Annotated in this window: 44 protein-coding genes (2 of these 44 only partly in view); 17 read left to right on the top strand and 27 right to left on the bottom strand. The window is 35.4% G+C overall.

All coding sequences use genetic code 11. The features are described from left to right. The 3 genes from NHE85_RS15840 to NHE85_RS15850 form a co-directional block, all read left to right on the top strand. Positions 1-626, top strand: the final stretch of a protein-coding gene (locus NHE85_RS15840; RefSeq protein WP_252813112.1) for a choice-of-anchor J domain-containing protein. The gene continues 5,389 nt to the left of window position 1, outside the view; only the last 626 of its 6,015 coding nucleotides appear in the window; the start codon falls outside the window, past its left edge; it ends in the stop codon at positions 624-626. Between the two features lie 177 nt (positions 627-803). Then, positions 804-2,360, top strand: coding sequence for a T9SS type A sorting domain-containing protein (locus NHE85_RS15845; protein WP_252813113.1), 1,557 nt, complete (start codon positions 804-806; stop codon positions 2,358-2,360). 237 nt (positions 2,361-2,597) lie between these two features. After that, on the top strand, positions 2,598-10,412 hold the full coding sequence (locus NHE85_RS15850; RefSeq protein WP_252813114.1) for a gliding motility-associated C-terminal domain-containing protein: 7,815 nt from the start codon (positions 2,598-2,600) through the stop codon (positions 10,410-10,412). A 136-nt stretch (positions 10,413-10,548) separates the two neighbouring features. Here NHE85_RS15850 and NHE85_RS15855 read toward each other — a convergent pair whose 3' ends face one another. Genes NHE85_RS15855 through NHE85_RS15870 form a run of 4 tightly spaced genes read right to left on the bottom strand, consistent with a single transcriptional unit; the run spans position 10,549 to position 12,990 of the window. Beyond that, positions 10,549-11,232, bottom strand: a complete 684-nt coding sequence (locus NHE85_RS15855) for a response regulator transcription factor (protein WP_252813115.1) — start codon at positions 11,230-11,232, stop codon at positions 10,549-10,551. Between the two features lie 3 nt (positions 11,233-11,235). Then, on the bottom strand, positions 11,236-12,030 hold the full coding sequence (locus NHE85_RS15860) for a sensor histidine kinase (RefSeq protein ID WP_252813116.1): 795 nt from the start codon (positions 12,028-12,030) through the stop codon (positions 11,236-11,238). Continuing rightward, a complete protein-coding gene (locus NHE85_RS15865; protein WP_252813117.1) occupies positions 11,988-12,635 on the bottom strand; it encodes a hypothetical protein in 648 nt (215 codons plus the stop codon). Before NHE85_RS15865 ends, NHE85_RS15860 begins: the two co-directional genes overlap by 43 nt. 10 nt (positions 12,636-12,645) lie before the next feature. After that, positions 12,646-12,990 (bottom strand): hypothetical protein, encoded by a 345-nt coding sequence (locus tag NHE85_RS15870; protein ID WP_252813118.1) that lies wholly within the window; start codon positions 12,988-12,990, stop codon positions 12,646-12,648. Positions 12,991-13,425: 435 nt separating this feature from the next. Between NHE85_RS15870 and NHE85_RS15875 the strand changes: the two genes are divergently transcribed. Both NHE85_RS15875 and NHE85_RS15880 read left to right on the top strand, forming a co-directional pair. Further along, positions 13,426-14,859 carry a hypothetical protein gene (locus NHE85_RS15875; protein ID WP_252813119.1) on the top strand — a complete coding sequence of 478 codons (1,434 nt, stop codon included), beginning with the start codon at positions 13,426-13,428 and terminating at the stop codon, positions 14,857-14,859. A 135-nt stretch (positions 14,860-14,994) separates the two neighbouring features. Next, positions 14,995-15,543: a tail fiber protein gene (locus NHE85_RS15880; RefSeq protein WP_308219367.1), complete on the top strand. Its 549-nt coding sequence runs from the start codon at positions 14,995-14,997 to the stop codon at positions 15,541-15,543. Between the two features lie 2 nt (positions 15,544-15,545). Here NHE85_RS15880 and NHE85_RS15885 read toward each other — a convergent pair whose 3' ends face one another. Then, positions 15,546-16,550 carry a hypothetical protein gene (locus tag NHE85_RS15885; RefSeq protein WP_252813121.1) on the bottom strand — a complete coding sequence of 335 codons (1,005 nt, stop codon included), beginning with the start codon at positions 16,548-16,550 and terminating at the stop codon, positions 15,546-15,548. Positions 16,551-16,620: 70 nt separating this feature from the next. Between NHE85_RS15885 and NHE85_RS15890 the strand changes: the two genes are divergently transcribed. From NHE85_RS15890 to NHE85_RS15900, 3 genes are all read left to right on the top strand, one after another. Beyond that, the gene (locus NHE85_RS15890) at positions 16,621-18,525 is read left to right on the top strand and encodes a hypothetical protein (RefSeq protein ID WP_252813122.1); all 1,905 of its coding nucleotides are present in this window, start codon (positions 16,621-16,623) and stop codon (positions 18,523-18,525) included. A 58-nt stretch (positions 18,526-18,583) separates the two neighbouring features. Further along, the gene (locus NHE85_RS16810) at positions 18,584-20,128 is read left to right on the top strand and encodes a T9SS type A sorting domain-containing protein (RefSeq protein WP_374676581.1); all 1,545 of its coding nucleotides are present in this window, start codon (positions 18,584-18,586) and stop codon (positions 20,126-20,128) included. A gap of 139 nt (positions 20,129-20,267) precedes the next feature. After that, positions 20,268-22,190, top strand: coding sequence for a metallophosphoesterase (locus NHE85_RS15900; RefSeq protein WP_252813124.1), 1,923 nt, complete (start codon positions 20,268-20,270; stop codon positions 22,188-22,190). Positions 22,191-22,271: 81 nt separating this feature from the next. Here the strand turns inward: NHE85_RS15900 and NHE85_RS15905 are convergent, their stop codons facing one another. Beyond that, entirely contained in the window at positions 22,272-23,336 is a 1,065-nt protein-coding gene (locus tag NHE85_RS15905) for a phosphatidylinositol-specific phospholipase C1-like protein (protein ID WP_252813125.1), read from the bottom strand. A gap of 405 nt (positions 23,337-23,741) precedes the next feature. Here NHE85_RS15905 and NHE85_RS15910 point away from each other — a divergent pair, with 405 nt between their 5' ends. Together NHE85_RS15910 and NHE85_RS15915 are read left to right on the top strand one after the other, a co-directional pair. Next, a complete protein-coding gene (locus NHE85_RS15910) occupies positions 23,742-26,825 on the top strand; it encodes a TonB-dependent receptor (protein WP_252813126.1) in 3,084 nt (1,027 codons plus the stop codon). Positions 26,826-26,827: 2 nt separating this feature from the next. Beyond that, on the top strand, positions 26,828-28,603 hold the full coding sequence (locus NHE85_RS15915) for a RagB/SusD family nutrient uptake outer membrane protein (RefSeq protein ID WP_252813127.1): 1,776 nt from the start codon (positions 26,828-26,830) through the stop codon (positions 28,601-28,603). A gap of 411 nt (positions 28,604-29,014) precedes the next feature. On the opposite strand, the gene NHE85_RS15920 is transcribed toward NHE85_RS15915, so the two are convergent. The 10 genes from NHE85_RS15920 to NHE85_RS15965 form a co-directional block, all read right to left on the bottom strand. Continuing rightward, on the bottom strand, positions 29,015-29,689 hold the full coding sequence (locus NHE85_RS15920) for a response regulator transcription factor (RefSeq protein ID WP_252813128.1): 675 nt from the start codon (positions 29,687-29,689) through the stop codon (positions 29,015-29,017). 16 nt (positions 29,690-29,705) lie between these two features. After that, positions 29,706-30,461 carry a sensor histidine kinase gene (locus NHE85_RS15925; protein ID WP_252813129.1) on the bottom strand — a complete coding sequence of 252 codons (756 nt, stop codon included), beginning with the start codon at positions 30,459-30,461 and terminating at the stop codon, positions 29,706-29,708. A gap of 622 nt (positions 30,462-31,083) precedes the next feature. Then, entirely contained in the window at positions 31,084-31,695 is a 612-nt protein-coding gene (locus NHE85_RS15930) for a hypothetical protein (RefSeq protein WP_252813130.1), read from the bottom strand. Between the two features lie 228 nt (positions 31,696-31,923). Beyond that, entirely contained in the window at positions 31,924-32,301 is a 378-nt protein-coding gene (locus NHE85_RS15935) for a YchJ family protein (RefSeq protein WP_252813131.1), read from the bottom strand. Position 32,302: 1 nt separating this feature from the next. Continuing rightward, complete coding sequence (locus tag NHE85_RS15940) at positions 32,303-32,887, bottom strand: chemotaxis protein CheB (protein WP_252813132.1); 585 nt, start codon at positions 32,885-32,887, stop codon at positions 32,303-32,305. Beyond that, entirely contained in the window at positions 32,869-33,678 is an 810-nt protein-coding gene (locus NHE85_RS15945) for a protein-glutamate O-methyltransferase CheR (RefSeq protein ID WP_252813133.1), read from the bottom strand. The genes NHE85_RS15940 and NHE85_RS15945 overlap by 19 nt, the downstream gene beginning before the upstream one ends. Before the next feature lie 7 nt (positions 33,679-33,685). After that, a complete protein-coding gene (locus NHE85_RS15950; protein ID WP_252813134.1) occupies positions 33,686-34,051 on the bottom strand; it encodes a response regulator in 366 nt (121 codons plus the stop codon). Between the two features lie 15 nt (positions 34,052-34,066). Next, entirely contained in the window at positions 34,067-37,648 is a 3,582-nt protein-coding gene (locus NHE85_RS15955; RefSeq protein ID WP_252813135.1) for a response regulator, read from the bottom strand. A gap of 16 nt (positions 37,649-37,664) precedes the next feature. Further along, the gene (locus NHE85_RS15960; protein ID WP_252813136.1) at positions 37,665-38,870 is read right to left on the bottom strand and encodes a response regulator; all 1,206 of its coding nucleotides are present in this window, start codon (positions 38,868-38,870) and stop codon (positions 37,665-37,667) included. 354 nt (positions 38,871-39,224) lie between these two features. After that, a complete protein-coding gene (locus tag NHE85_RS15965; protein WP_252813137.1) occupies positions 39,225-41,204 on the bottom strand; it encodes a sialate O-acetylesterase in 1,980 nt (659 codons plus the stop codon). Between the two features lie 204 nt (positions 41,205-41,408). Here NHE85_RS15965 and NHE85_RS15970 point away from each other — a divergent pair, with 204 nt between their 5' ends. After that, positions 41,409-42,167 (top strand): phosphatase PAP2 family protein, encoded by a 759-nt coding sequence (locus NHE85_RS15970; protein ID WP_252813138.1) that lies wholly within the window; start codon positions 41,409-41,411, stop codon positions 42,165-42,167. 93 nt (positions 42,168-42,260) lie between these two features. Next, positions 42,261-42,572: a hypothetical protein gene (locus NHE85_RS15975; protein ID WP_252813139.1), complete on the top strand. Its 312-nt coding sequence runs from the start codon at positions 42,261-42,263 to the stop codon at positions 42,570-42,572. 29 nt (positions 42,573-42,601) lie between these two features. On the opposite strand, the gene NHE85_RS15980 is transcribed toward NHE85_RS15975, so the two are convergent. The 6 genes from NHE85_RS15980 to NHE85_RS16005 all read right to left on the bottom strand — a co-directional run bounded on the left by NHE85_RS15980 (position 42,602) and on the right by NHE85_RS16005 (position 48,995). Further along, positions 42,602-42,961: an Atu4866 domain-containing protein gene (locus tag NHE85_RS15980; protein ID WP_252813140.1), complete on the bottom strand. Its 360-nt coding sequence runs from the start codon at positions 42,959-42,961 to the stop codon at positions 42,602-42,604. Between the two features lie 80 nt (positions 42,962-43,041). Then, entirely contained in the window at positions 43,042-43,404 is a 363-nt protein-coding gene (locus tag NHE85_RS15985) for a putative quinol monooxygenase (protein ID WP_252813141.1), read from the bottom strand. Between the two features lie 137 nt (positions 43,405-43,541). After that, positions 43,542-44,390 (bottom strand): SDR family oxidoreductase, encoded by an 849-nt coding sequence (locus NHE85_RS15990; RefSeq protein WP_252813142.1) that lies wholly within the window; start codon positions 44,388-44,390, stop codon positions 43,542-43,544. Positions 44,391-44,573: 183 nt separating this feature from the next. Then, on the bottom strand, positions 44,574-44,999 hold the full coding sequence (locus NHE85_RS15995) for a nuclear transport factor 2 family protein (RefSeq protein ID WP_252813143.1): 426 nt from the start codon (positions 44,997-44,999) through the stop codon (positions 44,574-44,576). Between the two features lie 149 nt (positions 45,000-45,148). Continuing rightward, a complete protein-coding gene (locus NHE85_RS16000) occupies positions 45,149-48,418 on the bottom strand; it encodes a S41 family peptidase (protein WP_252813144.1) in 3,270 nt (1,089 codons plus the stop codon). Positions 48,419-48,581: 163 nt separating this feature from the next. Next, the gene (locus NHE85_RS16005) at positions 48,582-48,995 is read right to left on the bottom strand and encodes a hypothetical protein (protein ID WP_252813145.1); all 414 of its coding nucleotides are present in this window, start codon (positions 48,993-48,995) and stop codon (positions 48,582-48,584) included. A 209-nt stretch (positions 48,996-49,204) separates the two neighbouring features. Between NHE85_RS16005 and NHE85_RS16010 the strand changes: the two genes are divergently transcribed. Continuing rightward, entirely contained in the window at positions 49,205-50,104 is a 900-nt protein-coding gene (locus tag NHE85_RS16010) for an AraC family transcriptional regulator (RefSeq protein WP_252813146.1), read from the top strand. Positions 50,105-50,186: 82 nt separating this feature from the next. Here the strand turns inward: NHE85_RS16010 and NHE85_RS16015 are convergent, their stop codons facing one another. The 5 genes from NHE85_RS16015 to NHE85_RS16035 all read right to left on the bottom strand — a co-directional run bounded on the left by NHE85_RS16015 (position 50,187) and on the right by NHE85_RS16035 (position 54,804). Beyond that, entirely contained in the window at positions 50,187-50,411 is a 225-nt protein-coding gene (locus tag NHE85_RS16015; protein ID WP_252813147.1) for a hypothetical protein, read from the bottom strand. 58 nt (positions 50,412-50,469) lie between these two features. Further along, on the bottom strand, positions 50,470-50,688 hold the full coding sequence (locus tag NHE85_RS16020) for a hypothetical protein (RefSeq protein ID WP_252813148.1): 219 nt from the start codon (positions 50,686-50,688) through the stop codon (positions 50,470-50,472). Between the two features lie 108 nt (positions 50,689-50,796). Continuing rightward, a complete protein-coding gene (locus NHE85_RS16025; RefSeq protein ID WP_252813149.1) occupies positions 50,797-53,112 on the bottom strand; it encodes a hypothetical protein in 2,316 nt (771 codons plus the stop codon). Between the two features lie 167 nt (positions 53,113-53,279). Next, on the bottom strand, positions 53,280-54,020 hold the full coding sequence (locus NHE85_RS16030; RefSeq protein WP_252813150.1) for an SDR family oxidoreductase: 741 nt from the start codon (positions 54,018-54,020) through the stop codon (positions 53,280-53,282). Between the two features lie 205 nt (positions 54,021-54,225). Then, positions 54,226-54,804, bottom strand: coding sequence for a Crp/Fnr family transcriptional regulator (locus NHE85_RS16035; protein ID WP_252813151.1), 579 nt, complete (start codon positions 54,802-54,804; stop codon positions 54,226-54,228). A 242-nt stretch (positions 54,805-55,046) separates the two neighbouring features. Here NHE85_RS16035 and NHE85_RS16040 point away from each other — a divergent pair, with 242 nt between their 5' ends. From NHE85_RS16040 to NHE85_RS16055, 4 genes are all read left to right on the top strand, one after another. Beyond that, positions 55,047-55,985, top strand: coding sequence for a ring-cleaving dioxygenase (locus NHE85_RS16040; RefSeq protein ID WP_252813152.1), 939 nt, complete (start codon positions 55,047-55,049; stop codon positions 55,983-55,985). Positions 55,986-55,998: 13 nt separating this feature from the next. Next, on the top strand, positions 55,999-56,628 hold the full coding sequence (locus tag NHE85_RS16045) for an alpha/beta hydrolase (protein ID WP_252813153.1): 630 nt from the start codon (positions 55,999-56,001) through the stop codon (positions 56,626-56,628). A gap of 128 nt (positions 56,629-56,756) precedes the next feature. Next, positions 56,757-57,653, top strand: coding sequence for a pirin family protein (locus NHE85_RS16050; protein WP_252813154.1), 897 nt, complete (start codon positions 56,757-56,759; stop codon positions 57,651-57,653). 8 nt (positions 57,654-57,661) lie between these two features. Continuing rightward, positions 57,662-57,671 carry the start of a GNAT family N-acetyltransferase gene (locus NHE85_RS16055; protein WP_252813155.1) on the top strand. The gene runs 269 nt beyond the window's last position, so only the first 10 of its 279 coding nucleotides appear in the window; it begins with the start codon at positions 57,662-57,664; the stop codon falls past the right edge of the window.

Here is a 57,671-nt window from a genome sequence, read left to right on the forward strand (position 1 = left end):
CATGGGCTTTAAATGGTGTTGACATTGAAGGAGGAAAAAGTATTACAGGATCAGAATTTGGAATATATACACTTACAGTAACAGTAAATAACTGTACACATACTGAGAATGTTGAAATAATACAGGATCCAAATGCTATTGCTCTTCTGTTTGAGGAGGGCTGTGATGATAATGTTTACATGTTAAGCGTTATTGATGACAATGGCTCTTTCAATATCGACTCTGCTTCTTATGCCTGGACAGGCCCTAACGGATTTACTTCTGACAAACGGGAATTTGCAGTTCCCGCCATAGGAGAATATTTTGTAACTGTATCTACTCCTGAGGGATGTGTAGGTGAAGATTCATTCATTGTAGCGGATACCAGCTGCGATATTCAAAGAGGTATCTCACCAAATGGTGATGGTAAAAATGATGAATTTGATCTTACAACTCTTAATGTAAAAAAACTGAGTATATTTAACCGTTATGGCCAGGAGGTTTATACGAAAAGCAATTACAAAAAAGAGTGGAATGGACAAACCAACAAGGGCGATGAATTACCTACAGGTACGTATTTTTATATGATAGAACGTATAAGTGGTGAAACTAATACCGGCTGGATCTATATTAACAGACAGGAATAAACCTGATTAAGATTATAAACTTTAATAAACTTAAACCGCCTAAGTAATTTAGGCGGTTTTTTTGTTCTGCAAATACTCAGTCAAATCAATCAAATTCTAAATAGATACACACAAAAACTTTTTTTATTCTTTTGAAAATCAACAGATAAATAACTTTGTTGAAAAATCAATCAAAAAATGAAAAAAATTATTTTATCCTTATCATTATTATTTGGTATTGCAACCCAGGGACAGACTTTTGAGTGGCTTAAAGTTCCGGAAATACCCGCAGGTATAAATCTTCAGAATACAGCATATATTTCTGCGTCAGATCCTGAAGGAAATATTTATTTAACAGGTTTTAAAGACAGTCCTGTATTATTAAATGATATAATGGGCAATTTATACTATACTAAATATAGTTCTGGTGGAGATGTTATTTTCTCCAAAACATTTACGGGAAAGTGTGCAGCATATAATATGGTATCCGATGCTCAGGGTAATATAATATTGGCATTAGCATACACAGAAAACATGACAATAGATGATACCGATTTTTCAATACTTGGTGATGAAATAAAACATGTATTGGTAAAAATGGATAGTAATGGAAATTTGCTTTGGTTTAAGGAATTGCATATTGATGCATTTGATTTAGGATATGTGCAGGATTTTAGGGCAATAGCTATAGATGCAGAAGATAATATTTATGCAGGTTATGATAATTATATGTATTCCTACATTACAAAATATTCACCATTAGGTATTGAATTACTCACAATTGAACAACAAAACGCAAACAGGTTAACGTCAACTGCTGTAGATACAGAGGGTAATATTTATGCTGCAGGGGCTTGTGCCTCGATAAATGCTAAGTATGGGGGCACAGAAGCTCCTACTGACCTGCAATACAATACTTATCTTGTAAAATATTCTCCTCAGGGTAATTTTCAATGGATTAAATATGTTGAGGATATAACCTGCCCTGAGCCGCATGTAGTAGTACGCACACCCGATGAAATATATTTCAGCTCTTATCTTTTTACTTCCAATAATTTTGATAATATTGAAATAGAGGGTCCTGCGGGAGGATTTGAAGATATATTTATTGCCAAACTAAATTCAGAAGGTACTTATCAGTGGGTAAAGGAAGCATTAGGAAGTGGAAAGGCAAACCCCGGTTCACGAAATTTTTTAAATCTTGATTCAGAAGGTAACCTATATTTTACAGGCAATACAGCCGGCACTGTAAACTGGGGTAATGATATAACAACTTCAACAAATTCATTTTCTTCAGATGCGCTAATTGTAAAATATAATTCCGATGGAGATGTGCTATTTGCCAAAACCGCCGGAGGAGATTCCGAAGACAGGATGGATGGAATAACTATTAGTTCCGAAGGGAACATATTTGTGACAGGTGTAGGTTATGGCAACGGAACTTTCGACAATATAGAGCATGAAGGCGAAGAGTTTACTTCATATCCCTTCTTTGCAAAAATTACTATGGAAATTTTAGGTTTTAACGATCATGAAGCTAAGGAAATTACAGTTTATCCTAATCCTGCTTCGAGTGGAATTATTTTAACTGGTATAGAAAATAATAAAAGCATAGAGATTGTAAATTCTCTGGGCCAGACTGTTAAAAACCTTACTGGTATAACTTCAGAAATAATAGATATTTCAGATTTATCTTCAGGAATATATTATATAAAAAGCGATAAATTCAAATCTAAAAAATTCATTAAAAAATAACTATTTAATTTAATTCACTTTACACAGGTTTTTGAAGTATTTCAGAAGCCTGTTTTTTTTAATATTCAGATAATAAATAAAAAAGATTAAAAAAATACTTACAATAGTTAAACATATAACATTTTGAATTCATTTTGTTTTTTTTAATTAATTCTCAATAATTAGATATAGGGTTTTTCTTAACCTAGGTGTTTTTTGTTTAGTTTTAAAACTTAAACCTAATATTAACTATTTTTTATGAAAAAATTTACACTACTGATCTTCGTGTCATTACTGTCAATTTGCGGTTATTCTCAGCTCGCTCCGGAGAGTTTTGAAGACGCTTGGACAGGCACTCCTGCAGCGCCTCCCGGATGGACAGTTATCAACGAAGTGGGCCCTGCTGTAACATGGGTCAGAAGCACTGCCGGCAGCAGTACAACTCCGCCAAATACAGGAGATTATGCTGCTTACTTAAATAAGGAGAACGTTGGACCTAACAATCCTGCTCCTAAAGACTGGCTTATTACACCTTATTTTAATATGCCTACCAATGGTATATTACGTTTTTACTCAAGACTTACAACTCCTGGCGATCAGGGCGGTATTTATAAAGTAAAAATTTCGACTGATTCAGATCCTTCTAACCTTGCCAGTTACACTGACTTGCAAACCTGGACTGAAACCAGCTTAAATCCTGTACAAACAGATTATATTGAAAAAGTTATTACATTACCTGCAATTTCAGGATCTGTTCATATTGCTTTTGTTATGGAAGGTAATAATATGGATAGATGGCTGATTGATGATGTAAAAGCTGTATCGCAATGTTTTGCACCGGCAACTATTTTAGCCTCTAATCCTACTCTGGATTCCATTGACATTGACTGGATAAATACAGGCGGAGCAGTATCCTGGAATATAGAAATAATTCCCGATTATGCAGCACCTACAGGAAATGGAGAAATTTATAACGGACAGCCTCCTTTTACAAAATCAGGACTTTTGCCCGATACAAGCTACAAGATATATATAAAAGCTATATGTAGCGATTTGGGTACTAGTGAAGCTATTGGCCCTGTATTTTTTGAAACTGCTGCACTCGGTGAAAGCTGCAGCGATCCGTTAGTTATAAGCTCTCTACCTTTTACAACTACCAACAACACCGTAAACTTTGCAGACAACTATAATGGTTCACCCGGCTCTACAGGATGCAGCACAACATCATCATATCTTTCGGGTAATGATGTGGTTTATGCCTACACCCCTACTGCAGACGGAAATATTAACATTAGCCTAACCAATAATGGTACAGGATCAGGAATGTTTGTATATGAAAATTGTGCCGATATTGGCAACACGTGTATAGCAGGTGGTACAGGAAATTCAACACCAATCGTTGTGCCTTCTTTAGCAGTTACTGCAAATAACACTATTTATATAGTTATATCAAGTAACTCTTCTGCGCCTTCAACCGCTTATACATTAACAATACAACAAGTATTTTGCGATGCTCCTACCGGTCTGGCTGCAGGCAATCCAACAGCAACGTCTGCCGATTTATCGTGGGCAGCAGGTACTGCAACAGCCTGGCAGATAGCAGTGCAGGATGTAGGTGCAGGAATACCGCTTGGAAACGGCCAAAATGTAACTTTAAATACTAATGTAACTGTAACACAAACAGCTGCAGGAGTAGCATTTACACCGGCAAGCAGTTATGAATATTATGTTAGGGCTAATTGTGGAGATGGAAATTATAGTATATGGTCAGGGCCATTTACTTTCAGCACAACCCAAATACCTGCTACTCTTAATTATACTCAGGACTGGGAAACAACACCTTCAGGATGGACGTTAAGCAATGCAGGCCAGGTTAACAAATGGTATATTGGCAGTGCTACCAGTAATGGTGGTTCTCAGTCATTATATATCAGTAACGATAATGGCGTAACAAATGCTTATACAACAAATGCTCAGTCTGTGGTACATGCTTACAGAGATATACAGATTCCTACAGGTGTAAACCAGCTTAATTTGTCTTTTGACTGGAAAACAATAGGAGAAAGTGGATGGGATTTTATAAAGGTATTTCTTGTTCCTGTAACATTTACACCTACAACCGGTACACAGATAACAGAATCGGCCACAAATAAAAAAATCGGCGGTGATTTAAATATGGGTCCTGCCTGGACTACATTTAATGGAGTTATAGATGCTTCTGCATACGCTAATACAACCATGAGGCTTGTATTTCAATGGAGAAATGATACTTCTGGGGGAGCCCAGCCTCCGGCCGCTATAGATAATATTAATTTTTCTATTATAACATGTCCGGCTCCAACAGCACCTGTAATTGCAGCAAATACGCTTACAAGTAATGAGGTAACTGTAAACTGGACTGCTCCTACCCCTGCTGCATCACAATATGATTATTATTTAGGTACTACCCAAACAGCACCAAATGATGCTACTACACCAACAGGTACTTCCAACACAACCAGTGCAACAATTTCTTTAACCCCGTCAAATTCATATTATTTCTGGGTAAGGGCAAATTGCGGGCCTGGTGATACAAGTACTTGGGCCGGTCCATTAGCTTTCGTAGCTCCTCAGATTCCTGCTGCTATGGATTATACCCAAAATTTTGATTTAGGGCCACATGGATGGGCTTTAAATAATGGAACGCAGGTAAATAAATGGGCTGTAGGTACGGCTACAAGCAACAGTGCCTCTAGTTCATTATATATTACAGAAGATAATGGTGCAACAAATACTTATAATATCAATGCTGGATCTGTAGTTCAGGCTTACAGAGATATACAAATGCCGGCAACATTAGACCAGGTAGAACTTAGTTTTGACTGGAAAAATAATGGCGAAAATAACATTGATTATTTTAGAGTATGGCTTGTACCAACAGATTATGTACTTAATCCCGGGACGCAAATAACTGCTAATACTGCACAGGGACGCATACAGATTGGCGGTAACTTTATGCAAAATACAGACTGGACAACATTTAGTAATGTAATACAGGCATCAACTTTTGCAGGTACTGTGAGAAGATTAGTATTTGAATGGAGAAATAATACCGCAACAGGAGCTCAGGCACCCGCAGCGATTGACAATATTAACTTTAAAGTAATTACTTGTCCTCAGCCGTCAAATTTAGCTTTAACGGCTTTAAGCCAGACTGAAGCTACTTTTACATGGACAGCTCCGGTTTCAGGAGCACCTGGGTATGAGTACTATATATCTACAGATACTACTCCGCCTACAGCTACTACTACGGCAACAGGCAGCACTACACCTGCTACAGTTACAGTGAGTGATCTTCCTACTTCTACTCAACATTATATATGGGTTAGAAGCAGTTGTAGTACAACAGATAAAAGCTACTGGATTGGTCCCTTGAGTTTTATAACCCCTCAAATACCTGCGGCTATGGATTATACGCAGAATTTTGATAATGGTGCGCATGAATGGCAACTTGTAAATGGTACACAGGCAAATAAATGGGTAGTTGGCAGTGCTGTTAGCAAAAGTCCTTCTAACTCATTATATATATCTAATGATAACGGAGTAAACAACGGCTATACAGTTACATCAGCATCAATAGTGCATGCTTATAGAGATATTACTTTCCCTGCAGCCATAGATGATGCTTTATTGTCTTTTGACTGGAGAAATGTTGGCCAGTCTTTTGATGATTATTTTACCGTATGGTTAGTTCCTGTAGATTTTAATCCTACAACAGGAACACAAATTACTGCCGATACGGCTACAGGACGTGTAAGACTTAGTGGAACAACATATTATGAGAATTCTGTATGGCTTACTGAAAATATCACTTTTGATGCCAGTGCATATCAGGGTCAGACAAGAAGGCTGATATTTGAATGGAGAAATTCTGCTTTTAGCGGTACTCAGCCACCGGCAGCAATAGATAATATTAGTTTGTCTAAAATTACCTGTCCTGTGCCATCAAACCTGGCTATGACTTCTAATAATGCAATAGGTGTATCATTCTCATGGACCCCACCTACTTCAGTAACACCAACGTATGATTATTATTATACAACATCACTTACACCTCCTTCTGCTACTACAACGCCTTCAGGCAATGTGCCTACTCCGGCAGTAACGCTTTCAGGGCTTCCTGATTCTTCTAACTTTTACTTCTGGGTAAGAGATAATTGCGGACCCGGTGATACAAGTTTATGGATAGGCCCATTAGAGTTTAATACACCACAAGTAGCGTCTCCGGTTAATTACACTCAAAATTTTGATGATAATACATATGGCTGGACAATAACAAACGGTAACCAGACTAATAAATGGGTTGTAGGTACTGCTACCAGCAACAGTCCGGGTAAATCGTTATATATTAGTAACACATCTGGCGAAACTAATAATTATAATATTTCAGCAGGATCTGTAGTACATGCTTATAAAGACCTTATCATCCCGGCTACTGCAGGAGATATAGATTTTACTTTTGACTGGAAAAATATGGGTGAAACCTTTGGTTCTGACTTTATAAGAGTATGGCGTGTACCTACTACCTTTGTTCCTACACCTGGTACACAAATAACTGCTGCTGCGGGTGAAAGAGAAACAATAGGCGGAACACTTTACAATAATGGAAACTGGACAACCGCAAGCTATATATTAGACGGTACTGCTTTTGCAGGTACTAATATCCGTTTAGTATTTGAGTGGGTAAATAATACATTTACCGGAACACAGCCTCCGGGAGCTATAGATAATATAGATTTTTCTATTATTACATGTCCTAAACCTACAGCTTTAGATGTAGCTGACATAACAGAAACAGGAGCTACTTTTAACTGGACAGAAACGGGAAGTGCAACTGCATGGGAAGTTTATGTGATCCCTGCTGGTCAGCCAGCACCTACAAATGAAAGTATAGGTGTAGAAGCTTCTTCTAATCCTCTTGTTTATACAACGCCTGCACTTCAGCCGTCAACAAATTACTTTTATTATGTAAGATCTGTTTGTGATACAGATGATAAGAGCAAATGGGCAGGGCCTTATTCGTTTAAAACAGCAATTGCAAATGACGAATGTACAGGTGCATACACACTTACTGTAAACCCTGTTGATCATGATTGTGAATCTTTTAGTGTAACTTCTTACCTTGGTGCAACAGCATCTCCACAACCATTTGAATGTGGTGGTGTAAACGGAGCAGATATTTGGTTTGAATTTGTAGCTACTTCAGAGATACATAATATCGAACTTTCAGAATTTGCCGCAATAGGTACACCATCTCCTATAGTAATTGCATTATATCAGGGAGAGCAGTGCGGATCACTTTTACAGGTTGATTGTAGTAGTACCAATGTATTAGTTGCCAAAAACCTAATGCCGGGCGCTACATACAAAGTAAGACTATATATAAATAAAACTCCGGCCGATTTAAATACATCATTTAAAGTTTGTATTAATACTCCGCCACCACCTGCTTCTGTTAATCAGAGTGCATGTACAGTAACTACTATTAATTATAGTTTTGAGAATCCGGTTCCGGTTCCGGTTGTACCTCCGTCACCATATCCGGCAATGGTTAATCATAATACTGTACAAGGATGGAGAACAACTGCATCTGATGAGATTATGGAATTCTGGCCAACTCCAAACTATGAAGGAGTACCTGCCTATGATGGCAATCAGTTCGTAGAACTAAACGCCAATTTAGTTTCCGGTCTTTACCAGGATTATTCTACGCCGCAAAGTACAACTTTCACATACAGTTTTGCTCACAGAGGAAGAATGGGTACAGATAGTTGTAAACTATTGGCGGGACCTCCGGGAGGGCCATATATAGAAGTAACCGATGCAACAACACCTAATACAGGATGGCAGGTTTATACAGGAACATATACAACTCCGGCATCACAGCCTGTAACACGTTTTATATTCCAGTCTGCATCTACATATAATGGAGATGGCAGTGTTGGTAACTTCCTTGATGCTATTGAGTTTACAGCAGATAATGGTGTACTTTCAGTAACCCCAAGTGCTTTAACCTGTATCGATAATACAACTACTGTTGTAGCATCAGGTTCGGGAGAATGGAGTGCTCATGCTGATAATCCTGGAGAAACGGTAATTGCAGATGCAGAAAGTAACACAACTACCATTAGTGGCTTTACTGCAAGCGGTACGTACAGATTTGACTGGACTACACAGTATTGCAGCAGCACCATAGAAGTAACTTATGATAATGGAAATGTAGCAGAACCTGTAGTTGTTGCTACTGTTGATTATTGTGTTGGTGAAACTGCTGTACCTTTAACAGCCACACCACTTGCCAATCATACTATTAACTGGTACACTGTAGCAACAGGAGGTACTGCTGATACTACAGCGCCAACACCCGATACATCTCTAAGTGGCGTTACAGTATATTATGTGTCTCAGCAATCTGCACTTAATTGTGAAAGCGCAAGAGTACCAATTACTGTTACAGTTCACGAAATTCCGGGTATGCCTGCAGTGCCGGTTACAGCGATAGAATATTGTGAAGACACGGTGGCAACACCTCTTGTAGCCAATGCTCTTGCGGGTAATACACTAAACTGGTATACAGTTGCAACAGGCGGAACTGCATCAACAACAGCTCCAACGCCTGATACTTCTGCAGCAGGTGAATTACATTATTATGTAAGTCAGGTTTCTGCATATTCATGTGAAAGCCCAAGAGCAGAAATTGTAGTTACAATTAATGCTTCTGTTGTTCCTCAAACTGATTTTACATTTAATGTAAGCAGTGTTTGTGTTGAAGATACTAACCCGGTAGTTGTTCCTTCTGCAGGATTTGTAACAGGCGGTGTTTATTCTGCTGGTGCAGGATTAGTTATTAATCCTTCAACCGGAGAAATAAATCTTAATGCAAGTACTCCGGGAACATACACGGTTACTTATACAGTAGCTCCTAGCCCTGCTGTATGTAACATTGGTCATTCCTCTACTACACAAATAACTATTACGCCGCTTGCACCTGCTGAAACAGGCTTCTCTTATAATGCAATGGTATGTAAGGGTGCAGGAAACCAAACTCCTAATTTTAACGCAGGCTTTACAGCTGGAGGTACATTTACCGCAGATGCGGGGCTAGTTATTGATCCTGCAACAGGAGTTATTGATGTTGCTGCAAGTACTGCAGGTGACTACACAATAACTTATACAGTAGATCAGGATGTTCCAAATTGTATTGCTGGAGGTTCGCATACCGAAACTATAAAAATTAGCGAGGTGTTTACCCCTGTAACTGATTTTGATTATGATAATAGTTTCTGTTATGGAGCAGCCGATGCAACACCTAACCTTGCGGCAGACTTTACAAGCGGAGGTACATTTAGTGGTACCAACGGGCTTGTAATTGATCCTGCAACAGGTGTAGTTAATGTTGCTGCAAGTACATCCGGAACGCATACAGTTACTTACACATTTACAGGAGATTCTGTAAACTGTATTGGTAGCGGATCGGATAGCTATACATTTACAATTGGAAGCGAATTTAATTTTGGTCTTGAAGGTGAATGTCAGGGCAATGCATTTGTTATTACAGCAACACCTGAAAATGGAAGCTTTGATGACAATTCTGCTGTAACTTTTGAATGGGCTACAGCAACAGGTGCTTCTGTAGGAACTGACAGGGATGCATTTAATGTATCTGATTATGTGAACAGTACTCCTGAAGATGATATATTCCCTATGGAATTTGTACTTACCGTTACTATCAATGGATGTGAAACTACCAGATCATATATTGTTGATGGTATAGGATGTACAATACAAAAAGGTATATCGCCTAACGGAGATAATATGAACGATAATTTTGATCTTCAGTACATGGGGGTTAAAAAACTATCAATCTTTAACCGTTACGGACAAGAAGTTTATACTAAAGGAAACTATACTAATGAGTGGCATGGACAAGGCAGCAACGGAGACGAACTGCCTACAGGTACTTATTATTATGTTATTGAGCGCTCTGCAGGTGGAACTGACACCGGCTGGATATACATTAACAGACAGGAATAGTTACTTTAATAAGATAAAAAGGCTGCCCATTGGCAGCCTTTTTTGATTTATAAAAATTGAATTAGTCTATTTTGATAGGTCATTGGAAAATTTAGAGAATAATTTTATTTATTTAAATATTTTTAAAGAAATAATATTATTCCAGTAATCCTTCAAGTGTAACATATTCATTATTAATTGCGTAAATAATCAACCCGATCATATTTTTACATTCTGTTTTGCGAAGTAAATTATTTCTGTGCCCTTCAACAGTCCTTGCACTCAAAAACAGTTTTTCAGCTATCTCTGCCCCGCTATATTGCTGACAAATTAATTTTAAAACTTCTATTTCTCTATTTGTAAGCTGCTCGTCGAGGAACCTGCTTTTTATTTTTTTCTTAGGTGATATTAAATATTCATGAATTACCTGCAATACTTCATCATTATAATAAAATCCATTAGCGTAAACCTCATTAATAGTGGCCATTAATTCCTGAGGAGTAGTATTTTTAACCAGATAAGATGCCGCTCCAACATCAATCATATTGGCAATAAATGATTTTGTATTATAACTTGTGAGTGCAATTATCCTGACTTCAGGAAATTCTTCATGAATTATTTTTGTAGCTTCTACGCCATTTAAAACAGGCATTTTAAGATCAATAATTACAATATCCGGATTTGTATTATTATGCTTATTTTCCCTTAAAAAACAAACAAGCTCTTCACCATTTGACGCTTCAAAAACTATATCAATATTCTTTTTACGCTGCAGCAAAAAAGATATTCCTTTCCTGAATAAAACTTCATCATCTGCTAAAGCAATTTTAATATTTTCCATAAGCTAAAAATTAAAATTCACATTTGTGCCTTTATTTATAACAGAATCAATAGTCATTGTACCCTGCAAAAAAATAATCCTGCTTTCTATATTTTTCATTCCAAGCCCTTTCTTTACTTGGGGACTTTTTACGTCAAAACCTTTACCATTATCAGAATAATTACAGACTATTTTACCATTCTCTTCTTTAAATGTTAATGATACTGCGGTAGCTTTTCCGTGCCTTAAGGAATTATTCATAAGTTCCTGTATAATTCTGAAAACATGGAGATGCCTGTTTTTGTCATCATCATTAAATTTAACTTCATTTTCAAAATTTACAGCTATAGACTTACTGCTATTGAATTCAAAACATAATTCTTCAAGACCGGCATGCAGACCAAATTTATCAAGAACTGGCGGCAGTAAATCGTGAGCTATCCTCCTGGAATTATCTAAAGCTTTTGTAACAAGGTTTATTATAGTGACTGTTATATCTGATATTTCTTCCGCATTTAAATCTGGAGTAGTTAATAAATGACTATTTAGAGATACAATATTCAGTTTAGAGCTTATATCGTCATGCAGATCCTGTGCTATCCTCTTCCGTTCTGTTTCCTGTACTTCTAAAGTTGCATTGATAAGATCTTTTTGGTAATCTAATTCGAGTGTTTTTTTCTCTAATTCCTTTTGTATAATCTTCTTTTTAGAAAAGTAAAAGAACAGGAGCAATAAAATACTCATGAAGAACATTAAAAAAATACCTGCTATTACTATCAGTCCTGTTTCGTTGGTTTTAGATAAAAGGTCTGTTTCCATTCCCATAAAATTAGTAATTGATAAGCTATAAACAATAATGCGTTTATTTTCCAGATGAACATACTGATTTTTACGTTGAATGACACTATTGACGCAGCAGAAACAAAAATTAGCGAGCTACTTATCAGGTAAATAAATATCCCTACCACGACATAATGAAAAGGTAGTTTTTTAGATATAAGTTCTAATAGATATACAACACTATAAGCTACAAGAGTACAGGTTGTAATTAATAAACCAAGCGGATTAAAAGTATAATATAAAGCCGGATTATATATATACTGGCCAATAGCCATTATTGTAATTATTATAGAAATGTACTTAACAGCAGTTTTTATTTTGGAACTTACAGTATCAAATAAGAAATAAAAAAAACAACTCAGGAACACAAACTGAAAGAAAAGATAATAGCTGGACAAAAAATGATTATTTATATTTTTTTTTCCAAGCCATATATTTAATGACTGAATACCAAAAATAGCTATTAAATATAATGCAAAACACCTGTAGGCTTTGCCTTGTTTAGCAAAACCTAACAGGTATATAACTGCATTTAATAATAATATTGAAAGACCTATGTAAGATAAAATTCTTAGTTCAGCCATTTATCATAATTTAGTTTAACGGACTTGAAGGATCACATGCATTAGGACATGGCATAGTCATATCATAAACGCTATTATCCCCTACCGACCTGCCCGGAAGCATATCATAGTAAGTATTTGTGGCTGCATCATATTTTGTACCAACAAACATAAGTTTTTCCACACCGTTATCGTCAACGCCCAGATAGCCTCTTACTGCATCTACCTGTTCAGTTAAAACTTCCAGCAAATCTACTTTAGGAATAACAAAAGCATGAAGTTCGCGGTGAGCATTATACGTTCCTTCTTCTCCTCTCCATCTTGCTGCATATCTTTCGGCGTCTTGTAATGGAATTGTGTTTTCTTTTTTACTCATAATTTTAATATTTAAGGTTTATAGTTGATTTGCTTATTTTACACAAAATGGTCATTCTGATTTTAGGCGAAATTACATTTTTCAATAAAAATACTTCATCATCAAAGATAAAATAATTATTAAACATTTACTTCCTGACTGTGTTTTCCTACATAATTTATCAACACATTTTAATGTAAATTATTGTAATTGTCTAATATGTTGACAAGAACATATTTAAAACGATTATAAATATTTTAAGTTTTTAATAAAATCAGGTAAAAATACGCGGTAAAAAAACAGGTAAATACCCGCTAAAATCACAATTTAACATAAAGTATGTTAGCCTTTTGAATTGGCAGGCTGAATTTATATTACAAATTAAAAGCGTATTTATTCGGGACAGATCGAAAGTAGGTATATATAAAAACATAAAATCAACTAATATTAAATAAAATGAAAACAACTAATTATTTAAAAAAAGCAGGCTTTACAGCACTGGCCCTCTCATTTTGCTCGCTAACTATAGTGTCCTGCAAAAAAGATAAAGATGGTGAATCAGAAAAAGGTGATAAAGAAATTGCTGAAATAAAACCTCAGGACTTTCCTTCTGATTTAGGAATTGAAGGATTTAATTTTCCGGAAGATTCTACAACTATTTATACATGGCTTAATAAACAGGATACAGTTAGTATTACAAAACATGCCTGGGGTATCTGGGCTGGTTTAACTGCTAAAACAGGTCAGATGTATGGAGAGGATTCTCTATATGTTTTTGAAACATGGCTGGGTGTTAAAGAACTGGCTGATCTGTCTGCTGCAGGTAAAAAAGATGGGGGCTGTACTCCTATAAAAAAAGAAAGAACACAGTTAAACATTCCAAGACAGTTTATACATGCACAATTTCTTAAAGATAAAGATTCTGTAAAAGCAGAACTTACATCTGATGTATTTGAAACTGTTTCATACAACCCTCAGGCAGCCTGCCATGCCACCAAAAATTTAATTTTTAATCAGTCAGAACTGGATAAATATAAAGTGAAAGAGGGTATAGGAACAATACCGGGTTTCCCAGCCGATGCTATAACTACAAAACCAACTTATTATGCCGGAAAACCTGATGAAAATGGACTTATAAGGGTACCTGTATGGCCCGGAACACCAAACCCGGCAAAAGTGTTCGGTTACAAAATGTGGAATACTTATGTATATGCTGATACAAAAAACAGACAGCCAAAAAATAAAGTATTAGTTCCGGTAACTTCAAAAACTCCTACTAAAGAAGAAATAGAAAAAGCAACCTGTAACGTAAGCGACTTTATTAATTATAAACTGGATAATAAAGCCGCTGTATATCTAAATCTGCATGAAGATAAAGGCAGTACAAATTTTAAAGCCGGAGATATAGTGTTGCTGGTAGCTATGCACGTAGGTACTAAAGAAATAAGCAACTGGACATGGCAGACTTATTTTTGGAGTTCAAACCAAAATGCACCATTATTTCCAAGTTCATCTTTTGAAGCAGGTTTAATGCCGGCACAGGTAAAAGGTGCTGCAAAGCACTATGCAGTATCTTCTGCTTATGCAATGGTATGGCCTAACCAGCCAATTAATGGTGGTACAAATACTAATGTAAAACCGATTATTGCCTTTAATCCATATTTGGAGGCAGGTCTTACGGGAGTAAACCTTCCAAACAAACTTAATCCTTCATACAAATATGGTGTACAAACCAACTGTATGGCATGTCATGCAGTGGCTACAGCACAAGGAAATATTAGTTATACCACAGACCAATATATAAGCATGGACGACAAAACTTTATTTACCAACCAGGTACAGCTTGACTTTGCATGGTCTATTCAGGGAAATATAAATCCTAAAAAATAAAAGTGTAGAAAATATATTTTAACACTCTAAAGAGGAAAATCAGGTAAAAACACCTGATTTTATCTCTTTTCAAATCTTTAATTTCGTTTTTACAAACAGACTAATAACCAATAAATATTTACAATTATGGAAGAAATGATCGGTGTTATCAAACTATTTGCTGGCAATTTTGCGCCAAGAGGATTTATGTTATGCCAGGGACAAATCCTGTCAATATCTCAAAATACAGCTTTATTTGCTATTTTAGGAACTACATATGGCGGAAATGGAGTTTCAACTTTTGCTTTGCCTGATTTGAGAAGCAGGGTGCCCATGGGTGAAGGACAAGGACCTGGTCTTAGCGATTATGCATTAGGCGAAATGTCAGGCTCTGAAAATACTACTATCCTAACATCAAACATGCCGCCACATACCCATATGGAGGCTGGCATAAAAGTTAGTTCAGCAAACGCTACAGAGAGTGTTGCTACACAAGGATCTGCCATAGCTTCACCAGGTTATTATGAAGGTAGAACTTTTACTCCATCCCTTGGATTTGTTAATGCAACGCCTGATGTACAGTTGTCAACAGGAATGAATCAAACGGGAATAACAGGGTCAGGTATTCCTATTAATAACCTTCAACCATTCACTACGTTAAATTATATTATTTGTGTAGAGGGTATTTTTCCACCGAGACAATAAGATTATCTAACATTATAAATCCATTTAGGCACTTCACTAAAATCATAGGTTAATTGAATATTTTTAAAACCTCTTAAATTATATATTGAAGTAATACAATAAGGATTAGTAATTAAGGACTCTGCTGTTTTTAATACTATATCTTCAAATATTGTAATTGTAGTAAAAACACATATATCAGGAGAATTAGTGAAATCAAGTGGAAGATTGTAAAATTTACTCGTAATACAGGTAGCATTCGTAAGGAAACCTTTAAAAAGATCCTTTTGTATTGTAAACAATCTGTCAACAAATTTACGGTGTTCATAGGGTTGCAAATTATTGCAGCCCTTTAATGCATCAGGATTATTTTTTAAAAAAGGTTCTTTGGCAAAATAAGTATATGCTAAATCTATATGAATTTCCTGAGGAATTAGCATAGTGTGGGAAGGCGTTTGTGACATGATATTTTTTACTATTGCCACTTGTGGTTCACTGGTAAGGCCATAATGCATAGTTTCAGTTATCACAAGATCTACAATAAAATCAGATGGTATATTGTATGTCGTAGCATCAGCAATAATGAATCTATAACTCAAATTTTCCAAACCAAGTATTGAAATAAGCTTTTTAAGAAATTTTATAGAAGTATCATTAATATCAAGAAAAATTATGTTAATTTTATTAAATTGAGTTAATAAAGGTAATAATAATGTCGCATAGGGACCAGTACCTGCATACAGTATATTAACAGGCCTACGGGGAAATAAATTATGGAGTTTTGTAATTGCTTTAAACGTACCTTTAAGGAATAAGGCAGTTCGCATATAATCATCTAAGCAATTAGCTGCATGCAAACCCGACAAAGCTACACCTCCTTTAATAGTGATTTGATTATCATCTGATAAATTATATATATTAATTTCATTATAAAAAGAAGAAAGCAGCTGTGTGCTAAGTATAATGTCGCTTTCTGTTCTTGCTTTAAGAATAGACTTAACAATAGAGTTCAGTTTTTTTATATACATTAATTCTTTAAATAGTTTTAAGAGAAAACCTACCGAATAATAAACAAATATAAACCAAACGTTAGAAAAAATGATGAAATATTACTTACAACTTATTTTTTTATTTCTTAGCATGCATTTTATTAATGCACAAACAACAGAAAATTTTGAAGCTGAATCCGTAGGGTCAAGTATTTTAATCAATGGATTTACTATAACCAGCCAAATAGGGCTTTTTGATATATATCAGCTTAACGGTACAGGATGGAATGGTATTTCTGCAGATAATAAATATATTGACAACTCCAGTAATGTCTCCCCGCCAGGAGGAAAACAATTTACAGTGTCCAGAACTAATGGAGCTTCATTCACATTAAAAAGTGTATGGCTATATTTAGCTACATCTAATGCAATGGGTCTTAATGTTACCGGAAGCTGTAGCATAACAGGTAAGTTGGCAGGAGCAACACAATATACTGCAACGCAAACAGGATTTGTAGCTAATACAAGTACTAATAATGGGTTTACATTTATAAATATGGCTTCGTATGGTGGTAATAATAATTCAAATACTACTATCGATTCATTTATAATAACAACTACAGGTGATATAGATTATATTGCTATGGATGCTTTAACATGGCAGGCGCCAACCTCTGTTGTTAATTCATCTGTATCAAATTTAAATAATTTTACAACCTGTTCAGGTAATGCATCAGCAGCACAAAGCTTTACTGTTTCCGGTAGCAGTCTTACTGCTAACTTAATTGTTACAGCTCCTGCGGGTTACGAGGTTTCTACTTCCTCGGGTAGTGGTTACGGAACAACGATTGCACTTACCCCTAGTAGTGGTACTGTAAGTACAACAACAATTTATGCACGATTGGCCGCAAATGCAACAGGCGATCCGTCGGGTAATATTACTGTTACATCCACAAGTGCTACAACCAAAAATATAACTGTAACAAGTACTATCAACTCACCTCCATCCATAAGTATTCAGCCGTCTGACAGTACAATATGCACTGTAGGTAATAATACATTATTTAGCGTTACAGCATCGAATGCTACAGGCTATCAATGGCAGGTAAATTCAGGCTCAGGATTTACTAACATTAGTAATGTAACTCCTTATTCGGGCACAACTACTGCAACTTTAACATTAATGGCTCCTGCTTCAACTTTAAACAATTATCAATATAGGGTGATTGTTTCAGGAGCTTGTACTCCCAATGCTACTTCAAATGCAGCAACACTTAAAATTTCTAGTCTATCAGCATCTATAAGTTCACAGACCAATGTTTCTTGTAACGGCGGATCAAACGGATCAGCTACTGTAACGGCAACTGGAGGAATAGGTACACTTACTTATTCATGGGCACCTGCAGGCGGAAGCAATGCTACAGCCTCCGGTCTCTCAGCGGGTTCTTATACTGTTACAGTGACCGATGCTAACGGGTGCACTGTAACAGCTACAGCAAATATAACTCAGCCTACTAGTGCTGTTTCAGGAACAACGGTTGTAACCAATCTTACCTGCAACGGTGCTAACACCGGTGCTATTAACCTGACACCTACGGGTGGTACAGGACCATATACTTTTAACTGGGGCGGAGGTATTACTACGGAAGACAGAACAGGACTTGCAGCCGGTTCCTATTCGGTAACTATTACCGATGATAATGGTTGTACAGGTATTGTAAATGCTACGGTTACACAGCCTACAGCTATTACTGCTTCTATAACTTCACAGACCAATGTAGCATGCAACGGCGGAGCAAACGGCTCGGCTACTGTAACCGCAACAGGGGGTACAGGGACACTTACCTATTCATGGGCACCTTCAGGGGGTACGGCCGCTACAGCTACAGGACTTACTAACCGCTTCAGGGGGTACAGGCACACTTACCTATTCATGGTCACCTTCAGGGGGTACTGCCGCTACAGCTACAGGGCTTACTGCCGGTACATATACCGTAACTATTACAGATGCTAACGGATGTACGGCTACACAATCGGTTACTATTACTGAGCCTGATGCTTTAATTGCCACTATTACTGCACAGAATAACATTATTTGTAATGGTGGTGCAAATGGATTTGCTACTGTAACAGTAGTTGGAGGTGTTGCTCCATATACCTATGCATGGTCGCCATCAGGAGGTACGGCTGCTACTGCTACAGGGCTTGATGCTGGTACTTATACCGTAACAGTAACCGATGCAAACGGCTGTACAGTTTCTCAGTCAGTTACTATAACAGAACCTGAACCATTACAGGCCTCTATATCTCAAACTAATGTTTCATGTTATGAAGCTGTTGATGGTATGTTAGGAGTAAATGTATCTGGCGGAGCTGAACCTTATACCTATACCTGGACTCCTGCTGTTAGTACAGGTCCTAATGCGGAAAATCTTACTGCAGGAAATTATAGTGTCATAATTACAGATGCAAACGGCTGTTCAACGTTAAGGAATTTTAGCCTTACCCAGCCTGATGAATTAATTGTAACTACTACTGCAACAGATGCAGGTTGTAATGGAGGAAACGATGGATCTGCTGAGGCTACTGTAACAGGAGGAACTGCCCCTTATAGCTATTCATGGTCGCCTTCAGGAGGAGATAATGCTACAGCTACAGGACTAATTGCAGGAACATATACTGTAACAGTTACCGATGATCACGGATGTTCATCAACTTCTACAGTAACAATTAATGAGCCTTTGGCTATATCTATTCTTTCACAGCCTGAAGATGTAACAATAACAACAGGCCTAAGTGCAACTTATAGTGTTGATGCAATTAATGTAGACAGCTATCAATGGCAATATAGTGAAGATGGTAATAACTGGATGAATATTACAGATGGAGGAGCTAACCCTGAATATTCAGGAGCAACTACTGCTACACTTACAGTTGTTAATATACCTGCAAATTATAATGGATATGTATTTAGAGCTGAACTAATCAACGGTAATAACTGTATTGCAACATCTGATGCTGCAATGCTTACAGTAACTAATATACTTGAAGCTGTAAATGATGATTTTAGTACATCTCCTATTATTGAAGGTACAGCAGGTATTGCTGGCGATGTAACTGCTAATGATTTATTTAACAGCCTGCCTGTTAACGATATGGATATTATAATATCGATTACTGATGATGGTGGACTTACAGGAGTTACTGTAGATAACGACGGTAACATAATGATACCTGATACTGCTACAGAGGGAACATATACAATTATATATTCTATTTGCGATGTAAATAATTCAACAAACTGTAGTACCGCTGAAGTAATAATTGTAGTATCTGCACTTTCAGGAACTGATGAATTCAGAGAGATAAAACTTACTTTGTATCCTAATCCGGCCACAACAGAAGTATTTATTAAAATTCCTGATTTTTCAGGTTATAACAACTTAAAAGTTGCCGTTTATGACTTACATGGCAGACTGGTAAAAGAAAATCATTTAACATCGGAACTTGAAGGTATAGATGTTACCAACTTAGAATCAGGAGTATATTTATTCAATATAACATCTGATACAGGAAAGGTTACAAAACGAGTTATAATCGATAAAAAAGCTTACTAAGCTTTATAAATAATAAAACTATATTTAAGAAACATCCTCAATTATGAGGATGTTTTTTTATGCTGTAATGATAACCAAAACCTTTCTTTAATATAACACAGGCTTTATATAAGTTTTTAGACTTTTGTTTTAAAAACAAATGAAACTAATCTGTTTTTCTTATTTAATTATAGCCTCTCTCCTACCTTGTTCTATAAAGGCACAAACAGATATAAATGGTTTACAGATAGCTTTTTTAGCAGATGTACATTTACAGGATTTATATGGAAACTTTAGCGATAATAATTATACCGGAATAATTAATCCGAAAAATGGCAAACCTGTACTTTTAAGGACAATGGAATCTCAGCTACATTCCACACGAATTTTCAATGAAAATTATTTTGCATTTCTTTCTGCACTCGACGATATTGCAAAAAGAGGAATACATTTAGTAGCCTTACCCGGCGATTATACTGACGACGGTCAGCCTATACATTTAAGAGGACTGCAACACATACTGAATGAGTATACCAGAAAGTATGGAATAGAATTTTTTATTACTACCGGCAATCATGATCCTGTAGGGCCTTTTGCACAACCTGCAGGGAAAAATGATTTTTTGGGTTTAGGAGGAGAACAACAAGCTATTTTCAGCGGTAGCGATATATATAAATCGTCTAATGATGAATTACCTGTTGTAATAACAAAAGATATTGCCAAAATGGGCTACGACGATATAATCGAATATCTGAAAAACTTTGGTTTTTACCCTAAAGAAAATTATAAGTATTGGGCGACTCCTTTTAGTTTTTACACACCTGAAGATTACTCTTATTCAAAAGCAATAAATCAAAGTGCAATTTCAAACAGAATGTATGAAGTAGCACCCGGATATACTGTACCGGATGTTACCTATGTTGTTGAACCTGTTGACGGACTTTGGCTATTGGCTTTAGATGGAAATGTTTATATACCTAAATCGAATAGTAATGGCGACTCAAAAAATCCTAAAAATTATTCGGGAGCAAATCTTGGTTATAATAACGTTTTAACAAATAAAAAACACCTTATAAACTGGGTAAAAAAAGTTGCCGAAGAAGCAGAAAAAAAAGGCAAGATTCTTATTGCCTTTAGCCACTACCCTATGGTTGATTTTAATGACGATGCATCTAATGAAATTGAAGCTTTTATGGGACGCGGTAAATGGCAACTTGAAAGAGTTCCTGAAGAAGAAGTGGCTAAAACATTTGCTGATGCAGGTATTAAAATTCATTTTGGGGGGCATATGCATATTAACGATACCGGAATAAGAACATATAAAAACGGTAAAACACTACTGAATATTCAAACTCCATCATTAGCTGCTTATATACCCGCTTATAAATTACTTACTATAAAAAATAAAACCGAACTTGAAATAGAAACTATTGTTGTTGATACCGTTGAAAGATATAATGAGCTTTTCGAATTATATCAGATGGAACACGATTATCTGAAAACAAAAAATGATAATAACATTTGGAATGAAGACATATTAGAAACTAAAAGTTATCATGAATTTACAGATTACCATCTTAGTGAATTAGTAAGGCTCCGGTTTTTACCGGATGACTGGCCTGCAAACTTTAAAAATTTTCTATGTGATATTTCCGGAGATGACTTGTTAGTTTTAGCTAATATTGAAAGTAATGAGCCTTTTGAAAAATTATTAAGCAATAAAACCAAATATAAAAAAGAATGGACAAAAGCATTGTACAAAACAAAAAAGCAACTGAGTAAAAATCACATTGGAATAAATGATCTTAAGACCTGGAAAGGTATTGATATGATAACTGATTTTTACAGAATTCGCAGCGCAGACAGGTTAGCTATTAAGGATATTGGTACAAATCGTATAAATCAGTACTTATTAATTTATAATGCTTTTTATGAGAATAAAAGAAATACTTCTGTTAGAGGTGAAACTTATAAAAATACCGGCCTGTTTTTATCTATACTTTATAAATTTTTAAATGGTGCTCCTGCAGGACACTTCAAGGTTAACATAGAAACAGGTATTCTTGAAAATCTTGATAAATAAATAATTTGGCAAATCAATTTTCTTAAAAATAAAGCCGCCTAAAAAATCTTCAGGCGGCTTCTTCAATCTGGTTTCGTGTTTTTATTTTGTTCCTATAATAGGATTAATTCTCTCATATTTTCCATCATCAAATTTTACCTGATATGTTGTAGGAAATAATTTTCCCGGAATATAATAATCTGTAGTAATAATTTGTGCTCCGGATTTTTTAGCTGCTTCAAAAGTACTGTAATCATTATTACGAGCCTGAACTGTACCTATATCTGCACGGGTGCGGATAATATAACCTTTCATAACTAAATCAGGTATAGTAGTATCAAGAGCATCATTTCTAAACATAGCTGCAGCCTCCGGTGTGCCAGGCTCAGCATTTACAAAGGCTACACGCCCTTTCAATGACGGATGTCTTTCCATATACATTTTCATTTTGTTTTTGCTGTCATCAAGAAGGAAAAAGAATTTGCCTTTGGCATGTTTAAGATCTGGCCAGTTATTTTTCAAAACAGCTTCTTCCAGTGTAGTATATTTCCCTCTTACCATATCAGGAGTAATTAGTTTATCTGAACCAAGATTTTTTCTTATTACCGAATCTACCTCATCAAACAATTTTGGCGTAAAAGCTTCAGGAGTGGTTCCGAACTGATTTGTATAACCATCTTTGGGCTCAAGTGTAATAAAAACCGGTAAATGTCCCGGGTGTTCATCAGACCATTTTCTAAGCATTTGCAGACAGGCTTCAAAAGTTAATACTGAACTTCTGAAATCTACATCAACCATATGTATCAATTTAAATCCCGGTTTATTCATTTCACCTTTAGGATCATATTCTTTTTCAGGTTTTACCAAATCTAATCCTTTTGGATGAGCATACTTCCCTCCTTTTGAATCTGCATAAATATCAATTTCAAGATTATGAAGTCCAAGATTAAGCTGATCTGTTATAGCAATATGTTCATATTGAACACCTGAAATAGCAGAGTCTTTCTTATATATCATTTTATACAATTCAGGTTCTATAGCATTTTTGTAGCTATTGTGAGAACCTATAATCTGTAATTGATTAAGTTTTAAATTATCATTATAGACGTTTTGAGCAAAAGTCACTGTAGATAATAAGGCTGTAAAAGCCATAAAAATTGATTTCATAAATGTATAATGTTTGTAGTGTATAGAAATTTTTGGTGCCAGAACATGAAGATTAACAATAATAAAATTGGTACAGGCGCAAATGTAAATTGATAAGGTTAATTTTTTGTTATTCTAAAAAAAACAAACTACAACCTGTATGTAACATTTAAGTAAACATCAGATTACGAAACCGTTTTAGCAATGCCATCACTTAATTTAAAGATAACTTTTACGAAAAACAATTTGAATTAACATTCCCTTATTTCGCAGTCAATAATTAATGCTTTGCGGGTTTCCGTAATTAAGTTTTAAATATTACCAAAGAAAAGACAGTAGGAAACTACTTTACGACATAAACAAAAAACCGTAGCTGCGCCAACAGCTACGGCCAATTAAGCATCGTGAAACCAATAACTTAATTCAATGAATTTTAAAATTACAAATTCCAGGCTAAAAAACCTATGTTTTTTAGTACCTGCTTTACTATCCCTTCAAACGGGACACAGTAAAAAAACAGTGGTTGAACCACCAAAAGCAACAACAGAGTTTGAAACAGAAGCTCTTACAACATTTTACTCCACAGCTGTACAGCAACAGCCTGTAAAAGGAAAAGTTTTAGATGAGAACGGTATGCCATTACCGGGAGCTACCATCATGGAAGCAGGTACAACAAATTCTGTTGTAACTGATATGGATGGTAATTTTGAAATTGCTGTAGCCAATGGCAAAACACTTAATATAATTTACGTAGGATACAAAACACAAAGTGTTGTAGTATCAGGCAAAGAAATTAGTGTTTCAATGATTCCTGATGCTTCGGAACTTAATGAAGTTTTAGTAGTAGGTTACGGTAAAGTAAATAAAAAAGATGCCACAGGAGCTGTAGCACAGCTTAACGAAGAACAGTTCAGACAAGGTATTAACACATCGGCAGATCAGCTTTTACAAGGTAAAGTTGCCGGTGTGAGAGTAGTGCAGACAAGCGGAGAACCAGGGGCCGGGGTAAACGTAACAATCCGTGGGGTTGGTTCTATCAGAAGCGGTAGTACACCTTTATTTGTTGTAGATGGTGTGCCATTATCTAACGACAATGTAAGTCCTGGAGGAACTGACGTAGGTTTTGGATCATCTTCAGCTAAAAACCCATTAAACTTTTTAAATACCAGTGACATAGAATCTATCACTGTATTAAAAGATGCTTCTGCTGCTGCTATATATGGTGCAAGAGGTTCTAATGGAGTTGTAATTGTTACTACAAAAAGAGGCCGTAAAGGAGAAGCTCAGTTTACTGCAGATTCTTACGCAGGTTTTTCTACAGTTGCACACAAAATTGATGTTTTAAATGCAAAACAATATAGAGAAGCCATTAAAGATCCTGCTTTTGACCATGGTGGAAATACAGACTGGCAGGATGTTATATACAGAAGTGCTGTTACTAAAAACAACTCATTATCTTTTGCGAAACAAACAAATAGTGGTAACTATTATGTTTCTGTATCGCAAATGGATCAGGAGGGTATTATTAACCAAAGTAACTTTAAGCGTACCACGGGAAGAATTAATGTTGCCGAGTCATTCTTAGATGATCAGCGCTTAAAAATTAAAGTTAATCTTACTGCCAGTGAAACTAAAGATAAAGGAGTGCCTACAAGTGATGATGGCGGATCTAACGGTCAGCTTATAATACATACACTAATGGCAAATCCTACACGTAATGTATTTGATGAGAATGGTGACTACACTAACTTTAACATGAATGCACACTACAACCCTGCTTACCTGCTTAGTATTTACGAAGATCAAACACGTACAATCAGGATTTTAGGTAATATGGAAACTTCTTTCCGACTTGCAAAAGGGCTTGAGTATAAATTAAATTTAGGTATAGACAGGTCTATGGCAGAAAGAAATACTACCATATTTGAAAACTTAACAGACCTTAACCCTAGTGGTAGATATGCACAAAACAATATGGAGTCTAAAAACTCACTGATGGAACATTACCTTACTTACAACCTTGCTGGTGAAAAGCATAAACTTGAAGTATTAGGTGGTTTTTCATACCAAAAATTTGAAAGATCAGGCAACAGCTTCACTGTTAAAGACATAGGCAAGAAAGGTGAAGGTATATCTCCTGCAATAAATCCGGGTGCTGCCGGAACACTAGCCGGAGCTTCAGGTTTTGCACAAGTTAATGAACTACAGTCTTATTTTGGTAGAGCAAATTATTCATTTAACGGTAAATACCTTTTAACTGCTTCAATAAGGGCTGATGGTTCAACCCGTTTTGGTGAAAATAATAAATATGGTTATTTCCCTTCATTCGCCGGTGGATGGAACATTGCTCAGGAAAACTTCCTTAAAGGTTCTGCAATTGTTAATTCACTTAAACTACGTGGTAGCTGGGGTCAAACAGGTAATCAGGAAGTACAAAATAAAATTACCAAAGCAAGTTATTCACTTTCAGGTGCAGATGGTTACTATCTGTATGATGATCTTGAACTTGTAAATGGTATTTCTGTTAACAGAACTCCTAACCCAGACCTTAAATGGGAGGTTGTTACTCAGTTTAACGTTGGTCTTGACTTTAGTTTATTTAATGACAGATTATATGGTACAGTTGATTATTTCAACAAAACTACAACAGACGCTATTTTAAATATACAATCTTCAGTACTTAGTCCTACTCCGGATATTTGGGTAAATATGGATGGTAAGATTGTTAATAAAGGTTTAGAGCTTATGATAGGAGGTAAAATTATTGATAACGATAACTTCTCCTGGTCATTAGATGCAAACGGTGCTACACTAGATAATGAGGTTAAAGATCTTCCTGTTTCTGAAATTCTTTCAGGTAATATATCTGGTCCGGGTCAGTCTGGGGTAACTGCAAACATTTATAAAAGCGGATATGCTGCAGGTTCATTCTATCTTCTTAAACATACAGGTTTCGATGAAAATGGTGCTAACACTTATAAAGATAAAGATGGAAACGGTATAATTAACGCTGATGACCGTTATATTATAGAAGGTGCAATACCTAAATTTAGTTATGGTATTAACAGCCAGATGCGTTATAAAAACTTCGATCTTTCATTCTCTATTATTGGTCAGACTGGCGGATACCTGCTAAATAATACAGGATTAAATGCTCTTAATATAAATAATCTTGCTTCTGACAGAAACGTAGCTACTGATTATTATACTTCTGGTGCTAATGCTTCAAATTCTCCGCAAATCTCTACGTTATTTCTTGAGAAATCAGATTTCATACGTTTAAATTCTGCCCGTTTAGGATATAACTTTAAGCCGGACAATATAAAATGGTTACAGGGTATTACATTTTATGTAACAGGACAAAACCTGCTTACTATAACAAACTACAGCGGTTATGATCCATTAATCAATAGCCCTAAACCAAATGGTGGTAACCAGTCTATTGGTATAGATTACGGAAGTTACCCTACTTCCAGAACATTTATTTTTGGTACAACTATAAAATTATAATCATGAAATTTAATAAAATATTCAATAAAACATATATGATCACTGCTTGTGCAGCCCTAGTTTTTGCAGGCTGTACCAGCCTTGATGAAGAAGTACTGGACGAAGTTCTTGGTGAAGAAGCTTCTAATTCAGCCAGTGCGCTTGCTGCTGCTTATGACCGTTTAGGCGATGGTACATTTACAGATAACGGTGGTATGATTGCAATGCAGGAATATTCAAGCGACGTAGCATTGTTACCTACACGTGGTAGCGACTGGGGTGACGGCGGAAAATGGCGTGATATGCACGAGTTCACATGGGCACCTACTAATGCTGTTATAACAAGTAACTGGTATATGCTTACTAATGGTATTACCCGTTCGTTAACTGCAATAAAAAGTGCAGAAGCAAGTAATGATAGTAACAAAAAGCTTTTTCTTGCAGAAGCTAAAACACTTTTAGCATTTTACACTTATACTACCCTTGATCTATTTGGACAGGCTCCTTACCGTGATCCCCTAGTAAAAAATGCTCCATTGGAAATTTTACAAGCCGGTACTGCTATAGATGAGCTTATTAAAGATGTAGAAGCTGTAATTCCTGATCTTGCAAACCTTGGTACACAGGGTACCCATAACGGTAGGTTTACTAAAGAAGCTGCATATGCGCTTTTAGCTCAAATGTACCTTAACCGTTCTGTATATAAAGACCGTTACAATACAACATCTGCATTTAACTTTAACGAGCCTGCTATAGATGGTAACGGTACCGATATGGATAAAGTAATTTACTATTCAAATTTAGTTATCAACTCAGGTAAATTTAATCTTGAAAGCAATTACTTTGATAATTTTTCTATTGATAATTCAGGCGGATCAGAACTTATTTTCGCTATTACACAAAAAATTGATTATATCCGGAATGGTGATAATGACCTTGCTTATATGTCTTGTGCGCGTAATCAAAGAGTATCTGCTAAAAACAGAGGAACTAACGGTTCATGTATGACTCCTGAATTTTATGCAAGCTGGGAAGGTAACCATGATGACCCAAGGTTTCACAGATATTATCAGTACAGTGATGGTACATGGTTTATGAATGATGGTACTACATTAAGTGTACCTGCTACAGATCTTGTTCCGGGAACAACCAACCCATGGTTCCATTTTAACAGAGGAATCATTGAAGGTCAGCAATATGGTCCTACACTTACTTCTTCAGGTGTATTTGAAATGACAGATGATGGAAGGATTAAAGTATCTCCTCTTGTAATGGAAAAAAGTACAACCACACCAATGGTATTTACTCCTGAACTTAATTTTGACAACCCTGCACAATCTGTACTGGCGCAAAACCAGATTAACCGTGGCGTACGTTGCTTTAAATTTGAGTTTGATCCTGAAGAAGGAAATGGTTCAAGTAAAGTAGATATACCATTGTTCCGTTTAGGAGGTGTATATACTATGAGAGCCGAAGCTTATTTCCGTAAAGGCGAAACAGGTCTTGCATTGGCAGATATTAACATACTACGTACAAGCAGAACACGTGAAGCTTTATTTGGTAATGTACCGGGTAAACCGATAGCTGCTATAGATGCAGAAATACTTTATAAAGAAATTGGTTTTGAAATGTACTGGGAAATGTGGAGAAGACCGCAAATGGTACGTTTTGGTAAATTAGACCTTGCTTTGCCCGGATCAGCCAAACCTGCCACAGAACCTTTCAGAAGAATTTTCCCTATACCACAGGGAACAATAGATGTAACTAAAGAATTTACTCAGAATAAAGGTTACAATTAATAACGTATAATGATTCCCCAATACAAAGGGCGGCCAATTGGCCGCTCTTTGCTTTTTAGTTGAATGTGCAAAAACAATATAGAGAATATATAACCCTATGACAAAAAAAAGAGCAGCGGCTTACTACCACGCTGCTCCATCATCTAATAAATCTGTTACTACTATTAATTTCAAAATTTAGTGTTTAAAAAAAAACAGGCAGGCAAATCGAATTGCACGGGGCAATACAGCATAATTTTTACGGGGGCTAAAAACGACTGTTGCCTGCCTGGTTTTCTTTATATGTATATAACTGTCTGTATTTCTTATTTCTTACACGACAAATTTGAGGATAAACTAAAATATGGCATAGGTAGAAATTACCTGTTTAGTAAAAACAGGTAATTTTACGTATCATAAAAAAATGAGATTTTAAATTACAGGCAGTTCTTCAATACGGATAATATCCTGCTGTATAGCATATATAACAAGGCCGGCAATATTCTTTGCACCTGTTTTAACAAACAGGTTATTTTTATGTCCTTCAGCCGTTCGCTGTGTAATAAAAAGAATCTCTCCTATTTCTTTTGCTGTTTTTTGCTGACATATAAGCTTTAAAACATCTATTTCCCGTTCAGACAGTAACTCTTCGTCCTGTAGTAAAGGTTTGGGTGCTTTAGCGGGAATCTGCTCTCTAAGGGCTTCCATCTGGTCGTCTTTAAAATAATAACCCTGCTTCTGAACAATACGGATAATATCTATAAGCTCAAGGGGCGATATGCCTTTAGGCAAAAAAGCTGCTACACCTGTCTTAAGCATAAAGCCCATAAAAAGCCTTTGGTAATGAGAAGAAATAACAATAACCTTAATATCAGGATAATTGTCTTTAAGATGTTGGGTTACCTCAATACCATCCATCCCTGACATTTTAAGGTCGAGTAAAATGATTTGCGGCAATGCAGGCGCTTCTGAAAGTAAGTTTAACAATTGTTCGCCACTATTGGCGGTTAATAGAACCTCAATGCCTTCAATGCTTTGAAGGTAACCTTCCAAAAGGCTTACAATAAGGGCATCGTCATCGGTTATAGCAATGGTAATGTTATTCATAAAGTGGGGGACTTTTTTATAATATAACAGCTGCAATAATAGTCGTAGTACCTTTACCCGGTACAGATTTTACTTTATACTCTGCATTAAGATATTGCATTCTTAATTCGAGGTTTGCCAGGCCAAGGCCTTTTTTTAATTGCGAGGTATCAAACCCGCAACCATTATCTTTAACTGAAAGAGCAAAAAGCTTATCGGTATATCGCAGGTGCACTATAATACTATTAGCATCCGCGTGTTTGTTAATATTTACAAGCAACTCCTGTAAAACCCGTAATACCTGTATTTTAGCCTCAGGCTTTATATCTTCGGTTTTGCGTACATCACTGCAAAATACAATTTTAAATTTTTGTTTCCATGGATTGATAATATCATCAATCAATTCTTCAATATGTGAGTATTCTAATAAGGGAGGAGTGAGATCGTGTGATATCCGGCGGGCTTCACTAATACTTTCTTCCAGTGCCTGGTCTATATCTGCTTCTGAAGCGCCTAACTGATTTTTCATTTTTATCACTACCAGCTTTCCTATAAGGCTGTCATGTAAATCACCTGCTATGCGCATACGCTCTTTTTCCTGCGCATACAAATTAGTTTCAAGTAATTTCTTTTGGTAATCTAACTGCATACGTGTTTCGCGTAAGTTAGCTTCAGTCATACGTTTGTATCCGGCATGCAGTATCCTTACCACAAAAAAGAGAAGGGTAACTATAAAAACAACTATTATCGCGATCCAGAAGGCAATAACCTTCGGGTCCTGCCATTTTTCCATATACAATGGGTTAAGTACAAATAAAATGAAACTGTAATTATCAGATTACTAAGCCAAAAGTAAAACTTTAGCCCAGACGATTCGTTGATAAGAAAATTTATGGGCAGAAAAAATATCATGTTGATAAAAAAGAAAACCAAAATAACCGAATTCAGCTTAAAATTATCCCATTTAGAATCTTTAAAAACCTTTATCTTCTCGTGAAAATAGGTCAGGGCAAGTGTAATGATGACAAAATTATCAACCACCTTAGCATACGATTGAAAATATTGAGCCGCAGTTTTATTAAGCTTTATTATTTCCCAAATAATATAAACAGTAGCTAAAAAGCATAAAACAAGAATTGAATTGTGTTTAACTTTAAAAAAATGTTTATAATAAAAAGTACTTATAACTATTAATTCCAGTAAGCTATATATAGGGAGCAATATAAGGTTAGTTCCATATATGAATTTTAATATTCTACCTGAAATATCAATGCATAACATAAGTATCATATAAATAGAAATACTTTTATGTATTCTATCTAAATCCTTATAATAAAAAAGCATTACTAATAAACTCAGAAATAAAACTGAAGGTGATAAAAAATTTACAATCTCAAGAAATTGTTTAAAAGTCATCAATTAAATTCTTGCAATAAGTAAAAATTTTCATTCGCCAATTCATCTGTTAATCCAAATGGTGGAACTGGTTCAACAAAATCATCATACACTACCTGTTTTCCTTTATCATTTGTAATGATAAGATCAGCCTGAAAATTAACTTCGGCGGCAGGAGAAGCTTTTAAAGCAAAACTTACAGTTACTTTTTCAACCTCGAAATCCTCAGTAGATATACAAAATGCTTCATACATACCAAAAGTGCTATTTATTTGCACCGGTACCCAATCATGATAATTTTTATCCCAGTTTGCAATTCTCTCTTTGGCTACAAGCGATGAAATTTCATGGCCTCCGCCACCACCTATAGGATGCACAACAAGGCATACAGAAGTATATTGATCTATAACGTCGCTATATTCCTGTTTATCGTAAGCGGAAGGAATTAAAAAGAAATATAAAATGTTATTATGAATTCCGGGATATGCATGAATAGAACCTGAAGTAGAAGCATATGCAGGAAAAGAATAGGCAAAGGTGTTGCCCTGCTCAAAAAATTTTGTTACCTGAACGCTGTTCTGTCGTATTGCTTCCCAGTTAGCAATACTTTCTTTAATTGTTTTTGAATCCATAAGAAATAATTAATTTGTTAATAATTGTAATGGAGGGGGTTTTCAACTTTAACAAAATTAACCTTTTTTTACTGACAATTACAATATAGAACAATAATTTCTTATTAATAATTTATTCAGGTTTTACAGGGAATGACAGGCTATAATCATTATAAATCAACAAGTAAAGCCAAATTTTATGAAGAAAAAAATTTAACATTACTTCTCTTATTCAATATTTAAATACAACTAATAGTCACCATCTACATAATACCAAATATTGTTTTCTTTAATAAATCTTGATTTTTCGTGGTGAATCTGAGCTTTCAGCATTTCATCCAGATAATAAGCCTTAAATTCTACTACAGTTTCAGTAAAATTCAATACCTCAAGCTTTATCCATTGATTACTTTCCGCCCATTGTAGTATTGCTTTTTTACTATGGTATTTCCTTCGTTTTGGATAGGTTGTTGCCCATAAATAGTCAGCATTATGAACAGCATAGGCCGAATAACGTGACCTCATAAGTGCTTCTGCTGCAGGAGCTTTTTTTATTCCGGTTATATAAGGCTGGCAGCACTCTTTGAACAAATTACCAGAACCGCAATAGCAAATAATATTATTCATATTAAGTGTTAATAGCCATAATAAAATTAAGTATTCCTTCTACATCCAAAACATGATGCGGATTGGTATTAAGCATTGCATTATTAGGCATAAAGGGCATTTGGGCTGTCTCCGGCATTTGCACTATAATGGCACCTCCGGCCTTTTTTATAGCCAACAGGCCTTCTGTACCATCTGCATTAGCACCCGAAAGCAATATACCTACTAAGGCGGGACCATATACTTCGGCAGCCGACTCAAAAGATACATCTATACTGGGCCTGCTATAGTTTATTTTTTCAGAGGTATCAAGTGATAGCATACCATTATTTTCAAACAATAAATGATAGTCTGATGGTGCTATATAAATAAAACCGGACTGTAACGGGGTTTTATCTTCTACTTCTTTTACCGGGATCTTAGTTTTAAATGAAATAAGCTCTTCAAGGGTTGAGTCTTCACTACTCTTTCTGTGAAGTATTAATACTATAGCAAATGAAGGGATAAAATTAAGCTGTGGCAATAACTCAATTAGTACCTCAAGACTACCTGCAGAACCTCCTATTATAAGTACTTTGCAATCTTTTGTTATTCCATTTTTTTCCATATTTTTTCTTTATTAAGCTGCTTATACCTTTTACCAAGCAAAGAAAACTTTAGTGTTTCTTTAGTACCAAGCGCCAGGTACCCAAGTTTTGAAAGGCTGTTATCAAAAAGTTCAAAAGCTCTTTCCTGAAGTTCTTTATCAAAATAAATAAGTACATTTCTGCATAATATCAAATCAAATTCATTAAATGAGCCATCAGATACAAGGCTATGTTCTGAAAAAACCATTTTTTCTGAAAGATCGCTGCTGAATTTTGCAAAGCCGTAGTTTGCCGTATAATAATCTGAAAAATCTTTTTTACCACCCGATAGCCTGTAATTTTCAGAATATTGTTTCATTGTCTGTAACGGAAATATTCCCTTTTTTGCACTATCAAGCACTTGTTGATTAATATCGGTAGCATAAATAAGTGATTTATGCAATAAATTTGCTTCCCTGAGCATTATAGCCATTGAATATACTTCTTCTCCCGAAGAACATCCTGCATGCCACAATCTAATGAAAGGTTTTGTAGCCAGAATAGGCAATATCTCTTCTCTTAGTGTTTTATAAAATAAAGGATCACGGAACATCTCGGTAACATTTACTGTCACTTCCTCTATAAGATGTTTAAAATATTCCGGTTCTGTGCGGATTTTAGAAAGCATTTCACCCAGACTCTTAAAGCCATCTATCTGATAAAGGCGTTCAATACGTCTTTTTAAAGATGCGCGGGAATATCCGCTAAAATCAAAACCGTGGTATTCAAATACTTCATTTATCAATACCTCAAGTTCACGGTCATTTATCATAGCATTCTTAAACAGTATTAAGTACTTCTAATAGTTTATCTACATCAATGGGTTTAGAAATATATCCGTCTGCTCCAGCTCTAATACATTTTTCCCTATCTCCTATCATAGCTTGTGCAGTAACCGCAATTACCGGAAGTGACTGTCTGCCGGGCAATTGCTTTATTAACGGAATAGCCTCATAGCCATCCATATCAGGCATCATCATATCCAGTAATACAACATCTGCTCTTGCATCGGTAGCCAGTAATTGTAAAGCTTCTTCTGCTCCGTTACATGAAACGCAATCATATGATTTTGCTTTTAATGTAGCGGCAAGTGCAAATATATTACGAGAATCGTCATCAACAATTAAAATCTTTTTTTTATCCATTGTAATGGTTTTATATTATTGCTGATCGTAAAGCCAAACCCTTAAAAGAGATAATAACTGATCTACATCAACCGGTTTTGTAATATAATCTGATGCTCCCGCATTAATACATTTTTCTCTGTCGCCTGTCATGGCTTTTGCCGTTACCGCAATAACAGGAAGGGTTTTATATTTACTATTTTCCCTTATTCGCGATGCCGTTTCATATCCATCCATATTAGGCATCATCATATCCAGCAGCACAACATCTATTTCAGGATGTTCTTCGAGTGCTTTAAGTGCTTCTTTACCATCAATTGCTGTAATAACTTCCATTTTAAGCACTTCCAGTGCTTTGGTAAGCGAATATATATTTCTCACATCATCATCAACAACAAGTACTGTTTTACCATTAAGCACATTATTTAAAAGGCTTAATTTTTTATAAGCATCTTTTTTGCCGTCTCCTTTTTTATTTTCTTCTACAAGATGAAGGAATAGAGATACTTCATCAAGCATTCGCTGATAAGAATGTGCTGTTTTTACAACTATTGAATCGGCATACTTTTTAATTTTAAGTTCTTCCTTCATAGAAAGGCTTTTCCCTGTAAATACAATAACAGGAAGATTTTCAAGTCCCTGATTCTTCTTAACATCGTCAAGAATTTCATAAGCATGCTGATCAGGAATTCCCATATCAAGAATTACACAATTTATATTCTGTTTGTGAAGAGCATCTACACCCTCTGTGACATCACTTTTAATTTCAGAATTAATGTTATAGGTTTCAAGGAAATAAGCCAATGCTTTTGCATGTTTAGGATTATCTTCTATAATAAGTACTTTTTGTGATTCTTTATTTATTATTTGTTCAATCCGCTTAAAAATATCGGGCATCTGCTCAAATGCTACAGGTTTGTCAAGAAAGTTAACTGCTCCTTTTAATAAGCTTTCCTGTTTCATTTTATGAGAAGACATCATATGAACCGGAATGTGCTTTGTCTGCCAGTTAGACTTCAGTTCTTCCATCACTTCCCAACCATTTTTAACTGGTAGTTCAATATCAAGTAAGATACCAACAGGCCTGTAAATTACAGCCAGGTTAAATGCATAATCACCTCTTACGGACACTACCCCCTTATACCCTCTTTTACGGGTAAAATCCAGTAAAGATTTAGCAAAATTAGTATCATCTTCAACAATTAAAATTACCTTATCTTCTTCTTTAATATCTTCTCTGTCATCAGGTATATCATCAGGAATTGTGCGGCTAAGGAATTTATTTGTTTCCTCTTCTTCTTCAAAAGCTATTTCTTCCTTCTCATTATCAGTAGCAGCAGTATCATTAAGTTTAATTCTGTCTACAATAACCTTTGAAGTACCTGAAACAGGAATTGTAAGTATAAATTCACTACCATGGTCAGGCTCACTATGAAGCGTAATTTCGCCTTTAAGTAGTTTTGCCAGTTCACGACTTATAGAAAGCCCCAGTCCTGTACCTCCATATTTACGTTTGGTAGAACCATCTGCTTGTTGAAAAGCTTCAAATATAAGAGGCTGCTTTTCGTAAGGAATACCTATACCTGTGTCTTTAACACTAAAAGTAACCAGCTTATCGCTGTCATGATGCTTTTTAATTTCCAGAGTTACCGATCCTTCGGCAGTAAATTTAATAGCATTTGATATAAGGTTCTTAAGTATTTGCTCTAATCGTACTTTATCTGTTTTTAATACTAAAGGAGCCTGGTCTGAAATTATATTGAACGCGATATTTTTTTGTTTTGCAACTTCATTAAACAGTGCTTTTAAACTATCTGTAATTTCTTTTGTTGAAATATCTATAAATTCAAGCTCCATTTTTCCTGCCTCAATTTTAGAAAGGTCAAGAATTTCATCTATAAGGCCTAAGAGTCCATTACCCGAGCTTTGAATTACTTTAGCAAATTCTATTTGCTCCTCATTCATGTTTTTATCATTGTTCTCTGAAAGAAGCCTGCTCAATAACAAAATTGAGTTAAGTGGTGTTCTTAGCTCATGTGACATATTTGCTAAAAATTCCGATTTGTATCTTGTACTTAATTCAAGATCTTCCGATTTTTTCTGAATTTCAACATTACGTTCTTCAAGCAATACGCTGCGTTCTGCCAATTCTTCATTTGTTTGCTGCAATTCTTCCTGCTGAACCCTTAATTCTTCCTCAGATGCCTGCAGTTTTTGAGTCTGTGCTTCAAGTTCGGCATTTATATTTTCCATTTCGCTATGCTGCATCCTTAATTCTTCAGATTGCGACTGGGTTTCTTCCAGCAATTCCTGTAAACGCTTCCTGTTTTGGGCGGCGGTAATCGCAATACCAATATTATTTGCCGCTGCCTTTAAAAAGTCAATATTCTTTTTAGAAAATTCCTTAACAGACGCCAACTCTACAACACCGGTAACCTTATCGTCAATTAACGGAACTGCAACAACATGTGCAGGTTTTGCCTCACCTAATGCATAAGAAATTTTAATATCCTCAGGAGATAAAGATTTTAATTCCATTAATTTTCCTGAAACTGCAGCCTGCCCTAACAGACCTTCACCTATTTTAAAACGCTCACGGTTTTTATTTGGCACATAACTATATCCGGCAGTAGATACTAATTCATGTCCTTCGATCACATATAAAACTCCTGCACTACTATTTGTATAAATTGCAAGCTGCTGAACAACATCTGATGTTAACTGCTGTATATTTTTTTCACCAATCATTACATCATTAAGCGCAGCTATACCTGATTGCAACCATTCGTTATCTGAAAGTGTTTTAAAAGACTTATCGAGCTCGGTTGCCATATTATTTAATGAAATACCTACACTCCCTAATGCATCGCTTTCACTATCTTCAACCCTGACTTCGTAGTTACCTGAAGCTATTTGCCCGGCTATACTGCTTATAACCCTTATTCTTTCAGCTGTTTCCCTGTCTGCCTCTTCAAGTTTAAGCTGTAATTTAAGTCTTTCATTAAAATCTCTTAATATCCTTGCAAAAAATATAACACTTATAAGTAATGCTATTAATGCCGCAGCAACTATAAGTACAGAACTATACATGCCATAATTTTCAGAAGCTGCATTGCGTTCAGAAAGCAGCCTTTGCTCTTCGTTTTCCATACGCTTCAATACCAAACGTATTTGCTGCATAATCTGGCGTCCATTATCAAGCTCGTCTGCAGATATAAGACCTCCATCCATTTTATCTTTAACTCGCTCTCTCAGGTATAGATAAAATGCTTTAGTGAGCGGGCGCAGCTCTTTAATATTGTTTTGCTGCCTCTGATTATCGGAAGTAAGAGAATCAAGCCTGTCAATATATCTCCCTGTATCGGTATCGGCATTTTCGTAGCGTTTAAGAAAATCATCCTTACCGGTAACTAAAAACCCACGCATACTTGCCTGGGCATCTACCATTACCGAAGTTGCTTCGTTAATGTTATAAATTACCTCCTGAGTATGTGTAACCAGCGAATTACTGTTTAAAAGACTCCTGATACTTAAAAAAGAAGCTGTTGAACTCACTAAAAGAATAAGAACTGATATTCCTGAGCTAACAAATAAATTTCTTTTAAAATTACTGTTCATATATAAGTAAGGTTTATTATAATGGTAATACAATTATAAAGCTGGCTCCATTATCAGGACTGCTTTTAGCTGTTATTATACCGTTGTGTTTTTCTACAATTTTATTAGCTATAGCCAATCCTATCCCTGTACCCTCGTAAGCGTTCCTGTCGTTAAGACTCTGAAATATCTTAAATATTTTGTCAAGATATATTTCTTTAAATCCTATACCATTATCAGTAACTGTTATCCTGCAATATTTTCCTGTTGAAGACGGTTCGCTGTTGAAGCTCTTTTCGGCTATTATTTCAGCGCTGATTTCAATAACGGGTGCAACATTTTCTTTAGAAAATTTAAGGGAATTACTTATAAGATTTTGAAATAGTTGTCTTAACTGGCTGGAAACACAAGTAACTTCGGGAAGATCATCAATTTTAATTATAGCTTGTTTAGCTTCAATAATATAATCAAGGTCGGCTAATACTTCATTCATTATTACATTAAGATCACATTTTTTAGCAACAACTTCTGAAGAAAGCCTTGAATAATCTATAAGGTCGGTTATAAGATTAGACATGCGCTCTGCTGATTTAATTGTGCGCCGAATATAATCTTTAGCAGTTTCATTATCGGGCAGAAAACGCTCATCTATAATTTTTATGAAAGTCTCTATTTTTCTGAGGGGTTCTTTTAAATCATGCGATACAACCCATGCAAATTGCTGAAGTTCATGATTACTAAATTCCAGTTTCTCATTTTTATCTAAGAGTTCCTGAGTACGTTCAATCACTTTAATCTCAAGATTTTCCTGCGCTTCTTTCCTAATTTCAATTTCTTTAGACAGCAGGTCTCTTATATTTTTTAATTCCTGTTTCTGCTCATAAAGCTTAAGAAAGCTTTTTACTTTAAGAATGAGCAGATCGGGATCTACAGGTTTAGTAATATAGTCTACCCCCCCTGTTTCATACCCTTTGGATATAAATCTTTTTTCTTTATTTACAGCCGATAAAAATATAACCGGAATATCTTTTGTTCTATTACTGCCTGCAAGTATTTCTACCACTTCAAAACCATCCATACCCGGCATCTGAACGTCCATTATAATAAGGGAGTAATCTTTCTTAAGGATTTTTTTTAATGCCTCTTCTCCTGATTCTGCTATATCAGCTTCAAGTCGGTGCAGTTCTAATACCTTTTTTAAAGCAATAATATTCGCTCTTATATCGTCTACAATCAATATCATATTAAAAAGCTAGTTTTGTTAATTCAGTACTTAAACTGCGTTTTATAATATGAATGATTTTCAAAATCGACTGAATAAGTGAACTATTGAATATAGCCATTGTATATATAAGTCTCTCTGCCATAAAAGGTATTTCCTTAAATGGCAGAGGATCATTATTATTATTTTTTGTAAGGATAGGTCGCATTGTTTTACTCACATTTCAAAAGTAAATAAACAAATGTTAAAGACCTGTTAATTTTCGTTATGAACATATACAGGTTATCTTACAACATTATACACTGGCAACGCTAATATATAGTAATCATTTAGTGATTTAACATAAAATAATGATTACAAAAAATTAGATAATTTTCACTTATTATTAAAGGTTGTTTCTTTCCATTCATCAGTTCGGAAAGAAGAAGCAGGGAGTTTGGAATAATTAATCAGGTTGCCTTCAGGATTATCTGCCCAATTATAACGTACTGTTACAGGCTCTTTAACTTGTGCAGAGGTAACAACAATTGTATTGCCTTCTATTTTTGCATCGGCCCAATAGAACACTTTATCTTTACCTGCAATGGCAAATCCTTTTAAAATTTTATCATTCCCACTTGTTGTCAGGCCATTATTGTACTCAAAAGAAAGTGTGATGCTGTTACCTGAAATCTTGTAAGATTTATACAGAGGCCCTGAGTAATCTACCTTCATACCATAAACTTTTGCCAAGGCTATATTCGCCAGTCTGTAACCTACATCCTGTTTATTTTTAGGGTGAATATCTCCGGCATCCCCTATATCTGTAGCAACAGCCATTCCTGTATGAGGCACTTTCAGGGTTTTGAATTGCGCCTCGCGAAGTTCTGCCCAGGCAGATGGTCCGGGTTCCGGTTTTCTTTTCATGTAATTAGCGAGTTGCACATAAAAAAATGGTAAATCTTTATCGTTGAATTTTTCACGCCAGTCAGCAATTAACATTGGAAATAAAGTCTGATATTGATATGCCCTGTCTGCATTGCTCTCACCCTGATACCATATTACTCCCGCAATGGGCAGTTTTATAACAGGATTAATCATAGCATTGTAAAGAGTTGTTGGCCTGTTTTGTCCCTGTGGGATATATGGCCTTGCAGGAAGTTCATTATAATTTACACCAACTGCATATTTCCAGTCTCCTGCCAATTCAAGAGTTTTGTTACCCTCTTTTAAAACTAGATCATTTTCTTTACCATAAACACCTCCCCCGCCTCCACTATCTGCTATTCTAAGGCTTATTACATTTCCATTCTCTTTCCAAACAGAAGATGGAATGACATACTTACGCTGCACATTATATCCGCTAGTGGCACCTATATAGTTACCATTTACCCAGAGTTTATCATCATCATCAGCATAAAATTCTAATACCAGGTCTTTGCCAAGCATATCTTTAGGCAAATCAATTTCTTTACGGAACCAGACAATACCATCAAAATCAGTAAGAACATCGTTTTCCCAAAACTGGGGTAATCTCATAGTTTTCCAGTTGGTATCGTTAAAATCTTTACTTTGCCAGTTGCCCTGTGATCCTCTTTCAGCTTTTTCCATAGCAATATTCCATACTTTAATATCCGCATCAAATTGCTTTTGCATTGCTTCTCTGTCAAAATCAGATTCCAAAGCCTTGATACCCGCATCAAAATCATGAATTTGTTTAAGAGCCCCGCTGCTTATCCATGCTTCAATAACAGTACCTCCCCATGAACTATGCAGCAACCCTATAGGAATATGTTTTTGCTCATAAATTCTTTTAGCAAAAAAGTAAGCTGTAGCCGAAAAATCAGCAATGGTATTAGGACTGCAAACCTGCCATCCTCCATGCTGTACTTTTAGATCATTTAAAGGAACTGCACTATCAATATGCTCCGCCTGCAAAAGGCGTATCTCAGGATAATTTGCGTTGCTTATCTCTTCTTTATAATTATTGATTTTTCCCCAGCCTTGAAGCGGCATTTCCATATTGCTTTGTCCGGAACATAACCACACTTCTCCGATCAATATATTATCAAGGGTTAAAACATTATCATCATTTATAGTAATTGTAAACGGACCACCATAGGCAGGTGTCTTTAAAGTTACGTCCCAACTGCCTTTAAAATTTGCTTTGGCAGTATATGTTTTTTTATCCCAGGAAGAAATTACTGTTATGGTACTATTAGGCTTTGCCTCTCCCCATAACGGAACAGAAGCCTTTTGCTGCAATACCATATTACTAGTAAAAAAAGACGGCAAAGTAACTTTTGCCAAAACATTTGTAAAAGCCCCGGCTACCATAACAAATGCTAACAAAGTGTTTTTTAAAGAATTTTTCATTTAAATGTTTTTTGGAAATGTAAAAGAAGGATAATAAATCCTTTTTATTATAAATAGATACCGAAAATTACACATAAAAAATAATTTTCATAGCATTTTTATATTTTAGCAAACAGTTATTAAATTCATTATACGATACAGACCATTTTTTTTCATCATTTTGCATATATCTTTATGCCCTGACTAATACATTTCTTAATATATATGCAGAATTACATCCTGGTTTTATTATTATTTATTACTACTATAAACGCTCAACAGCGTAATGACACTCTAACCAATGTAAGTATAGATACCCTTAGATCAAGTCCTAATACTTCCAAAAGTCAGTTTGGTTATAAACAGTTAATAATACCCGGAATGTTAATTGGATATGGTTTTGTAGGCTTAAATAATAAATGGATACAAAGTGCGGATAAAGAGGTACGGAATGGTTTTAAAAATAATACACATACATCTATAGACCAGTTTACCCTTTATGTTCCTGCCGCTACAGTATATGCTCTTAATGCCATAGGTGTAAAAGGAAAACATAATTTTAAAGATCGTACGGTAATTTTTGCAAGTGCCACGCTTATTTCAAACATAACGGTTAAATATCTTAAATCTGCAACCCATGTAACACGTCCTAACGGACTGGTAGATAATTCTTTCCCTTCAGGCCATACAACAGCAGCCTTTGTAGGTGCAGAGTTTTTATGGCAGGAATATAAAGATGTTTCTATATGGTATGGCGTAGGAGGTTTTACCGTTGCGGGTGCTACAGGAGTTATGAGGCTTATTAATGATCGCCATTGGGTTAGTGATATTATTGCAGGTGCCGGTATAGGCATACTTAGCACCAAAGCTGCCTATTGGTTGCACCCCTTTGTAAATAGGATATTATTTGGCCGGGAAGAGAAAAAAATACTGCAATGTTTTTACCATTTTATAATGGAAACGAAGCCGGGGGGAGTTTTGTAATGCAATTTTAAAACATATAGATACTATTTCTTGTCATAGTTCAATGCTATGGCAAATTGTTTGCTGCAACTTTGTACAGTAAAACAAAGTAGTATGGAAAAGATAAACATCCTTTATATAGGCAGGCATCCTGAAATTCTGGAAACCGTAGTGCGCCTTATAAATAACAATGAAAACTGGTCGGGTTACGGCGCCGGCAGCGATGAAGAAGCTATTTCCTTTTTTAAGAAAATTAATTTTGATCTTGTATTGCTCGGTTGTGGGATACCGAAGGAAAGCGAAGATATACTAACAAATACTTTTTTAACACATAGCCCAAAATGCAGGATCATTCAACATTATGGTGGTGGCAGTGGTTTGTTAAGCAACGAAATATTATCTGCATTAAACAAAACATATGTATAAAAAAAGAGGCAGTCTTTAGCTGCCTCTTTTTAGTTTTCTTTATAAAGGACATAATCTTTATAATATAAAGTATCATTTTTAAAGTTGCCATGGGAAGTTAACCCTGAATGATCTTTATAAAATATATGATCATCATTAATAATATAAGTTCCATTTTCGGTAGTTCCGCCTTTCTTTACTTCTGTATAACTACCATCATGTAATAATACATATTGTACTACAGCATTTTTAGTTATCCATTTACCTTCATAATGGGTATTAGATTCTATTTTAGGTGAATGATTAGTCTTAGGTTTTATTAAAGCGCTGACAGATAATAGTCCTGCCATTGCAAGGGTAGCTATAACAGATAAAAGTAATCCGCTAAGCATCATGTAAATTGCTTTCATAATTTTTTGATTTAATGATTAATAATTGAAAATATTCGGCAAACGACTCTATCCTGATTAGGGATTTTTACAAACAATGCCTAATTAAGACTTATACTGTTTGTTACCAGCGGTTTTAACCATTCAGATTTAAAAGGTATAGCAAGCGGTGTTATACTAAATGGTTTTTGAAGCCATAATTTGCACTGATTTGCAAAATCTGTTACATGAGGTTGTAACAAATGTTTTTCAAGTGTACGCTCGCCAGACCATGTTTCTAACACATAATACTCTAATTCATTATTGTCTGACCTAAATACTTCATATCGAAGTACACCCTGTTCATTTTTACTTATGTCAGCCAGATAATTAAGTGCATTTTTAAGCTTTACAGATGATTCTCTGTCTTTTGCTATAAAGCTTACTAATAAAGTTTTTATTGCATTTATCGATGATTGCTCCATGATAACCGCTTTTAATATTTGTGAAACAAATTTACGCTACTATTAAAAATTAAAGATTGTAAGATTCACAGCATTGATTACACAATTCAAACATTTTATAAAAAATAACGGCTCCATTTAAGAGCCGTTTCATTTTTTTAGTTTTCAAAGTTTGTAGCCGTAGCAATTTCTCTTACCGACTCAAGATCTTTTTCCACATCTTTAATTTTTACTTCTGCCAGATGATAAGCATCAGGTCCAAGGAAAAGCTGTACAGGAGGTTGCTGCATTGAAGCCACTTTAATCATTACCGAAGCTGCTTTATCTGGATCTCCGGGCTGATTATTATTTATATCTTTTTCATGAAGCTGCTGCGAATCCCTTACGGTTTTATATGCATCCATTACATTTTTTGGTGTACTGAGCGATGAATCGTTTAAGAAGTTAGTTCTGAAATATCCGGGAGATACTACAGTAGCATTAATACCAAACGGTTTAACTTCTGCAGCAAGCGATTCGGTAAAGCCATGTACTGCAAACTTAGTAGCACAATAAATACCAAATCCGGGGAAATTACCTGTAAAACCACCTATAGAAGCAATATTAAAAATATGACCTGATTGTTGTTTTCTTAATTGCGGTAATACATGGCGAATAACATTAAGTGACCCGAATACATTTACATCAAAATTTTGCCTGCTTTCTGCATCTGTAAGCTCCTCTAGTGCTCCCAAAAGCCCATATCCTGCGTTGTTTACCACTACATCAAGACTGCCAAAACGGTTAATTGTTTTATTTACAGCTTCAGCTACACTCTCTTCATTTAAAATATCTACAGCAAGAGGTAAAAAGTTAGCATGACTGCCTACCGCATTCTCAAGATCAGTAAGGCTTCTTGATGTAGCCGCCACGCTGTAATTTTCATTTAACAAACGTTTAACAAGGCTAAGGCCTAAGCCTTTTGAAGCACCCGTAACGAACCATACTTTTTGGTTTGAATTTTCCATTTTTGTTTTTGTAATTAATTGTTATTATTTGATGAGGCAAAGTTAAGACAGCGGTAAATCCCTGTTATTGCCGCATACAAAGCAATATTTGTTTAAATCAAACAATCAATAAGTTAGTTTTCATATCCTTTTAAAAACACAAAAGCCGCTTATGCGGCTTTTGTGTTTTTTTATGGTTTGTTATTACGCAGGTACCGATGTGATTTGCAATAAAAGAGAATCAATATCAAAATTAGAATTAGCTTTTACTATCGTTCCGTTTTCAAGATAATATACATCACAAAACCCAATTTCTATTAATGATTCGCTCATATCTATATCTTCATCAATAAAAGAAAAACCTTTATATGTGCCTCTTTCTATACCCTGTACTATAACATAATTATCATAGGCAATGAGATTTTTTATTTCAAAAGTGGCATCAGGAAACATACTGAATCTGTTTTGCCATGAAACAGTAAGAGATTCTTCACCTGTAGTAGTTGTATTAAAAGGAATATCAAACCATTCACTTTTTGCATCGCTAATATCATTAAGATATTCAAAATTTCTTTGGTTAACGGCGGCATACAGCCCCTGTATAACAGCAGCATTCTTTTCGTTTTTCATCTTACCTTATTTTAATGAGTTGGACTATTGATTTGGATGATACAAAACTACTATCAAAAAAACAGGCAATTATTGCATTATACAAAGTATTGATTATATAAATCAAACAAAACAGCCGCTCTAAGAGCAGCTGTTGATTATTATTATAATTATTTCTTAAGAAGTTCCTGCACGGCTCTTTCTAACTGCTGATCTTCACCTGCATTTGTTTCACCCGGTTCGTTTTTAACTTTAACGTCCGGCTCCAACTGAAAGTTTTCCATTAGTTTACCCTCTTTAACAGTTCTCATACCTATTTGCGGGATGCCAAAAATAGTTTTGCCGTCAATCATTTTTTCCCACCATACGGCAGTACCTGTACCCGGTACAGGCATACCTATAAGTTTACCTATCCCGAGCGCCTGATACGTATATGGAAACATATGTGCATCAGAATAATTACCTTCACTAATAAGCACCACAGATGGCTTTTGCCATTTAAACAATGGTTCCGATCCCATATTTTTTTGTCCTCTCGGCTCAAAGCTCATATAAGGCTTACCACTTAAAAAAGTGGCCAGATCATCATGAAGCCAGCCGCCACCATTAAATCGGGTATCTACAATTAATGCCTCGCGGTCATTATATTTACCTAAAGCTTTTTCAAATACCTCACGGAAACTTTCAGAATTCATCCCTGTTACGTGTACATACCCCAATCTTCCGCCAGAAAGCTTTTCTACATCTTTCTCCCTGTTTTTTACCCATCGCTCATAGGCAAGCCTGTTTTCCTGTCCAAGCGTTATCGGTTCTATAACTTCATTCCAGCGTTTACCTGATTTCGGATTAAAAACAGAAACAAGTATCTTTTTATCAGCCTTTCTGTTTAGGAGGGCATAATAATTTTGTTCAGGGATTATTTTTATATCATCAATTGCTTCAATAATACAACCGTCATTTATTTTTTGCTTCGCTTTTAATAGTGGGCTTTTATCCATTACCTCAGCAATTTTAATACCATCACCTGTATAATTATTATCTATATATATACCTAAAGATGCTGTAGCATCACTATACTTACTTGGTCCGGGCCTATATCTTCCACCTGTATGAGAAGCATTGGCTTCTCCAAGCATTTCACCCAGCAAATCGGCAAAATCTACAGAATTATTTATATAAGGCAGGAATTTGGCATATTCTTTCTTATAAAAATCCCAATCTACTCCATGAAGATCTTCAAGGTAAAATTTCTTTTTAAATTGTCTCCATGCATGTTCAAACATATAACTACGCTCGGCAGTCTGGTTTAATACCATTTCTGAAGAGAAATTTACCGTCTCTTTTTTAGCTTCTTTAATATTTATCTTCAGTATTTTCCCGTCCTTGTCTATAAGAAAAATATTTTCTTCCTTCTTGTCTAATGCAATTCTTGAGTCTTCACTATTAAGATTTACAAACAGCTTTGTCTCTTTTTCCCTGAATTTAGTACGCCAAAGATTAGTACCTTCTTCAAATCGCGTTAAGTAGTAAATATTTTCAGCATCTTTATCTACAACAAAGTCTGATAATCTCGAAGAATGAATCGTAAGTTTCTCTTTACGGTCCTGCAGTCCTTCAAAATCAATTTTTAAAGGTTTTACAGGTTCTCCTTTTTCATCTTCATCAGCTTTGTCCTTGTCTTTATCCTTTTTGTCCGATTTACTATCTTTATCTTTCTCCTCTTTTTTAGCGTCTTCCTGCTCTTTCCAAATCGCATATTCGGCCTTGCTTAACTGAAATTTTTTATGAGCAGCTTCGGTAAGAAATATAGCATAAACATCACTCTCAGAACCCCAGCTGCCGTGGGAACGATAACCATCTTTATCAGAAGCCCAGTACACCATTTCGCCACCCATACCAAATTTAGGCTGCTGGTTATTGTATCCGCTTTGGCTAAGGTTTATAGGCATCTTGCCATCATTAACATTCAAAAGACCTATATCTGTATTCCAGCGTTCGTAAGCAAAATAATTTACTAATAGCCATTTACTATCCGGAGACCAGGTGTAGTACTGATCACCATCACTATAAGAATAATTATATTTTCCTTCTAAAACCGTTCTTACTTTGCCCGATGCCCTGTTAAGTATTCGTATTGTAGTACGTTCTTCTAAAAAAGCTATTTCTTTACCATCGGGAGAATACTGGGCCTGAAATGATTCTTTACCCGAACTTACCACTGTAGTTTCTTTTATTTGAGAAGCATCAAAAAAGTACTTTTCATTTTTATTTACAAGACTGGTTTCATAAATATTCCAGCAGCCATTACGTTCGCCTGCATAAAGCAACTTTCTTCCGTCAGGGCTAAACTCAATATTACGTTCCTGATCAGGCGTATTGGTAATTCTCTTAGTCTGTCCAAATTCAACAGATGTTACAAATACCTCTCCATGAACTATAAAAGCTACTTCTTTGCCATTTGGAGAAACCGAAAACTCTGTAGCATCACTATTAATAGGTTCCATAATCTTTTCATTATAGCGTTCATCACTTTGCAGTACAATAGCTACTTTTTGAGGCTGCCCGCCATCGGTCTGGGTATAAATCTCACCATCCCATATATAGCAAAGGATTCCATTATCCGAACGGCTTAAAAAACGAACAGGGTGTTTTGTAAAATGAGTTATCTGCTGTGCATTATTTTCTTTATTATTTACAAGATCTGCCTTCCATACATTAAAAGTGCCATCCCTTTCACTCAGGAAAAAATAAGAACCATTAGTACCGAAAACAGGATTTCGTTCTTCGACATTACTATCGGTAACGGGATAATATTTATTTTCTTTTATATTGTAAAGCCAAAGATCTCGGGTTACCGAAGATGTCTCATGCTTTCTCCAGGGGTCTTCATATCCTTTTTTATCATGGAAAAACAACCATGTACCATCCGGGCTGTAGTTCGCCATTTCTGCCGGAGTAGAAATAATACGCTTTTCCTGACCTCCTGACCTACTGATTTCATATAATTCAGACAATACACTTGTAGGGAACACCGAAGAGGCAACATCGTCCAGACGGGAAGAAGAAAAAATTACTTTATCACCCGAAGGGGAAAAATCAGTTGGTATATCATCGGTTGATAAATAAGTAAGCCTTTTTGCTACACCACCAACAGATGGTATTACAAAAACATCTTTATTGCCATAGCGCATAGATGAAAAAGCAATTTGCTTGCTGTCGTTACTCCAAACAGGGTCGGCATCATAAGATTCGTGAATGGTAAGCCGCACTGCTTCACCGCCGTTTACAGGTACTTTAAAAATATCGCCCTGATAAGAAAATGCAATCTCTTTTCCATCTGGTGATATAGATGCATTTCTGAGCCATTTGGGTGCTGTGTTAAGCGATTGGGCATACCCGCTAAAAGCGAGAAGCACAATAAAATAAAGGTATTTATTCATGATGATAGATAATTGATGATTAACTACAAATATATATCTTTTATAAAAAGCTGTATATAAATACATTCTTTAATAGATATATTGGTATTTAACCTTTAAGTTTACTAAATACCTTTTCTCAATTTGCAATACTCATCCGGAATAATGATTTTATAAAAACTATTTATAGTACTTTAGTGTCTGAAAAATGCTTGATTCCGAAATGAATAATTTGCAATGACAGGTTAGCCAGGAGGAAATCTTTATAAATATAGCCTGAATTTATCTGCGAAGCTATTTTTTCAAAAAGGTTTGAAATATCAAATCGTTCAAAAGCAGTTAACGGAAATGGCCCATGACCACTTTGATAAAATAAAGGATAATTTTTTAAACTGTCTCTTATCTGTTGCGGAAGCTGATCTTCTTTAACCGAAATAACGATACCATTATCTAAGTCTTCCGGAATTTCACCTGAAGAAGGATCTAACAGTAATAAAGAGCTGTTATCCTTGTTGTTTATAAGGCAGAATGAATACCATCCTGTTTTGTGGATATTCCTGTGCGGTAATGAGTATATGTTATAATGCAGATTATACATGTTACAAATGTATTGCGGCCTATCCTATAAAAACATATTAATATCAAACCATTAATTACTATATTCAAACAAAGCCATACCAAACATAAAGATAATAATTGTTTGAATTTCGCAATCTTTACTTTGCTTTTTGCATATCTTTATAAAGTCTTCGCGACTAATTTTGTAAAACAAAAATTAATCACCCATTTCTTAAAACATTATAAATCATGGCAAAGACAGAAACACTCGAAGATTTATACAAGCAAAAATTCAACTGGATGCCTGAAGGCCTGCAAAAAGACCTCGGTCACTTTAATGTTTTCAGACATGAAGATTGTGTGGGGCCAGGTAAAGAACCCGTAAAATATACACGCAGGGATTATTATAAAATTGCTCTTATAAATGGGCATTATATATACCATTATGCAGACAAAAGTTTAGAAGTTAACGGTGGTACACTTTTGTTTTTCAATCCAACAGTACCTTATACTTTTGAAGCTATTACACCATCTTCTACAGGATTTTTTTGCATTTTTAAAGATGCCTTTTTTAGCGAGCATATGCGTGGCAGCCTTAAAGACCTACCTATGTACATGCCGGGGGCAAGTCCTGCATATTTAGTTAATGTTGAACAGGAAGAATATATTTCGAATGTATTTACAAAAATGATAGATGAAATGAAGGGCGATTATCAATTTAAATTTGACCTGATTCGTAATTATATTATGGAAATGGTTCACTACGCTATTAAAATGCGCCCTACAGAAACACTTTATACCCATATTGATGCTAATTCGCGTATTACATCTGTATTTACAGAATTATTAGAAAGGCAATTTCCAATAGAATCTCCTGCACAGCAGTTTACATTACGAAGTGCAAAAGATTTTGCTAGCCAGCTTAATGTTCATGTTAATCATCTTAACAGGGCCATAAAGCTTACAACGGGCAAAACAACATCAGATCATATATTTGAACGTCTGCTTAGTGAAGCCAAAGCTTTATTACGGCATACCGACTGGAATATATCTGAAATCAGTTATGCCTTAGGTTTTGATGAATCGGCACATTTCAATCATTTCTTTAAAAAGCAAACTAATGCAACACCTTCATCTTTCAGAAGCTAACACATAGTATTATATAAAAACAAAAAAGGACGACTCTATTTAAAGTCGTCCTTTTTCATTTATATAAAGAATTACCAGTTTCTTAAGGTTTCTTAACTGTAATAGTATCTGTAGTTACAGACATTGTGTCTTTAGCACCTGTCTCATCTACTTCTTCCATATCGGAAGTACTGGTATTATCACCATCAGACTCAATTGTTGTTTCGGTTTCAGTAGTTTCGGTAGTTTCTTTTTTACATGAAGTAAAACTAAGAGCTCCTACAAATAATACTGCGACAAGCATACTTTTTAAAAATGTAATTTTCATGATAATGTGAATGTTTAAATTGGTTATAAAAAAAGGCAGCTAAAAGCTGCCATATTTCTTACATAGGTTTAACAACCGTATCAGTCATTGTTGTATCATTTTCTGTACCCGGAGCGTCTATTTCAGTTTCAGAAGTACTAGTGACAGTATCACCGTCCATTGTAGTTTCTGTTTCTGTTTCCGTAGTAGTTTCTGATTTGTCCTTGCAAGATGTAAGGCTAAGTGCACCTACAAGCATAGTAGCCATAAGCATACTTCTTAAAAAATTGATTTTCATGATGTTTCTCTTTTAAAAATGATTAGTTATAATGGCAAAATTAGTTTTTTTACTTTACAAAAGTCTTAAGGTTTTATTAAAAAAATAACATTATTTTTCATTCAATTATTATTTAAGAAAATCGAACTTTTTATCATTAATTTCATGTTCACGCTGCAATGTATTGCGCATACGTTTTAAATGATATTCAGAAATAACCCAGCTCATAGGAAAAGCTGTATCTCTTTTTTCATCTTTTCTTACTGTTTTTTTATAAAGACTAAAGTTTATATATGAGCTGATGATTTCTTTATTAAAATTTTTCCTGAAATATTCTTTTAGAATTTCATTTCCAAAGCCTGTACCTGTATCAGATGTATTCAGCACTGTTAGTAACGGTGTAGCAAGATCATTGGTTAAAGGGTGAATTCTTGCAGACGGTTTTTTCTTGACATCCGAATTGGTTAAATGCAGAATATGGAATGTAAATCTGTCATAAGCAGGGTTGCCCTTTTTCAAATCCAGATAAGCTCTTAATTGCTTAAGGAATTCTAAAGTTGATCCTGCTCCTGAATTATCATAATAACCTCCATCCACAAAATACCTGTCAAATACCTTACCTGCCGGAGAAACATAAGGAAATCGGGAACTTAATACTGCTGCCGTACTGAAGCGTATATCTGTAGCCGGCCTCTTTTTCTTAAGACTGTCTACCAGTTCCAGAACGTCTGTCCTGTACCATTTTAGTGTATCTTTTATTGGTATAATAGGGCTTATAATGCCGGGATAACTATTATCTACCTGTGTGGTATTTATAAAAAGCAAAGGCAATTCTCCCGAAAAATCATATACCTGCGATAGCGGCTTGGAGTAATAATGTGGTATAAGAGTATCATATTTAGGCGAAATATTACCTTTGGCAGGACTTTCTGAAAAGCTTCTCTCCAATGCATCTGCACGATTATCCAGACACAAAGGTATAATGTATTGCAATATATCCGGCCCAAGCAGCCTTGCCAGGGTAAATGTCAGGAAATCTTTTTGAAAGAAACTATCGCTATATTTTCTGTAATTGTGTATGCCATATTCTTTATCTGCTTTTAAAAGGGAATAAAAAGCAGTATTGCCAATTGTGCCGCCTGAAGCCCCTGCAAGGCACAAAATATGTTCTTTAAATGAATTTAAAGAATCTTTTGCGAAACTTTTATCCTGAAGATCGCATAATACACTGCTAGACCACTGCCCTGCCCTTGAAGCTCCGCCATCTGACATAACAATGTATATATCAAATTTTTTATCAGGATTCTTAATATAAGTGCTGTCCTTTCTTATTATCTGCATTCTTCTTAAAAACCAGTCATTAAGATATTTATCAGTCGAAGGCCTTTTAGTGTAGGTAAAGCTTTTATCGGCATTAATAGTGCGGACATGATAAGGATCTATAACTTTACCAACCCAAAATGCCCATATATAAATAAAAAGGAAAAAATTTATCCTTGTTCTTATATTTATCATCGTAATAATATTGGCTACCCCTATAATTATACCCATAGCAAGTAATGCAAAGGCCAGCGATCCCATAAAACAGGATATCACAATAGAAAAGATACCCGAAAGGTACATTGCAATAGCCAGCATAGCAAACCCCGTAAAAAATTTAAACCCCCATTGTTCGGCATTAATAAAGTCTTCCCTTATTTTTAAAAACTTCATTATTTTGGTAATACTATTATCAGGGTAACTCTCATCTTCTTTTCTCTCACGGTCAATTCGTGCTCTTCTTTTTATGAAGAAATAAACTGCAAAACATTCCAGCATAAATAATATCAGCATGTAAATAGCCAGCCAGAAAATGTGCCTGTCAACCCCTTCTGCAACATTGCCACCAGTGCAACGGATTATATAATAAGTAATACATACAATGTAAATAAATGAAAAAGCAATTGACACTATACGTTTCCATGAAGCTGCTCCTTTTTTATAAGACGCATTAAGAAAGAAATAAAAAATATTATGAACCGCAATAAACAACATAAGCCACCATCCGTCAAGGGTAGGAGTTGCTGTGGGTAAACTTATAATTGCAGCCTGAAGGCATACAAAACAGTTAAAAGCGATAATTCTTGGCAGATGTTTCTGCATTCTTGTTGTAAACACTATCAGAGCCTTCCTGTTGGCATCCACAGTATTCATGTCAACAGGATTTTTATCATATTTTTTTTGCTGTTTTATGTAGCTTAGCATCCTGCCGCTGTACCATAATATAACAGCCCAAAGTATACACACAGTAATTGTACATAAGCCTGGAAAGAGATTTTCTCCGGACTGAATAACCACATCAATACCCTGATCTACAACTATTAGAAGATAATATATGGCAATTACAGATAAGATTCCGGCAATGTTTAACCATAACGATTTTAAAAAAACGGAAAGATATTTCATGAAGCAGTAGTAAGTTAAGCTGGATAGATGTTTTAAAAATTTGTTAATTTCAAAGATAAAAATTCTGCTTATTAACCAATTACGGGAAAACCATAAATATTTTTAAGGAAAAATACCAAAAAAAAGACAGCTTTCAGCTGTCTTTTTATAATAAAACAAAGGTTTAATTATCCTTTAAAACCACCATCAATATTAAGGCTTGCACCGGTTATATAACCGGCATCTGGTCCGGCAAGATAGGCAACAAAACCTGCTATCTCCTCTACCTGAGCATAGCGCCCTACAGGTAACTGTGTTCTTAAGAAATCGGCAAAAGGTCCGTTTTCTGGATTCAGGTCGGTATTTACAGGGCCGGGCTGTACGTTATTTATGGTAATTCCCTGCGGACCAAGATCTCTGGATAATCCTGTAGTAAGTCCCTGAATAGCGGCTTTACTTGCTGCATAAATGCCTCCCCCTTCAAATGGCACACGGGTAGCATTGGTGCTACCTATAGTAATAATACGGCCACCACTTACCATGTGTTTTACTGCGGCTTTAATAGCTACAAATACCGCTCTTACATTAATATCAAATGTTTTGTCGAAATCTTCCAGCGTGAAAGTATCAATAGGTCCCATAATACCTATACCGGCATTGTTTACCAATATATCTATTTTACCAAATTTTGCTGCTGTAGCTTCTACCGCTGCTTCAACAGATTGCGCATTGGCACTATCGGCCTGAATGGCAAAAGCTTTACGCCCTAACGATTCAATTTCTTTTACAAGAGCTTCTGAATTCTCTTTTCCTGATACGTAAGTAAAAGCTACGTCTGCGCCTTCCTCAGCTAATTTCCTTACAATTCCGGCTCCTATTCCACGGCTGCCGCCTGTTACTAAAGCTATTTTATTTACTAATGTTGACATAATAATAAGTATTAAAATTATTTATAAATCTGTTTTTAAAGAAGAACCTGTTCATTGGTTTTTCTGTTACAAAGTTGCAACAGAAGCTCACCTCAGAACATTGATCTTAAGCAGAAAAAACTATTGACCTATATCAACAAAAAATGACAAAAAAAACTCCTGATGATCTCAGGAGTTACAACACACTATATATAGTTATTAAATATTATTTTTTAGCCGAATGATTGCGTACACGACTGAGGGTTTCGGGCGAAAGCCCAAGATAAGCCGCTATCATGTGCTGTGGTATACGATTTATAATATCCGGATACATTTTAATGAACTCATTATATTTCTCTTCTGCAGTATAACTATTGCCCATATGAATACGGTTTTGTAAAACAACAAAGCTGCGTTCAAGCAACATACGCTGAAAAGTATTATAGGCTGGTATAGCTTCAAGCAGTGTTTCAAAATCTCCTTTTGGTATTAATATAATCTCACTATCTTCCAATGCCTCAATATTAAATTTTGCAGGTTCTTCATATACATAACTTTGTCTGTCACCTGCCCACCAATTTTCGGGGGAGAACTGAAAAATATGCTCCTGCCCTTTTTCATCTACCCTAAAAGTTCTAACCAAACCTTTAGATACAAACGCATTATAACGCCAGATATCGCCTTCCTGCAGAAGGTATTGTTTACGTCGCAGCTTTTTAAGCCGGCATACCTGTTCTACCATTATAATTTGTTCAGGGGTAAGTTCAATTTTATCCGTTAAATAGGTAATGAAATTATCAAACATATATTATCTGTAATTTATACGTAAAGGTATTTAAAATATAAATATGCTTTCAAAATACAAATTAACTAAATATCGTGGTTTCTTGTTGCCCGAAACACATCTAAATAAATGAAAATAAGATAATTAATAATTTAGGAATAGCTATTGCCTGGTAAAGTTCATGTGTTTTTTCTTGTCCCAGTTCAATGCACAGAATAGCAATCAGAAGTAATTTTACATTATCAAATTAAAACATTACAATCATGGAAAATACAATTTTAGGCATTCACCATATTACTGCAATTGCAGGAGATGCTAAACGCAACTTTAATTTTTATGCAAATATTTTAGGCATACGTTTTATTAAAAAAACGGTGAACTTTGACGACCCCGGTACTTATCACTTTTACTTTGGAGACGAAATAGGAAGTGCAGGTACAATACTTACTTTTTTCCCTTGGGGAGAAGGCATACCACAAGGCAGAAGAGGTGCCGGAATGGCAACAGAAATTGGATACTCTGTACCTAAAGGAAGTCTTGAGTTCTGGATTGAACGTTTTGAAAAATACAATGTTATATACAATAAACCAGCAGAGAAATTTGGCGAAAGATATTTAACCTTTCTTGATCCGGACGGACTAAAATTGGAGCTTATTGAAAAAAATACACCTGATACACGTAAACCGTGGGAAACTGATGAGATTAAAGCAGAGCATGCTACAAGAGGTTTTCATAATGTAACACTAACACTTAACAGTATTAAAGGTACTGCTTCTGTGTTAACCGATATATTTGGATATAAACTTATCTCTCAGGAAAGTAACAGGTATCGTTATGCTACAGATACTGTAGAAAACGCAGCTATAGTAGATCTTGTGGAAATAGCATCTGAAAAACACGGGCATGTAGCCAACGGAACAGTACACCATGTAGCTTTCCGGGTTAAAAATGATGAAATATTAATGCACTTCCGTGAAAAAGTTGCTGCAGCAGGTTTAAACATAACTCCGCAAATAGACAGGCAATATTTCCATTCATTGTATTTCAGGGAACCGGGTGGGGTTTTATTTGAAATAGCAACCGATAATCCCGGCTTTACAGTTGATGAAGCTCTTGAAGACTTAGGTAAAGGTCTTAAACTGCCTGCTCAATATGAATCACGCCGAAGCGATATTGAAGCACATTTAGTACCAATAAATTAAATAATTTAATACTATGGATTTTCAACCATTAAAATATATTTACAAAGCATCGGGCAAACCCGGTGCTTATACCCTCCTGCTGCTTCATGGTACAGGCGGAAACGAAAATGATCTTTTGCCTTTAGCTTCTAAATTTGGAGATGATCTAAATATACTAAGCGTACGAGGCAATGTAAGCGAAAACGGAATGCCCCGCTTTTTTAAAAGGCTTGGTATGGGTGTTTTTGACGAAAAGGATCTTGATTTCAGAACCGATGAACTTATTGAGTTTATAAAATCTGTAGCTGTTACGGAAGGTTTTGATAGCAGTAAGGTTATTGCACTAGGCTACTCAAACGGGGCAAATATAGCAGGAGCAGCATTGGTTAAATATCCCGATTTTTTAGCCGGGGCAGTACTATACCGGCCAATGCAGCCTTTTACTAAAATTGATGATTCACCGTCAACTCAAATGTGCAAACCTGTATTTTTTAGTTCTGGCAAAGCAGATCCTACAATAGAACCTTTTGCTACACCAAAATATGTACAACTTTTAAAGGACAGAGGTTTTAAAGTAGATTTTCATGATTTACCAACAGGACATAACCTTACTTTAGAAGATGTTAATCTTTCAAAAGAATGGCTGGCTGAAAATTTTAAATAATTAAATCCTTTGCTTAAAAATGGAATACAGGCAATTTTAATTTATGCTAAAAGGTGTGGTTAATATAACTGCACCTTTTTTACACGTAAAAAATAACTAACTTTAACTTACCATAAAATATACATATCATGTCAAACATTGGACTTATAATTGAAGAACGCCCAAGCGATATTGGTAATTTTTTAGTTGGCAGATTACTGCCTTTTAAAGAAAAAAGAACCGTAGGTCCTTTTGCTTTTATAGATCACATGGGGCCTGCCCTGCTTAATGATCATGAAAATTTAGATGTAGGTCCGCATCCGCATATTGGACTTTCAACACTTACCTATCTTTTTGAAGGAAGTATAATGCACCGCGATAGCCTGGGTACAGAAGTTGAAATTAAACCGGGTCAGGTAAACTGGATGACTTCGGGTAAAGGAATAGTACATTCTGAACGCACGCCGGAATATCTGCGAAAGTCTGATAAATCGTTGCACGGACTTCAAATATGGGTGGCGCTGCCTAAACATCTTGAACAAATGGAGCCTTCTTTCGCACATATTGAAGAAAACAGTATGCCAACATGGAAAATAGGAAATGTATCTGCTAAACTTATTGCAGGAGAGGCTTTCGGTAAAAAATCTGATGTACCTGTATATAGCCCATTGTATTTTATAGAACTAAAAAGTACAGGAAAAGAAAAACTCCAGATTGGTAAAGATCTATATGGAGAAAGCGGACTTTATATTCTTGAAGGCAGTATTGAAAGTGATGGCAATACTTTTTCAACCAAGCAATTGCTTGTTGCAAAAGATGCATCATTATGTGAATTTACCATGAATGAAAATACAACCGTATATATTTTTGGAGGTACTCCGTTTGAAGAACCAAGACATATCTACTGGAATTTTGTTGCTTCTACTCCCGAGTTAATAGAAGATGCAAAAAAACGCTGGACGGAACAAACTTTCCCTAAAATTCCGGGAGAAACCGGGTTTGTACCTCTGCCTTCACAAAACCCTAATTTTAATATTAAAAAATAAGAAAAATAATGGAAATAA

Source organism: Flavobacterium sp. NRK1 (assembly GCF_024054175.1).
Lineage (GTDB): Bacteria > Bacteroidota > Bacteroidia > Flavobacteriales > Flavobacteriaceae > Flavobacterium.

Coding starts and splice junctions, on each gene's coding strand:
- NHE85_RS15975 (WP_252813139.1), top strand. CDS start 42,261: ATGGAAAAGATAAACATCCTTTATATAGGCAGGCATCCTGAAATTCTG.
- NHE85_RS16045 (WP_252813153.1), top strand. CDS start 55,999: ATGGATTTTCAACCATTAAAATATATTTACAAAGCATCGGGCAAACCC.
- NHE85_RS15875 (WP_252813119.1), top strand. CDS start 13,426: ATGAAAACAACTAATTATTTAAAAAAAGCAGGCTTTACAGCACTGGCC.
- NHE85_RS15995 (WP_252813143.1), bottom strand. CDS start 44,999: ATGAAAAACGAAAAGAATGCTGCTGTTATACAGGGGCTGTATGCCGCC.
- NHE85_RS15905 (WP_252813125.1), bottom strand. CDS start 23,336: ATGAAATCAATTTTTATGGCTTTTACAGCCTTATTATCTACAGTGACT.
- NHE85_RS15950 (WP_252813134.1), bottom strand. CDS start 34,051: ATGGATAAAAAAAAGATTTTAATTGTTGATGACGATTCTCGTAATATA.
- NHE85_RS15885 (WP_252813121.1), bottom strand. CDS start 16,550: ATGTATATAAAAAAACTGAACTCTATTGTTAAGTCTATTCTTAAAGCA.
- NHE85_RS15870 (WP_252813118.1), bottom strand. CDS start 12,990: ATGAGTAAAAAAGAAAACACAATTCCATTACAAGACGCCGAAAGATAT.
- NHE85_RS16035 (WP_252813151.1), bottom strand. CDS start 54,804: ATGTTTGATAATTTCATTACCTATTTAACGGATAAAATTGAACTTACC.
- NHE85_RS15920 (WP_252813128.1), bottom strand. CDS start 29,689: ATGAATAACATTACCATTGCTATAACCGATGACGATGCCCTTATTGTA.
- NHE85_RS15845 (WP_252813113.1), top strand. CDS start 804: ATGAAAAAAATTATTTTATCCTTATCATTATTATTTGGTATTGCAACC.
- NHE85_RS16010 (WP_252813146.1), top strand. CDS start 49,205: ATGGCAAAGACAGAAACACTCGAAGATTTATACAAGCAAAAATTCAAC.
- NHE85_RS16015 (WP_252813147.1), bottom strand. CDS start 50,411: ATGAAAATTACATTTTTAAAAAGTATGCTTGTCGCAGTATTATTTGTA.
- NHE85_RS16020 (WP_252813148.1), bottom strand. CDS start 50,688: ATGAAAATCAATTTTTTAAGAAGTATGCTTATGGCTACTATGCTTGTA.
- NHE85_RS16025 (WP_252813149.1), bottom strand. CDS start 53,112: ATGAAATATCTTTCCGTTTTTTTAAAATCGTTATGGTTAAACATTGCC.
- NHE85_RS16030 (WP_252813150.1), bottom strand. CDS start 54,020: ATGTCAACATTAGTAAATAAAATAGCTTTAGTAACAGGCGGCAGCCGT.
- NHE85_RS15925 (WP_252813129.1), bottom strand. CDS start 30,461: ATGGAAAAATGGCAGGACCCGAAGGTTATTGCCTTCTGGATCGCGATA.
- NHE85_RS15990 (WP_252813142.1), bottom strand. CDS start 44,390: ATGGAAAATTCAAACCAAAAAGTATGGTTCGTTACGGGTGCTTCAAAA.
- NHE85_RS16050 (WP_252813154.1), top strand. CDS start 56,757: ATGTCAAACATTGGACTTATAATTGAAGAACGCCCAAGCGATATTGGT.
- NHE85_RS16005 (WP_252813145.1), bottom strand. CDS start 48,995: ATGTATAATCTGCATTATAACATATACTCATTACCGCACAGGAATATC.
- NHE85_RS15965 (WP_252813137.1), bottom strand. CDS start 41,204: ATGAAAAATTCTTTAAAAAACACTTTGTTAGCATTTGTTATGGTAGCC.
- NHE85_RS15860 (WP_252813116.1), bottom strand. CDS start 12,030: ATGGAAACAGACCTTTTATCTAAAACCAACGAAACAGGACTGATAGTA.
- NHE85_RS15865 (WP_252813117.1), bottom strand. CDS start 12,635: ATGGCTGAACTAAGAATTTTATCTTACATAGGTCTTTCAATATTATTA.
- NHE85_RS15970 (WP_252813138.1), top strand. CDS start 41,409: ATGCAGAATTACATCCTGGTTTTATTATTATTTATTACTACTATAAAC.
- NHE85_RS15985 (WP_252813141.1), bottom strand. CDS start 43,404: ATGGAGCAATCATCGATAAATGCAATAAAAACTTTATTAGTAAGCTTT.
- NHE85_RS16000 (WP_252813144.1), bottom strand. CDS start 48,418: ATGAATAAATACCTTTATTTTATTGTGCTTCTCGCTTTTAGCGGGTAT.
- NHE85_RS15910 (WP_252813126.1), top strand. CDS start 23,742: ATGAATTTTAAAATTACAAATTCCAGGCTAAAAAACCTATGTTTTTTA.
- NHE85_RS15980 (WP_252813140.1), bottom strand. CDS start 42,961: ATGAAAGCAATTTACATGATGCTTAGCGGATTACTTTTATCTGTTATA.
- NHE85_RS15900 (WP_252813124.1), top strand. CDS start 20,268: ATGAAACTAATCTGTTTTTCTTATTTAATTATAGCCTCTCTCCTACCT.
- NHE85_RS15940 (WP_252813132.1), bottom strand. CDS start 32,887: ATGGAAAAAAATGGAATAACAAAAGATTGCAAAGTACTTATAATAGGA.
- NHE85_RS15935 (WP_252813131.1), bottom strand. CDS start 32,301: ATGAATAATATTATTTGCTATTGCGGTTCTGGTAATTTGTTCAAAGAG.
- NHE85_RS15855 (WP_252813115.1), bottom strand. CDS start 11,232: ATGGAAAATATTAAAATTGCTTTAGCAGATGATGAAGTTTTATTCAGG.
- NHE85_RS15945 (WP_252813133.1), bottom strand. CDS start 33,678: ATGATAAATGACCGTGAACTTGAGGTATTGATAAATGAAGTATTTGAA.
- NHE85_RS16040 (WP_252813152.1), top strand. CDS start 55,047: ATGGAAAATACAATTTTAGGCATTCACCATATTACTGCAATTGCAGGA.
- NHE85_RS15960 (WP_252813136.1), bottom strand. CDS start 38,870: ATGATATTGATTGTAGACGATATAAGAGCGAATATTATTGCTTTAAAA.
- NHE85_RS15880 (WP_308219367.1), top strand. CDS start 14,995: ATGATCGGTGTTATCAAACTATTTGCTGGCAATTTTGCGCCAAGAGGA.
- NHE85_RS15890 (WP_252813122.1), top strand. CDS start 16,621: ATGATGAAATATTACTTACAACTTATTTTTTTATTTCTTAGCATGCAT.
- NHE85_RS15915 (WP_252813127.1), top strand. CDS start 26,828: ATGAAATTTAATAAAATATTCAATAAAACATATATGATCACTGCTTGT.
- NHE85_RS15850 (WP_252813114.1), top strand. CDS start 2,598: ATGAAAAAATTTACACTACTGATCTTCGTGTCATTACTGTCAATTTGC.
- NHE85_RS15955 (WP_252813135.1), bottom strand. CDS start 37,648: ATGAACAGTAATTTTAAAAGAAATTTATTTGTTAGCTCAGGAATATCA.
- NHE85_RS15930 (WP_252813130.1), bottom strand. CDS start 31,695: ATGGATTCAAAAACAATTAAAGAAAGTATTGCTAACTGGGAAGCAATA.